The organism is Blautia acetigignens, assembly GCF_025566865.1.
GTDB classification, from domain to species: domain Bacteria; phylum Bacillota; class Clostridia; order Lachnospirales; family Lachnospiraceae; genus Blautia_A; species Blautia_A acetigignens.
Window position 1 is genome coordinate 47,466 of sequence record NZ_JAOQJM010000003.1, and the last position, 57,671, is coordinate 105,136.

The following is a 57,671-nucleotide window of genomic DNA, read 5'->3' on the forward strand; positions in this document are numbered from 1 at the left end:
GGTGCGCTTGTATGCCGCACAGACCAGGGACTTCTGATCCTGAAACAATTTCACGGCTCGGAAAAAAAACTGCAGTTTCAGCAGGAGCTGCTTCAAAAGCTTGCCAAAGAGGGCTGCCAGGTGGATACCTTCCTGGAGAACCAGACCGGTTCTCTGATTACCAAAGATAAGGACAACATTCCCTATACCATTCAGAACTGGTTTGAAGGCAGGGAATGCGACACCAAATCCCGGGAAGACATTTTCAGAAGCGTGCAGATGCTTGCAAAGCTACATAAATCCATGAAAATGCCGGTGGAGGAAGCCTACGTGGAGCGCTCCTTAGAGGAGGAATACCAGAAGCACAACTGTGAGATCCGCAAAATCCGCAAGTTTATCCGCAAAAAAGGAGCCAGTGCCTTATTCGAAAAGGAATTCTTAGGAAGCGTCCAGTGGTTTCTGGAAAAAGGGGAAAAGGCGCTGAATCTTCTGCAGCAGTCTGACTATGCTGCCCTTCGGGAAGAAGCACTGAAAGAGGGCTGCGTCTGCCATGGAGAGTACAACCAGCACAACGTTTTTTTCAGAAGAGATGGAACAGCCGCCGCCAACTTTGGACATTTCTGCTTTGATATCCAGATCAGCGACCTGTACTGCTTCATGCGGAAAATTCTGGAAAAATACAGTTGGGATGTGATCCTTGCCCGCCAGATGCTGGAAAAATACCACCAGATCCATCCAATTTCCAGAGCCCAGTGGCAGAACCTGATGATTCGCTTTACCTACCCAGAAAAGTACTGGAAACTGGCAAATTACTACTTTTCCCATAATAAAGCGTGGATTTCCGGGAAGAATACAGAGAAGCTGACCAAGGTAATTGCCCAGAAGGAAATATGGGGAGATTTCCCCGAAAAATGCTTTGGAAAGTACCCTTTCTGATGCAAAAACCTTGACAATACAGGGCAAAAGGTATATATATAGATAGAAGAATTATTAGAGGAGGAAACACCATGAATAAGACTGAATTAGTAGCAGCTATGGCGAAAGAAACTAATCTGTCCAAAAAGGACGTTGAAGCTGTTTTAAAATCATTCATCGACGTTGTATCTGAAGAACTGAAAAAAGGTGAGAAAGTTCAGTTAGTTGGCTTTGGTACATTCGAAGTCAGCGAGAGAGCTGCCAGAGAGGGAAGAAATCCTCAGACTGGTGAGACCATGAAGATTGAAGCTTCCAAGGCTCCGAAATTCAAAGCTGGAAAAGCTTTAAAGGATATGGTAAACGCATAATAGCGGAGGCTTTTGCCAGGGGGAACTTTTTCGGTTCCCTCTTTTTTTGTCCCTGCGTGACAAAGAACATGTGAACGGGTCGTATAAGAAACAGGAGTAAATTATGAGATTAGATAAATTTTTGAAAGTATCCCGCCTGATCAAGAGACGGACAGTGGCCAATGAGGCCTGCGATGCAGGAAGAGTGCTGGTAAATGACAAGCCGGCCAAGGCTTCCGTGCAGGTGAAGACCGGCGATACCATCGAAATCCAGTTTGGAAGCCGCAATGTGAAGGTGGAAGTGCTGGATGTGAAGGAAACGGTAAAGAAAGAAGAAGTGGAGAATCTTTACCGTTATATTTAAAAGGCTCGCCGGGGGTAAGGCATATTTTCCCCAGGAAGCACATAGATTATCATTGAACCCACATATTCGGGAGAGAGGGATTTGGAAGAGAAATCAGTAAATACATCCCACAGGCTGACGCTGGATAACAGGAAGGAAGCATTTGTCACAGGGGTGAAGGACGTGGTATCTTTCGATGAGAAAGAAATCCTCCTTCAGACTGCTGACGGAAGGCTGCAGATTCGGGGCAGCCAGCTTCATGTAAAAGGACTGAACCTGGAAAAAGGAGAAGCTGCTCTTGCCGGACATGTGGATTCTCTTGTCTATTTATCAAAAGATTCTGTGCGAAAAGAAGAACCTCTGCTTAAAAGGATGTTCCGCTAAAGGATGAGCACCTATATTCAGTATGAGATCTGGCTTTTTTTGCAGTCCTTTGTGCTGGGAGCCGGACTTCTTTTATTCTACCGTCTGATCCGCGTCATAAGGCGGCTTTTTTCCCGCAGTTCGGCGTATTCAGGGCTTTTTGACATTCTGTACTGGCTGGTCCTGACCATGCTTGTTTTTGCTAGAATCTATCAGACCAACCAGGGCATTCTCCGGAATTTTCTGTTTTTCGGGCTGTTGTCCGGTGCCTTTTTTACATATCTGACCTTAGCATCAGCATTCGAGCTGATCTGTTACAAAATCCTGGAAATACCTGTCAGATTTATGAAAAAATTTTCAAAAAAGCTTTCAAACAGGTTGCTATTTTGGGGGAAAAGTTGTAAAATTTTGGCTAGACAATCTGCAAATCGGTACAAAAATAGTACCAGAAATCCCTTGCAGACGAAGAAAGGCAGGAAAGTTGGGAAAATCAGGGAAAAAACAAAGAAAAAAGACAATAGGGTATAATCAGCTTGGAATGTTTGGGATTTCTCTGATCGTTCTGGTACTGCTTCTGTCTCTTATGGTGCAGAGCCGTGACCTTAAGGAATCTCTCGCCGGATATGAGACCAGGGCTGAGGCGCTGTCCCAGCAGCTGGAGGAAGAGCAGGCCCGCACGGAGGAGATCAAGGAACTGAAGGAATACATGCAGACGGATGAATATGCAGAGCAGGCTGCCAGAGAGAAGTTAGGCCTTGTGAAGGACAATGAGATTATTTTCCAGGAGGCGAACTGATCCGCTGCCGCATAAGAGAAGGAACGAAGGATAGGATTTTCTGACGAAAACTTTTTGAAAGTGTTCGTCTGTGTTTGACATATATTTTCATACCGCTCCCCTATAATAGGCATAAGGCTGTACAGGGGGAGGGGAGAATATGCAGGAATGGATGATTGCCATGCTCGTGATCAGTGTGCTGCTGGTGCTGCGGGACATGGCAAAAACTTTTTTCCGGGGAAGAAGTTTCAGGAAGGCAGAGCAGCCTGAGCAGGAGAAAAATCCCCAGAAGGAGAAGGTAGAGCGGTATGCGGCGTCCTTTCGGAAGCTTGCAGACAGCTTTTACGGACTTCCCTACAGGAAGGATTACTTAAGCAGCGGGCAGGTGGATTCCATTATCCGGGAAGCCTGTGAGAATGTGTGCAGTCACTGCTATCAGCGGGAAATCTGCTGGGGCAGCCAGTCACAGGAAATGTACCGGGGGACGGAACGGATGCTCCGCTCCATGGAAGCGGGAGATCCCCAGGACATACAGGAGAAAAAGAGCGACTGGATGAGCGTATGCAGCCGCTTTGTACAGTATTATGAAGCTTTAAAGGAAGGCTTCCAAAGGGAAAGGCAGCGGCTGATCTGGGACAACCGGATGATCGAGAGCCGCCTTGCTGTGGCACAGCAGCTGCAGGAAATGTCCAGGATCATGGACATGGTGGCAGATGATTTGTACGACATTTCCCTGGCTGAGCCCTCCCTGATGCTGGATCTGCAGAAGCTTCTTCGGAAGCGCCACATTGTGGTAAAGCAGGTCTGGGTTATGGATAAGGTGGAAGGAAGAAGACAGATCTTTCTGACCATGCGGGCAAGGAGCGGACAATGTATTTCCGTCAATGAGGTGGCTCAGCTTTTGTCCAGGGAATTCGGTACGCCAATGGCGGCAGCCAGGGGAGGCAGACGGATCGTGAACGGGGAATTTCACACCGTTCATTTTGTGGAGGACGTAAGCTACCAGGTGCTTTACGGAGTGGCCAAGCTGACCAAGGAGCAGGAGAATGTTTCCGGAGACAATTATATTTGCCGGCAGGAAGAAGCCGGGCGGTTTGTCATGTGCCTTTCGGATGGCATGGGCTCTGGTGTGGAGGCCAGCAGAGAGAGCGAGGAAGTGGTAGAACTGCTGGAACAGTTTCTGGAATCCGGCTTTTCCCAGGAGACTGCTGCGAAAATGGTAAATTCTGCTCTTGTGATGAAGGGACAGGACGGCATGTTTTCTACAGTAGATATCTGTGCAGTGGATCTGTACACCGGAATCTGCAATTTCCTGAAGGCAGGTGCCTGCGCCACCTTTATCAAAAGGGATCACTGGGTGGAAGCCATCTCTTCTGAGAGTCTGGCAGCAGGGCTGATGCAGCAGGTGGATTTCGAGACCTCCTCAAGGAAGCTGTATCACGGGGATTATCTGATCATGATGACAGATGGCGTGCTGGATGCGCTGCCGCCGGAGCGGGAGGAAGAGACCATGAAGGAGATCATTATGGACATCCACGAGGAGACGCCAAGGGAGATGAGCAGGAGTATTCTGGAGAGGGTGCTTGGGTACAGCGATTACTGCGCAAGAGATGACATGACCGTTCTGGTAGCGGGAATGTGGAAGAAGTAAGAAGCATAAAGGAAAGTCAGGTACATCATGTATCATAAAGTAAAGTCTTATATTGAAGAACATCATATGATAAACCACGGGGATGTGGTTCTGGCAGGTGTGTCCGGCGGCGGAGATTCCATGGCAATGCTGGACATGTTAAGAAAGTACAGCCAGGAAGTTCCTTTTTCCCTGTGCGCGGTACACGTACATCATGGAATCCGCGGGGAGGAGGCAGACCGGGATGAAGCTCTTGTGCAGGACACCTGCCGCAGCTGGGGAATTCCTTTTTTGTCCTATCATTATCCAGTTCTGGAGCTTTCAAAGAAATGGAAGATGGGAACCGAAGAGACAGGGAGAAAAGTAAGACAGGAAGCTTTTGCCCGGGCGAAACAGGACTTTAGGGAATTGCAGGGAGAAGCTGTTTCCAGGAAGCTGGAAGACGGCGCAAATCCTCTGGAATACCGTATTGCCCTTGCCCACAATGAGAACGATGCGGCGGAGACTCTCATTCACAATCTCTGCCGGGGAACCGGGCTGAAAGGGCTGGCGGGGATTTTGCCGGTAAGAGATGGCATTATCCGCCCTGTTTTGTGTTTAAACAAGCAGGAAATTGTCAATTATTTAATGGAAGAGCATATACCTTATATTACAGACAGTACCAACCTGACAGAGGAATACACCCGGAACCGTATCCGTCACAGGATTCTTCCCCTTCTGGAAAATGAGATCAACCAGGGAAGCATCCGCCATATGGCAGAGACGGCCCAGCTGGCGGCGCAGGCTGAGGAATACTTATCCCGCCAGGGCGCTCTTCTGGTGGAAAAATACGGACAGAAGCGGGAGAACGGGATGCTTCTTTCGGAAGAATTCTGGCAAAAAGAGCCTGTTGTGTCTTCCTATGGCGTGTTAGGGGTGTTTGAGCAGCTGGCAGGCAGGCGAAAGGATTTTACAGCCGTTCATATAAAAAGTACTGCCGGGCTTCTGGCGCTTCAGGTGGGAAGGCAGATCAGCCTGCCCTACGGCCTGAAGGCCCAGCGCACCTACGGCGGCATTTTCATTGGAAAGATGGAAAGCAGGCAGTTGGAAACACCGGAAATGCAGGAGCTTTTGATCCCGGGGAGAACTTTTTTCAGGGAAAATCCATTTTTTACCCAAATAATTTTAAATCAGGGCCAGAAGATTGAAGAAAAAGCATATACGAAATGGCTGGATTATGATAGAATAAAGCAGGAATTGTCCATCCGAACCCGCAGGCCGGGGGATTTTCTGATCGTGGATGAGGCGGGAAGCCATAAGAAGCTGAACCGCTATTTCATAGATGAGAAGATTCCATCAGAAGAAAGAGATAAGATTCCCCTTCTGGTGGCCGGATCTGAGGTTTTGTGGGTGGTGGGAGGCAGAATTAACGAGAACTATAAGATTACTCCCAGAACCAGGAGAATATTGGAAATACAATACCAAGGAGGAAAAGATAATCATGAGTGAGAAAATTAGGGTTTTACTGGATGAGGAAACAGTAGAAAAACGTATCTGCGAGGTTGCTGCCCAGATCAGCGAAGCGTACAAGGGCAAAGAAATTCACATGATCTGTGTTCTTAAGGGCGGTGTATTTTTCATGTGCGAGCTGGCTAAGAGAATCACAGTACCGGTAACTCTTGATTTCATGTCTGTTTCCAGCTACGGAGACGACACCAAATCAAGCGGAGTTGTCAAGATCGTCAAGGATCTGGATCAGCCTCTTGAGGATAAAGAAGTTCTGGTTGTAGAGGATATTATTGATTCCGGAAGAACCTTAAGCTATCTGCTGGATGTTCTGAAGAGACGTAACCCCAACAGCGTGAAGCTCTGTACCCTGCTTGACAAGCCGGACCGCAGAGTGGTTGAGGGCGTTGATGTGGATTACTGCTGCTTCAATATTCCGGATGAGTTTGTTGTGGGCTATGGTCTTGACTATGCCCAGAAATACAGAAATCTGCCATACATCGGTGTGGTAGAGTTCGAATGAAAGGAGAATTATACAAGTGAATAAGCAGTCAGGCAGAATCGGCTTGTATCTTGTTCTGATCGTAGCTTTGATTGCAGGGTATCTGTATCTGAACAATCAGGTGCAGACTCAGAGCGACTATACTCTGGGAAAGCTTGAGCAGGCCCTGGAAGACGGCAAGGTGAATGATGCCGTGATCCACCAGAACAGTGAGGTTCCTACAGGTTCTGTGATCGCAAGCATCAAGGACGAAGGACAGAAGCGTATTTATGTGGCAGATGTAAGTGAGGCAGAGCAGCTTCTCCGTGAGAACGGGCTGGATCCCGCTATTGAGGATGTACCCAAGCAGAGCGTATTTCTCACCTCTGTATTTCCGGTGCTCCTTACCTGCGGTCTCATTATTTTTCTCATGATGATGATGAACCGCCAGATGTCAGGCGGTGGCGGCGGTACCAATGCCAAGATGATGAATTTCGGCAAAAGCCGTGCAAGAATGTCCATGCCGGATGACAAGAAGGTTACCTTCCAGAATGTTGCCGGTCTTGAGGAAGAGAAGGAGGAACTGAAGGAGGTTGTAGATTTCCTGAAGGATCCCCAGAAGTATACCAGAGTGGGGGCTAGAATCCCCAAGGGCGTAATCCTTGTAGGCCCTCCAGGTACCGGTAAGACTCTTCTTGCCAAGGCGGTTGCAGGGGAAGCAGGAGTTCCTTTCTTCTCCATTTCCGGATCTGACTTTGTGGAAATGTTTGTCGGTGTAGGTGCATCCCGTGTGCGAGACCTTTTTGAGGAAGGCAAGCGCCATGCACCATGTATTATTTTCATTGATGAGATCGATGCTGTGGCAAGACAGCGTGGTACCGGAATGGGCGGCGGCCATGATGAGAGAGAGCAGACCCTGAACCAGCTTCTGGTAGAGATGGATGGTTTCGGCGTGAATGAGGGAATCATTGTAATGGCTGCCACCAACCGTGTGGATATTCTGGATCCGGCTATTCTCCGTCCAGGAAGATTTGACCGTAAGGTTGGAGTGGGACGTCCGGATATTAAAGGCCGTGAGGAGATTCTTCGGGTTCATGCCAAGGATAAGCCTCTTGGAGAGGATGTGGATCTGAAGCAGATCGCCCAGACTACTGCTGGCTTTACCGGCGCTGATCTGGAGAACCTGATGAATGAGGCTGCCATTGCAGCTGCAAAGAAAGGCCATTCTTTTATCCGCCAGAAGGATATTAAGAACAGTTTTATCAAGGTCGGCATCGGAGCTGAGAAGAAGAGCAAGGTGATCTCTGAGAAAGAGAAGCGCATCACTGCTTATCACGAAGCAGGCCATGCAATCTTATTCCATGTGCTGCCGGATATGGAGCCTGTTTATACCATTTCCATTATTCCTACCGGAATGGGCGCTGCGGGATATACCATGCCTCTTCCTGAGAATGATGAGATGTTCAACACCAAGGGCAAAATGCTCCAGGATATTACCACCCTCCTTGGAGGCCGCGTGGCAGAGGAGCTGATTTTCGGGGACATTACAACAGGTGCTTCCAATGATATCAAGCGTGCTACCAGCGAGGCCAGAGCTATGGTGACCAAGTACGGCATGTCTGATAAGATTGGTCTGATCTCCTATGGAGACGACGATGATGAGGTATTTATCGGCAGGGATCTTGCCCATACCCGCGGATACAGCGAGGATGTGGCCAAGGCCATTGACAGTGAGATCCACCGTATTATTGAGGAATGCCATGAGAATGCTGTGAAGATTATTTCCCAGCATATGGACGTTCTTCATGGCTGTGCGAAGCTTCTTCTCGAGAAGGAAAAAGTACATCGGGAAGAGTTTGAAGCACTTTTTACAATGGAAAATCAGGGTGAAAACAACGAGAGTATATAACATGCACAAAAAATAATATCAATTTTTGTGAAGTTTGTGCACACTTTTTCGTTGCCGCATGGTACTATATACATCGTAAAAACCCCCCAATACATTATATAGTTTTTGCTACACCCCATAAGAAGAAATACCTTCTCCAAAAAAGACAGCTTTCATCGGCTGTCTTTTTTACGTATAGGGGCTAGATCAAAAACTTTGGTGAAAACGCCTTGAACATAAACGGAAGTTTGGAGGATAAGCCGAATTTTAACTGTTGTGGAAAACAGGAATTTCAGTTAAAATAAATGCAGAATGAATGAGTGCAGAATGAAAGAGGGACGTTATGGAGCGTAATAATGCAGATGTAATGAAAAAAATGCAGTATATCTTGAATATGAGACCGGTTTTGAACACAGAGGCATTGTTTAGCGATGGTTCTGATTATTACCGCTGTCCGTCAAACCCTAAGGCAGGAGAGAAAGTAAGGATCCGTTTCCGTACCAAGCGAAATAATGTAGATATGGTTTATCTGGTATACGACGGCAAGCGCCAGCAGATGGAGCGTGTAGCTAAGTCAAACGGATTTGATTATTATGAGACTTCTATTATTATGGGAGAGGAGATCGTCCGCTACCATTTTGAGATCACCTATGGATGGGTGACCTGTTATTATAATTACCAGGGTGTTTCCATGAACCCGGAGGAACGTCTGGAGTTCGAGATTTATCCGGATTATGATACACCGGAGTGGGCCAAGGGTGCGGTTATGTACCAGATTTTTGTGGATCGTTTCTATAACGGAGACCCGTCCAATGATGTGGAGGACAGGGAGTATTTCTATATTGGAGATACCACATCAAGAGTCCGTAACTGGGGCAAGGTTCCGGCAGTTATGGGCGTAAGAGAGTTCTACGGCGGAGACCTGCAAGGTATTCTGGATAAGCTGGATTACCTTCAGGATTTGGGCGTGGATGTTATTTACCTGAACCCGATCTTCGTTTCCCCAAGCAACCACAAGTATGATATTCAGGATTATGAGTACGTGGATCCTCATTACGGCAAGATCGTGGAGGATATAGAGGGTGGGCTTCTGAATGAAGGGGACCGCGAGAATGCACATGCGCAGAAGTTTATCAAGCGTGTGACAGATAAGAAGAATCTGGAAGCCAGCAATGAACTGTTTGCCCATCTGGTAGATGAGATTCATAAACGCGGCATGAAGGTGATCCTGGATGGTGTATTTAATCACTGTGGCTCTTTCAATAAATGGATGGACAGAGAGCGGATCTATGAGAACCAGGAGGGATATCCAAAGGGTGCTTATATTTCTGCAGACAGCCCCTACAGATACTATTTTAATTTCTATGATGAGAACCGCTGGCCGTATAACCCAACCTACGATGGCTGGTGGACCCATGATACACTGCCGAAGCTGAACTATGAGGCTTCCAGAGAGCTTTACGACAAGATCCTTGAGATTGGCAAAAAATGGGTTTCCGCTCCGTACAATGTAGACGGATGGAGACTGGATGTGGCAGCAGACCTTGGACACAGCAATGAGTTTAACCACCAGTTCTGGAAGGATTTCCGCAAGGCTGTGAAGGATGCCAACCCCAATGCCATTATTCTGGCTGAGCATTACGGCAACCCGGAGAGCTGGCTGCAGGGTGATGAGTGGGATACGGTCATGAACTATGACGCATTTATGGAGCCGCTGACCTGGTTCCTGACCGGTATGGAGAAGCACAGTGATGAGTGCAGGGATGACCTTTATGGAAACAGTGATGCCTTTATCGGGGCTATGAAGACTCATATGCGAGCCCTTCATATGTCCGCCCTTTATACTTCCATGAATGAGCTTTCCAACCATGACCATTCCAGATTCCTGACCAGAACCAACCGCAGGGTAGGACGAATTTCCTATGCAGGAGCGGAGGCTGCTTCCCAGAATATAAATCCGGCAGTGATGCGTGAAGGCGTTGTGGTACAGATGACCTGGCCGGGTGCGCCTACTGTTTATTATGGAGATGAGGCTGGCGTCTGTGGATTTACCGATCCGGATAACAGAAGAACTTATCCGTGGGGACATGAGGATCAGATGATGATTGCATTCCACAGGGATATGATCAAGATCCATAAAGAATACGGATTCCTCAGCAACGGCTCCTTAGTGTTCCTGTGGAACGATTATCAGGGACTTTGCTTCGGAAGATTTTCCCATGATGAGAGAATGATCGTGATCTTAAACAACCGGAATGAGGACCGCGAGGTAGAAATCGAAGTATGGAAGACCGGAATCAGCAGACTCCGCGATTCTGTGCTGAAAAGAATCATGCTGTCCTACAGGGATGGATACACAACCGAGGAATACGAATACACCACCAAAGCCGGCGTGATCAAAGTGCCAATGCCTGCGTTTGGTGCAATGGTGCTGTATCATAAATGCGAGAATCCTACGATTTTTGTGGAAGAGGAAAATTGATGAAAGAGAATTATAACAGAACTCTGCAGGCCTGTTTCGTGGGGTATGTGGTGCAGGCGATTGTAAATAATTTTGTGCCGCTGCTGTTTCTGACTTTTCAGGGGACTTATGAGATTTCCCTGGAGAAGATTACCTTGCTGGTTACTTTTAATTTCGGTCTGCAGCTGATCATTGATCTGGTGTCCATTGGGTTTGTGGACCGGATTGGTTATCGGGCATCTATGATTTTGGCACATTTGCTGGCAGCTTTGGGACTTATTTTGCTTACCATTTTGCCAGAGGTTATGAGTGATCCCTTTGTGGGCCTGTTTCTGGCTGTGCTGGTGTATGCAGCTGGCGGCGGACTTCTGGAGGTGCTGGTAAGCCCGGTTGTGGAGGCATGCCCTACAGATAATAAGGAGAAGGCTATGAGTCTTCTGCATTCCTTTTACTGCTGGGGACATGTGGGCGTTGTGCTTGTTTCCACCCTGTTTTTTACTGTATTTGGAATTTCCAACTGGAAGATCCTGGCTGTGATCTGGGCCATTGTCCCTCTTTGCAACGCAGCGGTCTTTACACGGGTTCCCATGGCGTCCCTTCTGGAAGAGGGAGAGAAGGGAATGTCCATGAAAGAGCTGTTCAGCATGAAAATTTTCTGGGTGCTGATGCTTATGATGCTGTGTGCCGGTGCCAGCGAGCAGGCGGTGAGCCAGTGGGCATCTGCCCTTGCAGAGAAAGGCTTTGGCTTCAGTAAAACAGTGGGAGATCTGGCAGGTCCCCTGTCCTTTGCGGCGCTGATGGGATGCTCCAGAGCTTTTTACGGAAAATTCGGGGACAAGATTAATCTTGAGAGATTTATGCAGTGGAGCGCGGCTCTTTGCATTGTATCCTACCTGATGATTGCATTTATTCCTATTCCGGCACTTGGATTCCTGGGCTGTGCGCTTTGTGGCCTCTCCGTTGGAATTATGTGGCCGGGCACCTTCAGTATGGCATCCGCTGCCATGAAAAGGGGCGGTACAGCGCTGTTTGCACTTCTTGCCCTGGCCGGTGACCTGGGATGCTCCTCAGGACCTACCTACGTGGGAATGATCTCCAGCAGATTTCACGATAACCTGAAAACCGGTATTTTCGCAGCTCTGGTATTTCCGGTTCTGCTGATCGTGGGAGTGGAAATGATCTCGAAATTAAGAAAGAAAGCATAAAGGTGAAAGGACTCTGGAATGTATGGCGATATGTTCCAGAGTTTTTTCTATATGATGAAAAGATTTGGTATTAGACAAAAAGATCTCCCGAACTATATTCGGGAGATACGTAGTGGATGGAGAAGGATTCGAACCTTCGAAGGCATCGCCAGCAGATTTACAGTCTGTCCCCTTTGGCCACTCGGGAATCCATCCATGAACCTGTTCTATTATATACAATCCCGGCATATTTTGCAAGTTATTTTTTCTTTTTTTACACCTTTTGCTGCTTAGAAATGAAAAAAAAATCAATAATCCATTTTTTTTGCAAATAGCTAGACGAATTGAAAAAAATCTGCTAAACTACAAGCAATGGAAATAGTTAAGGTGTTTCCAAAGATAGGAGGAATTTTATCATGTATGAGTTAGTTAATGCAACAGAGATGCTCAAAAAAGCAAAAGCTGGACATTATGCAGTTGGTCAGTTCAACATCAACAACCTTGAGTGGACTAAGGCTATCCTGCTTACAGCACAGGAACTGAACTCCCCGGTTATCCTGGGTGTTTCTGAGGGTGCTGGTAAGTATATGACTGGTTACAAGACTGTTGTTGGTATGGTGAAAGGCATGATGGAAGAGCTGAAGATTACTGTTCCGGTTGCTCTTCATCTGGATCACGGTTCCTATGAAGGATGCCTGAAATGTGTTGAGGCTGGATTCTCATCCATTATGTTCGACGGTTCTCATTACCCGATCGAAGAGAACGTTGCTAAGACTACAGAGCTGGTTAAGATCACAAGAGAGCACGGAATGTCTATCGAGGCAGAGGTTGGCTCCATCGGTGGAGAGGAAGACGGCGTTGTAGGTATGGGCGAGTGCGCAGATCCTAAGGAATGCAAGATGATCGCTGATCTTGGTATCGATTTCCTGGCAGCAGGTATTGGTAACATCCATGGTAAATATCCGGCTAACTGGAAGGGCTTAAGCTTTGAGACTCTGGATGCTATTCAGCAGCTTACAGGGGACATGCCGTTAGTACTTCACGGTGGTACAGGTATTCCTACAGACATGATCAAGAAAGCAATCGACCTTGGAGTTTCCAAGATCAACGTTAACACAGAGTGCCAGCTTTCTTTCGCAGCAGCTACACGTAAATACATCGAGGAAGGCAAGGATGAGCAGGGTAAAGGATATGACCCACGTAAACTTCTTGCACCTGGCTTCGAGGCTATCAAAGCTACTGTTAAAGAGAAAATGGAGATCTTCGGATCCGTTGGAAAAGCCTGAATATGACTTTGTTCCGCATCTGCGGAAAGCCAGAGGAGGACTGCTTTTGCAGTCCTCCTTTTTTGAACTGAAAACAAAATAACAAAACTGCAGGAAAGTCCGTGGCCAGCTGCCATGGCTTTTTGTTTAAAAGAACCATGCTCCAATAAATTTTCCGTCCGTTTTAGACAGATTGTGACAAAAATTTCATGTACCAAATTTACTCTCTTGAAAAATGAACATGTTTCTTGGATTTTTATCATGGTTTTTTCATACAAAAAACAGTACTATATAACCAGCTTAAGAAAACAGATTCTTAAAAAAAGGAGAGTAAGAATTATGAAGATGAGAAAAATCGCAGCAATGGGACTTAGCGCAGTTATGGCAGCTTCTATGGTACCAGCATTACCAGTTATGGCTGATGACGCAGCAGGAAAGGTTTACTACTTAAACTTCAAACCAGAGCAGGATGAGGCATGGCAGAATTTAGCTGCTAAATATACAGAGGAGACAGGCGTTCCGGTAACTGTTGTTACAGCAGCTTCCGGACAGTATGAGACAACACTTCAGTCTGAGATGGCTAAGAGTGATGCTCCTACACTGTTCCAGGTAAACGGACCTGTAGGACTTAAGAACTGGAAAGATTACTGCTATGATCTGTCCGGAACTGATATCTATTCACAGCTTACCTCTGATTCCTACACTGTAAAAGACGGTGACGCAGTTGATGGTATTGCATACGTAATCGAGTCCTATGGACTGATCGTCAACAAGACTTTACTTGAAAAAGCTGGCTACACTGTAGATGATATCAAGAGCTTTGAAGACCTGAAGAAGGTAGCTGATGATATTCAGGCAAGAAAAGATGAGCTGGGTGTAAAGGGCGCTTTCACAAGTGCTGGTATGGACGGATCCTCTGACTGGAGATTCAAAACACATCTTGCAAACCTGCCAATCTACTATGAATACAAAGCAGACGGTATCGATGATACAGATGCTATTAAGGGAACATACCTTGACAATTACAAGGCTGTATTTGATCTTTACATCACAGATTCAACCTGCGATGGAGCAGATCTTTCCGCTAAGACAGCAGATGATTCCCGTAACGAGTTCATCAACGGTGATGCAGTATTCTATCAGAACGGTTCCTGGGAGTATGGCGAACTGTCCAAGACATACAGCGATGATGAGCTGGCTATGATTCCGATTTACTTCGGTGTTGACGATGAAAACGAAGGACTTGCAACCGGTACAGAGAACTACTGGTGCGTAAATAAAGAAGCTTCTGAGGACGACATTCAGGCAACACTTGATTTCATGAACTGGTGTGTAACTTCTGACGAAGGAACAAAGGCTATGGGAGAAGACATGGGCTTCACAATTCCTTTCAAAACAGCAGAAGAACCTACTAACGTATTTGTAAAACAGGATCAGGCTTACACAGAATCCGGTCTTACACCAGTATCATGGAACTTCACAACAATGCCATCTGAAGAGTGGAAGAATGGTCTTGGTACTGCTCTTACATCATATGCAGCTGGTGCAGGTGAGTGGGATGATGTTGTATCCGCATTCGTTGACGGATGGGCAACAGAGAAAGCTCTTTCTGAATAATCAAAGTAATAAATAAATCTTTCCAACAGTATATGATAATATGGTAGGAAGACATTCCAGAATCATAGAATGGTGAACAGGGTGGGGAGGCAGTGAACTTGCCTCCCCCATTTTGTTGGAAAGGAAAAGCACTGAAAATAGTTTCATAGTGTTATATGGGAAAAGGAGGAGCGAAGATGGTAGGAAAATCTTTGAAAAAATGGTGGCCTGTATTTGTATTACCCACATTTGCTGCATTTATTATCGGCTTTCTGTGGCCTTTTATCTGGGGAATTTACCTTTCATTTTGTAAATTCACTACAGTAAAAGACGTAGTTTGGGTTGGTCTTGCCAACTATAAGAAAATTATGATCGGCGGTGATTTCAGTCACGCATTCTGGCTGACCGTTGTATTTGCATTTGTATCAAGTATTCTGATTAACGTGCTGGCATTCTCCATTGCACTTGCTCTTACAAAGGGCTTTAAAGGAACGAATGCATTCCGTACTGTATTCTTTATGCCAAACCTGATTGGTGGTATTGTACTTGGTTATATCTGGCAGACACTGTTGAACGGTCTGCTTTCCATGTGGGGACAGCCTCTTCTGAAACTGTCTGCAACAAATGGTTTTATTGGAATGATTGTCCTTCTGCTGTGGCAGCAGATTGGATATATGATGATCATCTATGTGGCTGGTCTGAATAACGTATCACCTGATCTTATTGAGGCAGCACAGATTGATGGTGCAACGGCATCACAGATTCTGTTTAAGATTAAGATTCCGATGATTATGCCATCTGTTACAATTTGTACATTCCTTACACTTACAAACGGATTCAAGATGTTCGACCAGAACCTTTCCCTTACAGGTGGAGATCCTGGAAAGAAATCCCAGCTGCTGGCTCTGAACATTTACGATACATTCTATGGTCGAAGCGGCCCACAGTGGAAAGGCATTGGCCAGGCAAAGGCGGTTGTATTCTTTGTTCTGGTTGTTGTAATCGCTTTGATTCAGCTTCGCTCAACATCATCTAAGGAGGTGCAGGCATAATGGCAGATAAGAAAAAAAGTATTATTCCAACCATAATCCTTACGATCATTTCAATTATCTGGATTTATCCGATCGTCATGATTTTATTTAACTCATTGAAGGTAGAATCTGCGATTACTACATCTGGCGTATTTCAGCTTCCTACATCTGAAACCTGGAATGGAATCCAGAACTTTGTTGCCAGCGTTACACAGATGGATTTCCTGAAATCCTTTTGGTACAGCCTTGTAATTTCTGTAATGTCTGTTGTTTTGATCTTACTGTGCTGCTCCATGTGCGCATGGTACATTGTTCGTGTAAACGGAACACTCTCCAAGGTTCTGTATTACCTTTGCGTATTCAGTATGGTTGTTCCTTTCCAGATGGTTATGTTTACGCTGGCAAAAACAGCGGATACACTTCGTCTGAACAGCCCGTACACCATCTGCATCGTTTACCTTGGCTTTGGTGCCGGACTTGCTGTATTTATGTTTACAGGATTTGTAAAAGGAAGCCCTCTTGAGATCGAGGAAGCTGCCATGATCGATGGCTGCAGTCCACTTCAGGTTTTCTTTAAAATTCTGATTCCGATTTTGAAACCAACCATTATTTCCACTGCAATTCTGGAATTAATGTGGGTATGGAATGATTATCTTCTGCCGACTCTGGTTCTGGATATTAAGAAATATAAGACCATTCCAATGGCAATCCAGTACTTCCGTGGAAGCTACGGTCATGTACAGATGGGACCTATGATGGCAAGTATTATGATCGATATTATTCCAATTGTTATTGTTTATCTGGTATGCCAGAAATATATTATTGAAGGTGTTGTTGCAGGAGCCGTAAAAGGCTGATTCAGATTTGTGAAAACAGACGATTTTTTCATTATATTTTCGGGAAGAATTCTCTTTTCAATATGACACCGGAATGATAAAATAAAGATAGTTTTTATGATAAAATAAAGATAGTTCTTTGCAGTAATGCAGAGGGCTATCTTTATATTCACTAAGATCGGAGAAAATATATATGTATAGAGTTTTAATTGCCGACGATGAAAAAATCGAACGTGAGGGAATTAAATTTCTTCTTTCCATGGAAGAAGGAGAATATGAGATTCAGGAAGCATCCAATGGAAAACAGGCGCTTAATATTATACACAGTCAGGAAATAGATTTTCTTCTTACTGATATTAAAATGCCCCATATGGACGGCTTGGAGCTGGCTGCCAGGGTAAGTGAGGAAAATCCGGAGATTCCAATAGTAATTTTCAGCGGCTACAGTGATTTTGGTTTTGCTCAGGAGGCCATGCGCTATGGAGTAAAGGAATATGTATTAAAGCCTGTGGATCCGGATACCTTTCATAAGACCATCAATAAGGTGAAGGCCGAGATATCAAGCAGAAGAACTCAGAAACAGAAGGCTGAGAAGGAGAAAAACTTTCTTCTTCAGTATTTTCTTCAGGCATATCTGTACTCCGGAAATGAAGAAGTGCTGAAAAAAGCCGGAGATATTCTGGATGCATCTAGCTGGGAACAGTGGCATTGTGCCATTCTTATAGAATCTGATAAAACCTTTTTTGATACAGTATCAGATAGCATTGATAAGGAGCTTATGGAAGATCTGCATCGGACCTTTTTTTATCTGAATCTGAATACCAGACAATCTGTGCTGTTCTTTTCCGATGTGTACTGCGACTATCAGCTGGTTGCCAAACATCTGTATGACCTTCTGAAGCAGAAGTATCCCGGCAGCTTCCATCTGGCAGTAAGCAGCCGATTCGAGGGACATGAAGCACTTCCTGAGATTATGGCTCAGCTGGAGCAGACCATGGAAGAAAAATTTTATCATCCTGATATGCATGTATTTACAAATGAAGGAGATGAGAATCATCCGGTAAGTGCAGAAACTCAGGATTCCAGATTAATGGAGAAAATTTCTGAGGATATTTCCCGTAAGGATGTAGATCAGCTGAAGAAGCATTTTGAATGTCTGGTAAAGAAATACGAAAATGACACCCGTTTTTCCGCTATGTATGTGAAATTTGTTTTTTCAAACGTGATTCAGGAGCTGTTTCAGGAAAATCAGTTTTCAGAAGAGTACAAGCTGGATCATGAGGTGGAACGCCTGTATAGCTGCACGAATCTGAAACAGATCCTTGCCATTACACAGGAGAATATTCAGAAGTATGAGGAATTTCTGGAGCGCTCTATGAGCGGTTCCAGGGATGAGGTAGCTTCTGTGAAAAATTATATCTATCAGCATTATGCAGAGGATCTAAGCCTGGAGACTCTGGCAGAGAAGGTATATCTGTCATCCAGCTACCTCAGCTTTATTTTCAAAAAAGAAACTGGCATGAACCTGAACCGTTTTATACGTGTGGTGCGCATGGAAAAGGCGAAGGAGCTTTTGTGCTCATCCAATATGAAGGTAGCGCAGGTTAGTGAACAGGTGGGAATTCCGAATGTTTCCTATTTCTGCAGAAGCTTCAGAGAATATTATGGATGCAGTCCGGAATCCTATCGGAAAGGAACCGGTGAAGAGGATGAGAGTAACGGAAGCAATAAAATGTAAATTTCAGAATATGAAATATCGTCACAAATTAATTGTTCTTCTTGTGACTGCAAGCCTGGCTCCCATGATCCTGCTGGTATGGTACAGCCATGACCGTATGAGCAGCCTGCTCTATGAAAAAGAGATGGAGGACATGTCCTCCATCCTGGAGCAGACAGGAGAGGGAGTGGACAGTCAGATCGAAGTTTTTTCCAGTCTTTTGAATTATCTAACCTATTCCCCTGATATCGAAGATCTGATTACAGAGAAAAATATGGATAATTATTATGCCTATAAGAAATATACGGAAGTGGCAGATCCGCTTCTTACCGTACCAAAATCCTATCATAATGCAATCCTGCAGATTCAGCTTTTTGCAGAAAGCATTAAGGTGCGTCATGAGTATACCCTTGTGCCTTTAAGCGAGGTAGAAAAAGAATGGTGGTATGAGCATCTGAAAGAGGACGTTTCCGTTCAATGGGTAGTTGACAGGGAAAGACCGGAAATAGCAGCAGTAAGGCGAATTTATCAGGGAAGAGAGCAGACCGCAGTTTTGTGCATTACCTTGGATTACAACAAAATTTTTCAAACCTTTGAAAACATTATTTCAGAAGGTTCAGGCGGAATTATTCTGGACGAAGATGGGAATGTTCTTTTTCAGAAGGAATTGCTCATAGATGAAAATGCCAAAGCAAATGAGCCGGAGCCGTTGGTTTCCTGTGAAAATCTGGAGTCTGGACAGAAGGATTATGCCTTTGTAAAACGCAGGAATGCATCTTGCGGATGGAATTTTTACCTGTATAAGCTGCAGTCAGCAGTTAACAGCTCTGTTTCCGGAATTCTGGTGAGCGAGATTCCGCTGATTGCAGTTTGCCTGATAATCATTCTGGTGCTGGGACTTGCTTTTTCCAGGATTTTTACCCGAAAGATCGAGGAACTTACAGACAATATGAACCGCGTAAACCAGGGAAGCCGGGAGGTTACGGTAGATAGTGATGCAGATGATGAGATTGGACTTCTGATCCGGAGCTTTCGAAGCATGATGGATGAAATCAACCGTCTGATCCATGAGGTTTATGAAAATAAGATTGCGTTGAAGGAGTTTGAACTTAAGGCCCTGACAGCTCAGATCAATCCGCATTTTCTTTATAATTCCCTGTCTATTATCAACTGGATGGCAATCCGCAGTCATCAGAAGGAAATCAGTAAGGTAACCTTGTCCTTATCCATGTTTTATCGGACTGCGCTAAGTAAAGGGCAGGATATGGTTACAGTTGATAACTGTATTCAGAATATCAAGGCGTATCTTGATATTCAGTTGGTAATGCATGATAATGAGTTTCAGGTTATGTGGGAAATTGATCCTGAGGTAAAAGGAGATATTGTACCGAAGCTGCTTTTGCAGCCGGTGGTGGAGAATGCACTGGAGCATGGCCTTGACATGAAGGAAGATGGAGAGAAGATACTGAAGCTGTTCTTTGTAAAGGACAAAGAGGATGTACTTCTTGCAGTGGAAGACAATGGTCCGGGAATGAAGCAGGAAGAGGCAGATAAGCTGGTAAACTATCCGGTTTCCGGATACGGACTTAAGAATGTAAATGACAGAATGCTGCTTCTCTATGGAGAGAGGTATGCAATCCGGATATATAGTAAGATCGGTCAAGGCACCAGGGTAGAAATGAGGATTCCCTGTCAAAGTGCAGATAAAGAAACAAGAGATGAGGAAATATTTTCTGCCAAGAAGTTTCTGCAAAGTCCAGAGGATAACAGCTTGCAGACCAACAAAAAGGAACGGTGATGGAAGATGAAGAATAAAAAAAGAATACTTGCCTTTTGGCTTGCTTTTTCCATGGCCTTTTCTTTGGCAGGCTGTGGAGTTGAGAATAGTGAAAATGAAAAATCGAAACACTGGGAGAAACTAAAAGCAGAAAATGCAGAAAGTTCGGATACCGAAGGAATAACCGGTAATACAAATAGCACAGTCAGTGATACCACATCAGATGATAATGGGAAGGCAGATTCTGATAATTCCTGGGAAAAAGCTTCCACCACTGCTTATGGGAAATATCCAGAGCTTGTAACCTATACTCTTGGTCAGCTAAACGGCGCTAATAATTCCAACCTTCCGGAAGGAAATACTTATGAAGACAATGCTTATACCCGCTACTTAAAAGAAATTCTGAATGTTCAGAACCAGAGTATCTATATGGAGCGGGAGGATCGTTATAATGATTATGTGAATGTGCTGGTTAACGATCATACTTTGCCTGATGTGCTGGTAGTTTGTGATAGGGAAACTTTGTATAATCTGGTTGAAAATGACCTTATTGAAGATCTGACAGAGGTTTATGCAAACTGTACTTCTCCAAGGATTAAAGCTATGTACAACAGCTATGGTTCTCAGCTTCTTGGCGCCGGAACCTTTGACGGAAAACTGATGGCACTTCCGGAAGCTGTGATTGATCATGGTCCATGTCTTTTGTGGCTTAGAAAGGATTGGATGGAGCAGCTTGGTCTTGAGGAGCCGGAGAGTTTTGAGGAAGCCATGGATATTATCCAGGCTTTCCAGGAAAACAGAATGGGAGCTGAAGAAGGGGAAGAGCCTGTAGGCCTGGTATGTGATACGAATTTAGTTTCTGTAACCAGTCAGAATTATTCTGTGGAGCCTGTATTTGAGAAGTTTTATGCTTATCCCAGAAGATGGATCAAGGATGAAAACGGAGAAATCGTTTATGGTTCCCTGACAAAGGAAACGAAATCCGCACTGGCTTATCTTCGCGAATTATACAAAAGAGGAATATTGGATCAGAATTTTGCGCTTCGGGCTCAGAATAATTTAAGGGATCTTGTTGTGGAAGGAAAATGCGGAGCATTTTTCGGACTGTGGTGGACTCCAAACAATCCCCTTATGGATGAAATTGAGAATGATCCTGAGGCTGACTGGGAGCCCTATTATCTGACCGCAGATTATCAGGAAAAAAATAACGTGTATACTTCTTTTTCAGATAACAAATATGTAGTGGTACGCAAGGGATATGAGCATCCCGAAATTATTATGAAGATTGTCAGCGTACTGTTTGATTACAGCCGCTTTGAGGATAAGGAAAATGCAGATGAGATTAACAGCTACTTTGGCCTGAATGTAGATCCTACTGCCCGTCCGTTGGTAATTAATGTGGATTACAACGAAGCAATATACAATGTCACAAAGGATATTCGTCGTGTAATTGCAGGAACACAGAAGGAAAGCAATTTAAGCGCATTGGAAAAATCTTATTACAGTGCATGCATAAAATATTTAAGCGGCGAGGATGTAACAGCAGAGGATTGGGCTGCATATAAATCAAGGATTTCTGCTGTGGGAGTGCTTGTAGATGGAAACTATAAACCTTTGCAGCGACAGTATCTGGAAGAGTCTGACGGTGAAGTTCCCAATATACTAGCCTCTTTGGAAAAAAATGCGTTTATTCAGCTGATCATGGGAGAGCAGCCTATGGACTATTTTGATACATTTGTACAAGAATGGTATGCGCAGGGAGGACAGGAACTAACTGAGAAAATCAGAGAGGAGAATTCATAAGCTGATGTATGAGAAATTATTAGAGAATTGTACCTTGTGTCCTCGGGAATGCAAAGTGAACCGTTTGGAAGGAATGCGCGGCTATTGCGGCATGGACAGTAGAATAAGAGCTGCCCGTGCCGCTCTTCATATGTGGGAGGAGCCCTGTATTTCCGGTAAAAAAGGCTCCGGAGCTGTATTTTTTTCAGGCTGCGGACTGCGCTGCTGCTTTTGTCAGAACCGGAATATTGCCATTGGGGACAGCGGAAAAGAGATTACGGTGCAGCGGCTTGCAGATATTTTTCTGGAGCTGGAGCAAAAGGGGGCGGCGAATCTGAATCTGGTGACAGGTGCTCACTATGTACCGCAGATTATTTCCGCCCTGGAAATCGCCAGAAGAAAGGGATTGATGCTGCCGGTAGTGTATAATTCCAGCGGATATGAAAATGTGGAAACCCTTCGGCTGCTGGAAGGATATGTGGATGTTTATCTGCCGGATATGAAATATGCGAATGAAAAGCTTGCCGCTGCTTTTTCCCATGCAGAGGATTATCCGCAGAAGGCCCGTGCCGCCATTGCCGAGATGGTTCGCCAGACTGGCCCCTGTCAGTTCGTGGAGGATGGCTATATCAGAAGGGGAACCATTGTCCGCCACCTGATTCTGCCGGGACATACCAGAAATTCCCTGGCTGTGCTGAAGGAACTGCATGAGACTTACGGAAATGATATTTTTATCAGCGTAATGAACCAGTACACGCCAGTTTTCAAACAGGAGAAATACCAGGAACTGAACCGAAAGGTGACAAGAAGGGAATATGAGAAGGTGTTAGACGGAGCGATTGCGCTTGGTATCGAAAACGGCTATTTCCAGGACGGGGAAACTGCCAAGGAGAGCTTTATTCCGGCGTTTGATTATGAAGGGGTATGAAAAGAATTTAATGAGATAAGAAAACCGCCCAGGTGTCACAGGCACAAGGTAAGGATGTCCCTGAGATTTGGCAGCAGCAAGATTCTGTTATTCTTAGCATAGTCCAGGAGCAGACGCCTCTGTGCATCTGGGGAAAGTTCATCCTGATCATGGGGCTTACGCGGATATAGAGAACTCCCATGCGCAGATCATCGGAGTTTTGTTCGGCCATAGTATCCCTTCGTTTATAAATATGTAAAAATGGATGCAAAAATACAGCCGGCGCGAACGAAGGTTCCGCTTGCATGGCTGCCCCGAAGATGATACAATATTTTTGCTGAAAACAAGGTACATCTTCGGATGTGCTTGCCGGTTCCTGTTGGCGCAGGAGCCGGTTTTTCTTTTATTTAGTTAATTTCAAGTTCTTTCATCAGATCTTCCTGGGAAATGGAAGGCTGATAGTCTGGATCACCAGCCTTGTAAGCTGCTATTGCAGCAAGCTCATCTGGATAAGGAGCAACTTCTTCTGCGTTGCTTAAAGCAACTGCTCCCTGGATTAAGTTCCATACTTTTACTGCATCTTCCTCACTCATAATAGTGACTGCACCGAAAATTCTTTCTTTTACGTTAGACATAAAATCACACTCCTTTATAAATCTGACCGCGATTTCCAATTTCAATGATATCAACAATAATTCCATTCACATCAAATATTACACAAAAATCACCAACTCGTAAACGGTAACCGTCAGTTCCCTGCAACTTTTTGATGTCTCCCTCTTGGGGAAGCTTGCTAATAGCGGTGACTAAGCGCTCAAGTGTGCTACAGAATGGGTAATTTCTGTGTCGTTATTGAGGGTCATATTTCCAACACTTATTGGATTTACCTTTTTATTTACTGTAAGAATAGTCTATTTTAAAAATACTGGTATGTCAATACAAAGCAACAAGAAGGTTGTTAAAACAATAATGAGATAGCAAACGTTTACTTTTTGATGGATATATAGTAATATAGAAATATCTTATCAAAAACGTGGAAAATTTCTCCTGAAATGGAAGGAGGCCGGTGCTTTCGCACCGGCGCGTATGAAAAAGAAAAATATTAAATTAAGAAAGACTTGGTGCTTTCTACATTTAATAATATACGAAACAAATGTGACAAAAATGTGAAATACATTTGAAAAAAGAGTGAAACGATTTTAGATATTTTTGCACAAAATCACGAAACACATACACGAAACAAAGGAATTTTACCAGATGAACGGACATAAATATGAGCACAGATGCGCACAAATGCTGCGAAGAAAGGGTTTTCACCATGTAGAAGTCACTAAGAAAAGCGGCGATCAGGGAGTTGACATCATCGCCTACAAGCATTTTTCCAAGTATGCGATCCAGTGCAAATACTACTCCTATCCGGTTGGAAACAAGGCAGTTCAGGAGGTATACGCCGGTGGCAAATATTACGACTGTGACCGCTGCATTGTTATGACCAACGGCACCTTTACCAAAGCGGCCATCAGCGCAGCCAACAAATTAGATGTGAAATTATGGGAAAACTGCTCCCTTCTGAAAAGCACCAGCCTGGTTTTTGAGGTGATGCGGATTATGAATATCCTGGAAATTATTCTGGGATTTTACCTGCTTCGAAATGCCTTTCCCTTTTCCCAGCGAGAGTTTCTTATGTATTACAGAGAATTCTGCCTGATCTTTGCAGGAATTCTTGGCTGGCTTGGATTTGGAAACTGGGGAGCCAGCACTCTTTGCGGCGCCTTGTACCTGTTTCTTGGCTTTTCATTGAAAGCGCCTGTTTTTTCTGGCTTTACAGTCAATGGAATCAATCTTGTATTTCTGATTCCAGCACTGATTTATTTTGTCCACGTATATTTTCTGAAACCCAAGTCATAAACATTTCCGACGGGTTCTACATAAAATAAAGGGAACGAATTGACTAAGTCTGAAAGGATCTGTTCATGGAAAATTATCAGATGAACCGTTCGGGCTGCCGCCCTTATAATAGAACCTGCGGAATGATGAAACCTTCCAATTCCAGTACTCCCAACTGTCCCTGTTCTTCCCGTTCACAGGAGAATATGTATGACCATCTGAAGCATCTGGTTCCAGCTATGGCTTATGTGCCATACCAGAATTTTACTTCTTCTTATGACCTTGACTACGCCCTTTCTGTAGGAACTATTTTTCCACAGCTGTGCAAGCCATTCTGCGGAAAGCGAGGTGTTCGAAGATGATGAAAAATCAGACCTCCAAGCGTCGCTGCCTGCTTCAGCAGATCAATGAAGTCAGCTTCGCTGTCAACGATATTCTTCTCTATCTGGATACTCACCCGGACGATGAGAAAGCCCTGGCATTTTTTGAAGATGTTTCAGACAGGCGTAACCAGCTGCTGGCAGAGTATGCGAAGGACTACGGCCCACTGACCGTAGACACCGCATCCAAAACCTGCGAAACTTCATGGAAATGGTCCCAGCAGCCATTCCCGTGGGAAAGGGAAGGAGCGTGATCTTTTATGTGGAATTATGAAAAGCGTCTGCAGTATCCGGTTAACATCACCACGCCAAACGCCAAATTGGCACAGTTCATCATGAGTCAGTACGGTGGCCCCGACGGCGAGATTGGAGCATCCATGCGCTACCTCTCCCAGCGTTTTACCATGCCGAACAGAACTTCTATGGCAGTACTGAATGATATCGGTACGGAGGAACTGGCGCATTTGGAAATGGTTTCCACCATCGTTCACCAGCTGACTCGGGATCTTACGATGGAAGAAATTGAGAATTCCGGCCTTGGGCCATATTATATTGATCATACAGTCGGAGTATGGCCCCAGGCTGCAGGAGGCGTTCCATTTAACGCATGTGAGTTCCAGAGTAAAGGGGATCCGATCACAGATCTTTTTGAAAACCTTGCTGCGGAACAAAAGGCACGCTCCACCTATGACAATATCCTGCGAGTAGTACGAAATATCCCGGAAGTTGCTGACCCCATTCGCTTCCTGCGGGCAAGAGAAGTGGTGCATTTCCAGCGTTTCGGTGAAGCTCTCCGCTCTATCCAGGAGCAGTTGGATGCCAATAATTTCTACGCATTTAACCCAAGCTTTGACAATCCATGCAAAGCAAGCTGTGCGCCGGAAGCAAGATAAGTTTTTATAAAAAAATTCTGTCTGCAGAAATGTAGTTTTTGCCGCTCTGGTGCTGATTGAACTGCACTGGAGCGGCTGTTTTTATTTCATTTCCCTACAACATCTTCCGCGCAACCGCCTCCGCCGTAGCCGACCTTGCTGCGGCGCTGGCTTCTGGATTTCTCCGGCAGAAACCGTAGAACAGACAGTCAATCAGCAGAAGCTGCCCCACCTTTGCCGGAATGGAGCCGGACTGAAGAGGTCCCTCATTGTATCCGCAAAGAAGCACCACATCTGCAAACTGGGCAGCCCTTGAATTGGGATAATGGGTCACCAGGATAATGGAAACCCCATGTTCCCTGGCAATCTGCAGGGTATCCTCCATATCCTTGGTGGAGCCGGAGTAGGAGAATACCAGGAGCACATCCCGGGAAGTGGCAAGTGCGGTGTTCATAATCTGCATATGGGAGTCCGAAACATGGACAAAACGTGAGGTAGCTGTGGAAAAACGTGCCCACGCCTCCATAGCCATTACCATGCTGCCGCCGTTTCCAAAGCAAAAAACCCGGTCCGCCTGCACCAGAAGATCCACAGCTTTGTTGATGGCGTCCTCATCCAGAAGTTCCAGGGTTTCGTTTAGGGACAAAACACTGGCCTTGTGGATCTTTTGGAAAATAGTATTCAGACTGTCTTCGGAAGCAATTCCCTGGGGAGAATCAGAAAGTTCCCCCATATCTGTGACATGGTCTGTTTTTGCCAGCGCCAGTTTGAAATCATTGTATCCCGCAAGCCCCAGCCCATGACAGAAACGGGTAATGGAAGCTTCGGAGACGCCGCTGTTTTCCGCCAGCGTGGAAATGGAGAAATACTGTGCTTCTCCTGTATGTGCAAAAATATAATCTGCCAGCTTTTTCCCGGAACGGGTCAGGGAATGATACTGTGCAGTTATGGATTCTAAAATATTGCCCGCCAAAACAAATCCTCCTTTGTAAGTTTAATCTTCATCGCCAAGGATAGAAGCGCCCAGCATTCCTGCCTGGTTTCCAAGCTCAGCTTTCTTAATAGTAAGCCCGCGAAAGCTTGGCATAATAGCCGGCATCAGCTGCTTCTCAATCTGTGCCGGAATATAAGGCTGCTCCATAATGCCCCCTCCCAGAATGATACAGGAAGGGTTGAGCAGATGAATAATGGAAACAAGGCCGTATACGATTTCCTGAATCCACTGATCTACAATCAGCTGAATCTCCTTTTCCTCAATACGGGCAAAAAGAAGCTTGCCGTTGGTGATGGAAGGATCATATTCCATAGCCCGTGCCACCAGGGCAGTGGTGGAAGCATATTTCTCATAGCAGCCGGAGTACATATCTTCTTCAGGACGGCGAAACTCCGGATGGACGATCAGCGCCCCAAGTTCCCCAGCGGAAAAAGAGCTTCCATGGTACAATTTGCCGTCAGTAAAAACAGCACCGCCCACTCCGGTTCCGTAAGTCAGGCAGACAAAATCACGTTCCCTCCTGCCTGCGCCAAAATGTGCCTCCCCGATGGCAGCAGCGTTTACGTCATTTTCCACATAGACAGGAACATGGAATGCCTCTTCCATGATGGCTCTGATGGGAGTTCCCGTATAGCCGGGAATGTTGTGGTTGGCGTATATGATGCTGCCTTTTTCCGGGTCCACCTGTCCTGCAGTGCTGATCCCGATTCTGGCAAAATCCCAGTGCTCTTTATAAGAAGCAATAATCTCTTTGGCAAGTGCCATAACATGCTCTCCTCCAAGAGAAGCCTGGGTAGGGGTCTCACGGATATCACTGAGAACTCCGTTTTCGGCAACTGCAGATTTGATGGCGGTTCCGCCAATGTCAAGAACCATGGTTTTCATAACCGAATTCCTCATTTCTTTTTTATTTTAAAAGCCAGGATATGCATCTTGCCTCCTGACCGGATGCCGGGAAAAAAGCTCCTTCTTCCTGGAAATCTTCCGTTTCATGTTAATTATAACTATAACAAAAGGCTTTTTCATTTGCAACCTTTGCTGCTTTAAAAATGCAAAATATTTTCAAAATAAAAATAAAATGAAAATTATTTTAAAAATATATTGACAAACAGCACAAAAGAATGTATGATACAACCATAATCATTAGCGAGATTTCACAAACCCGGGACGAAATTTTGCACCAGATGTGTAAGGCATGTAGGCTTTCCTTTTCATTATGAAAAAGGCCGATGCGGAACATGACTTGCACCAAGGCAAAGAGACAGGCTGAGAATCAATGGAAGATTTTCAGTAAATAGCAAAAACTAAATAGCAAAAACAATCAAATATTTATGAAGAAGGTAAGGTAAGAAAGAGAGGGTTTATTTATGAAATTCCGTAAAGTTATGGCACTTGCACTTGCAGCTAGCATGGCAGTTTCCTTAAACGCAGTGAGCGTTCTGGCAGAAGGCGGAGATACCACAGACATTACACTGTGGACTTATCCAGTAGGAAGCTGGGGAGATTCAGCAGTTGTTGATCAGATGATTTCCAATTTTAACGAAGCTCATCCAGAGATCAACGTAACCGTTGAGTACCTTGATTACACCAATGGTGATGATCAGATCAATACCGCTATCGAAGGCGGACAGGCTCCTGATATCGTTCTGGAAGGACCGGAGCGTCTGGTTGCGAACTGGGGCGCAAGAGGACTTATGGCAGATCTTTCCGATCTGTGGACAGACGAAGCGAAAGAAGCCATTTATGATTCAGTAGAATCTGCGTGCCAGAATAACGACGGCGTATTTTATGAGTATCCGCTTTGTATGACAGCCCATACAATGGCAATCAATAAAGACATTTTCGAGCAGGCTGGTGCGCTTCAGTATATTGACGAAGAGACACGTACCTGGACAGCAGAAGATTTCCAGAAGGCAGTTAAGGCAGTTTATGATTTCGGTCAGGAGAATGTTGGTGCTGTTTACTGCAGTGGACAGGGCGGTGACCAGGGTACAAGAGCACTTGTAAACAATCTTTTCGGCGGAACCTTTACGAATCCGGAGCATACTGAATACACAGCTAACAGCGAAGAGAACATTAAAGCTCTTGAGCTTCTTTCCTCTATGGATGGAATCAACTTTGATGCTTCTATCGCAGGCGGAGATGAAATCAATCTTTTCTGCAACGGTACACTTGCAATGGCATTCTGCTGGAATGTTGCACAGGAGAAGAATAATGCTGAGAACTTAAGCTTTGACGTACTTCCAATGGCATTCCCGGCAGAGGATGGCAAACCACAGCTTTGCGGCGGTATCTGGGGCTTTGGTGTATTTGATAATGGTGATGAAGCTAAGGTTGAAGCTTCCAAGACATTTATCGATTTCATGGCAAACGACGAGACACAGGTAGTAGAGAGCGTTAAGGCTTCCAGCTACTGGCCGGTAAAAGACCTTGGAAATATCTACGAAGGCGATGACCTGATGACAGAGTACTCCACATTTATCCAGTACATGGGCGACTACTATCAGGTAGTTGGCGGATGGGCAGAAGCTCGTACCGCATGGTGGAACATGCTTCAGCAGATCGGTTCCGGTGCAGACGTAACAGAAGCTGTAGAAGAATTCGTAACCACAGCAAACGCTGCAGCAGCTAAATAATCTGAATCATCTAAGTATGAAAACTAAAAAGAGACTTTGCAACTAAAAGTCACGCACCCTTCCTGTATTTTCCGTGCGGGAAGGGTGTTTTTTTGAAAAAAGGAGGAGACAACGTGTCAAACAAAAGCCGTATGTCAAAGGCGCTGGTAAGAAGAGAGACCATTGCGGGATACGCATTTATGCTTCCAAGCTTAATTTTCTTCTTTGGATTTGTCATCTATCCCATGGTTCAGTGCGTGATTACCAGTTTCTTTGATTCCACTATGAACAGAGAGGATATTTTTATTGGTTTTGGCAATTACATAGAACTGTTTCAGGATAAGGTTTTCCTTGGGGCTCTTCGGAACACGGTCATTATCGTAGTGGTTTCCGTTCCGGTAGTCTGTGTTTTTTCCCTGTGGGTAAGCTCTGTCATCCATAACTTAAGCGGCCCATTATGCTCCATTTTCCGCTGTATCTTCTACCTTCCGGTTGTAACCGGTTCTGTAGCCGTTACTGTTGTATGGAAATGGATGTTCAATAATTACTATGGTATTTTTAACTATGTAGGCAAGGCAACCGGCCTGATTGACCAGAACATTAACTGGCTGGGAGATGAGAGATATGCCCTCGGCTGTATCATCCTGATCCTTCTTACGACTTCCGTGGGACAGCCCATCGTGCTTTACGTATCTGCTCTGAATAACGTAGACCAGAGCCTTGTGGAGGCAGCAGAAGTAGACGGTGCCACCAAGCTGCAGTGCTTCTGGAAAATCAAATGGCAGCAGATCAAGCCAACCACACTTTACATTCTGGTTATCACTACCATCAACAGCTTCCAGTGCTTCGCTCTGATCCAGCTTCTTACAAGCGGCGGTCCGAACCACAGCACAGATACCATTATGTACTACATTTACCACACCGCATTTAAGCTGTACCGCTATGGATATGGAAATGCAATGGGCGTAGTCCTTGCCATTGCAATTGCCATCCTGTCCGGTATTCAGTTTAAGGTTGCACAGTCAGACTGAGAAAGGAGGAGAAGCAAATGAAAAAGAAAAGCAATACAGGCTCCAAGGTTTACCGCGTATTTTCCGTTATTGTGATCACCCTGCTTGCAATCGGATTTGCATTTCCTCTGTACTGGATCATCACAGGATCCTTCAAAACCAGTATGGCGATCAATGCACCAACCCCTCAGTGGTGGCCCCAGGAATGGGTTTCCGCCAACTATCAGAAGCTTTTCAGCAGACAGACCGCACCGTTATGGGAAATCGGAATTCCTTTTACTGGCAAATCCTTTGCAGGCCCGGTAGTTCCGGCAGCTATCCGCTGGCTTCTGAACACTATTTTCATGGCAGTGGTATCCATGCTTCTTACCTGCTTTACTGCAGCTATGGCCGGATATGCGCTGGCAAAGAAACGTTTTATCGGACGTTCCGTTGTATTTACCCTGATCGTATGTGCCATGGCACTTCCGAAACAGGTTATCTTAATCCCCTTGCTTCGTGAAATGTCATCCCTTCATCTGTATAACACGATTTGGGCAGTAATCCTGCCCATTGTCGGATGGCCCTTCGGCGTTTTCCTGATCAAGCAGTTTGGCGAGGGAATCCCAGGGGAAATGATGGAGGCAGCCAAGATCGACGGTGCTAACGAGTGGAAAACATTCACCGCCATCGCTTACCCTATGATCAAGCCAGGGGTTGGAGCACTTGCGATTTTCACATTCATTAATTCATGGAACGACTATTTTATGCAGCTGATCATGCTGAGCAGTACCAGCAACCTTACTATTTCTCTTGGTATTGCCAAGCTTCAGGCTGAGAATGCGACAGACTTTGGTCTTATTATGGCTGGTGCAGCTCTTGCAGCAGTTCCGATCATCGTCGTATTCCTTATTTTCCAGAAATACTTTACCAAAGGAATTACAATGGGCGCTGTAAAAGGCTGATAAGCAGCAGAAGGGAGAATCACTTATGACAAAACAGGAATTTTTTGACAGCATCAAAGGCAAAGTAATCGTATCCTGCCAGGCTGTGCCGGGAGAACCTCTTTATGTGGAAGAGAAATCCATTATGTATCTCATGGCAAGAGCAGCCAAACAGGCGGGAACCCCTGCAATCCGCACAAGCAGCATCCGGGATGTGATCGCCATCAAGGAAGAGACCGGGCTTCCGGTAATCGGACTGATCAAGATCAAATATCCGGGATTTGAAAGCTATATCACCCCTACCATGAAGGAGGTAGATGAGCTGGTGGAGGCTGGTTCCGATGTGATTGCGCTGGACTGCACAGACATGAAGCGCGGTGACGGCAAGACAGTGGATCAGTTTATCACAGAAGTAAGAACCAAATATCCGGATGCTATTTTGATGGCAGATATTTCCACATACGAGGAAGGCGTGCGTGCATGGAAGCTGGGCATGGACATTGTGGGCACTACCATGAGCGGCTACACCAGCCATTCCCCGAAGTTAGACGGACCGGATTATGAGCTTGTAACAAAGCTTTCCCAGACTGTGGACATTCCGGTGATTGGGGAAGGCCGTGTGCACTCTCCGGAAGAAGCAGTGAAGATGCTGGAAGCAGGCGCATTTGCAGTGGTAGTAGGCGGCGCGATCACAAGACCCCTTGAGATCGCCACACGCTTTATCAAGGCAGTAGAAAACAGGGGCTAAGAGAAAGAGAGGATGGATTATGTCAAAGTATGATGTGAGCAAATTCAGAAACGTAACAGTTGCATTAAACACACCTTTTAAAAAAGACGGCAGCGTGGACATAGATGCCATAAAAGCAGTGTGCAGATATTTCCGTGACAAGGGAATCAAGCAGATGTATGTGTGCGGCAGCACAGGAGAGGGCTTCCTTCTGGACACTGAGGAGAGAATGCTGGTCGCAGAGACCGTAGTCAATGAAGTGGGAAAAGACATGAACATTATTGTTCACGTAGGCTGCCCGGATACCAGACACTCCTGCATTCTGGCTGCCCATGCCGAGAAAATCGGCGCAGCTGCCACCTCAGCAGTTCCATGTGTATACTACCGTCCAAGCGAGGAGAGCGTTTACCAGCACTGGACCAAGATCACAGAAGCAGCAGACCTTCCGTTCTTTATTTATAACATTCCTCAACTCACCGGATTTAATCTTTCTATGAATCTGTTTAACAGAATGCTGGAAAATGAAAGAGTTGCAGGTGTGAAGTGCTCTTCAGATCCGGCTCAGGATATTTTAAGATTCAAGCACGCTGGCGGAAAGGATTTCATCGTATTTAACGGTCCGGACGAGCAGTTCGTAGCAGGACGCCTTCTTGGCGCAGATGCCGGAATCGGCGGAACCTACGGCGCAATGCCGGAGCTTTACTTGAAAATGGATGAGCTGATTCATCGCCACGAATGGGAAAAGGCAGCGCAGCTTCAGGAAATCGTAACGCCTCTGATCTACCGTCTGTGCAGTTTCCCGTCTATGCATGGTGCTGTGAAGGGAATCATTACATTGGACGGCTGCCCGATGGGTGACCCAAGACTTCCGTTCCTTCCGGTTGCAACAGATGATCCGAAGCTTGTGGAGCTTTATCATGATATCCGAAAGGCAGTAGAGGATACAAAGGAGTGGTAACAGCATGAAGAAACATATTGTATGCTTTGGAGATTCCAATACCCATGGCTACTGTGCCATGAATGACGGCAGATTTGACGAAAACGAGAGATGGACCTGCTTTCTTCAGAAAAATCTGGGAGAGGATTATCTGGTGCTTGAGGAAGGCTTAAGCGGCAGAACGACCTGTTTTAACGATCCCTTATTTGAAGGGCTTTCAGGACTGGATTATATTTACCCCTGTCTGATGAGCCATGAGCCTGTAGATCTTCTGGTGATCATGCTGGGAACCAACGATACCAAGGAGCGCTTTGGCGCGTCTGCAGCCTGCATCGGCCTTGGGCTGAAAAGACTGGTACAGAAGGCTGTTTCCGTGACCGACTGCTGGCGTGACAAAAAGCCCCAGATTCTGGTGGTAACTCCTCAGAATATCGGGGATGAGTATGAGCATTCGGCAGTGCGCACAACCATGGGAGCAGGCTGTGCCGAGAAGTCAAGAGGCCTTGGAGAGCAGTACAAGGCAGTTGCAGAGCTTACAGGGTGCCATTACCTGGATGCCAATGAGGTGATCAGCGCATCCCCGAATCACATTGATTTCATGCACCTGACCGCAGAAGGCCACAGACAGCTTGCAGATGCCCTCACTGCGAAAATCAAAGAAATCATCTGAAAAACAGTATAGAAAAAATAAAATAACATATTCTAAAAGGGAGATCCCGGCACCTAAAATTGTGCCGGGATTTCCCATAATTATGACGTTATTTACTGTAAGAAAAAGACTATTTCCAAAAACATACAGGAGTGCTATAATAGCACTGTTTATATGAAGTATTTTATACATTTGGAGGAACTATGCAAATTATAATTGTTGGGTGCGGAAAAGTAGGACGTACCCTTGCAGAGCAATTACAGGAAGAAGATACAGACATAACCCTGATTGATATCAATGCAGATACCATTAATGAGATTATAGATGAAGTAGATGCCATGGGTGTTGTAGGAAACGGCGCCAGCATCAATACCCTGATGGAAGCCGGAATCGAGACTGCGGATATTCTCATCGCAGTTACGGTGTCAGATGAGATGAATCTTCTGTGCTGCCTGATTGCTCAGAAAACAGGGCACTGCCATACCATTGCCCGTGTGCGCAATCCGATTTACAGCAAGGAGATCGGCTTTATCAAGGAGCGCCTTGGCGTGACCATGATCATCAATCCGGAGCTGGCTGCAGCACAGGAGATTTCCAGACTGCTGCGTTTTCCCTCTGCGATCAAGATCGATACTTTTGCAAGAGGCAAGGTAGAGCTTCTGAAATTCAAGGTAATGCCGGAGTTCAATCTGGATGGAAAGAGTATCCAGGAGATCACAGAGCACTTCCGCTGTGACGTTCTTTTCTGCGCCATTGAGGGAAAAGATTTTACCACCATTCCAGGCGGTACCAATACCATCCGCAACGGAGATATGGTGTCCATTCTTGCCACACCGCAGAATGCAGCGGCATTTTTCAAGAAGATCGGGCTTAAGACCCATCAGGTAAAGAATGCCATTATCGTAGGCGGTGGAACCATTTCCTATTATCTTACCAAGGCATTGCTTGCCATGAAGATCAAGGTGAAGGTAATTGAGAAGGATAAGAACCGCTGTGAGTTCTTAAGCGAGGAGCTGGTGGATGCCACCATTATCAACGGAGATGGTACAGACAGATCCCTTCTTCTGGAAGAGGGCCTTGGAAGTGCAGAGTCCTTTGTTACCTTGACCAATATGGACGAGGAGAACGTTTTCCTGTCCCTTTTTGCAAAAACCATTTCAAATGCCAAGCTGGTAGCGAAGGTAAATCGTCTGGCCTATGACGACATCATTGACAGCCTGGATATTGGAAGCGTCATTTATCCGAAGTATATTACGGCAGATTACATTCTGCAGTATGTGAGAGCAACCCAGAACTCCATCGGAAGCAATGTGGAGACCCTGTACCACATTCTGGATGGCAAGGCAGAAGCCCTGGAGTTTAAGATCAGCGATCATTCTCCTATTGTGGGCAAGACTCTGCAGGAACTGAACCTGAAGAAGAATCTTCTGGTTGGCTGCCTTTACAGAGATGGTACTGTCCGTATTCCACGAGGCCACGATACCCTGGAAATCGGTGACAGCGTAGTAATTGTTACCACCAACAGAGGTCTTCGTGACATCAATGACATTCTTGCGAAGTAAAGGAGTCTGGACATGAATTATTCCATGATATCTTACATTCTTGGCTGGATCTTTAATTTCGAGGCAGCTTTTATGCTCCTGCCTGGAATTACCGCGATTATTTACCGGGAGAAGGACGGGCTGGCATTTCTGGTCACCATGATCATCTGCCTGGCAATCGGAATTCCCCTTATCAGGACAAAGCGTAAGAATAAAGTTTTCCATGCTAAGGAAGGTGCGGTTACCGTTGCTCTTAGCTGGCTGGTACTTAGTATCGCAGGGGCGCTTCCTTTTGTGATTTCAGGAAGCATTCCTCATCCGGTGGATGCTTTGTTTGAGACCGTTTCCGGTTTTACTACAACAGGAGCCAGCATTCTTTCCGATGTGGAGTCACTTTCCCACTGTATCCTGCTGTGGAGAAGCTTTACCCACTGGATCGGGGGTATGGGAGTGCTGGTGTTTATCCTTTGCCTTCTGCCTCTGACCGGAGGCTACCACATGAACCTGATGAAAGCAGAGAGCCCGGGACCTTCTGTAAGCAAGCTGGTTCCCAAGGTTCAGTCCACAGCCAAGATTCTTTATACCATTTATATTTTGATGACAGTTGTGGAGATGGTCTTCCTGCTTCTTGGAGGCATGCCGCTGTTCGATACACTGTGCCTGAGCTTTGGTACAGCAGGTACCGGAGGCTTTGGTATTAAGAACGACAGTATTGCCAGCTACAGTACCTACAATCAGATTGTCATTACCGTGTTTATGATCCTTTTTGGAGTGAACTTTAATGCCTATTACCTTCTTCTTTCCAAGAAAGTAATGCAGGCAGCCAAGAATGAGGAGGTTCGCTATTATCTTGGGATTATTGGCCTGGCCATTGTGGCCATTGCCGTTAACACAAGAGACATGTTTACCAGCTTCGGCAGGGCGTTCCAGCAGGCAGCCTTCCAGGTTGGTTCCATTATTACCACAACCGGATATGCCACTACGGATTTTAACGTGTGGCCGGTATTTTCCAAGACCATACTTGTGATCCTAATGTTTGTGGGAGCCTGCGCAGGAAGTACAGGCGGCGGTATTAAGGTTTCCCGTCTTCTGATCCTCTGCAAATCCGCACGCAAGGAGCTGCAGCTTTACCTGCATCCCAATGCAGTGAAGAAGATCAAGATGGACGAGAAGGCCATTCCTCACGAAGTGGTAAGAGCTACCAATATGTTCCTGTTTGTGTATATTATGATTTTTGTGACATCCCTTTTGGTGATCAGTCTGGATAATCTGGACATGATTTCCAACTTTACGGCGATCACAGCTACCTTGAATAATATTGGACCGGGACTTGGGGCGGTAGGACCTACCGGAAACTTTGGATGCTATTCTTATATTTCCAAGCTGGTGATGATCTTTGATATGCTGGCTGGAAGACTTGAGGTGTTCCCGCTGCTGCTTTTATTTAAGAGGGATACCTGGAGAAAGTTTTAAATGAAAAGCTGCTGCTATTCATAATATGATAGCGTTGCTGATTGAAAACATGTTTTGTGTAGTAAAAATGCCGCAGGCTGTGCAGATAATTTCAGTACAGCCTGCGGTTTGCTTTTTATTTGTCCATAGTATACGGTTCGTCTGCCGGGTAACCGCCTGCTGCTTTCTGCATGCCGCGGGGGAGAGCATCCTTGGAGGTACGCCAGTCGGCGTCCTTGTTGCGGTAGTCGAATTTGTCACAGAACCAGTCCAGATCGTCGGAAAGTCTCTGCATGTTCTGCTCCATCATAGGGAACAGAATGTCGTAGAAGGCTTTCTTTTCTTTGTCAGACAAAGCGGTTTCCGCAGTCTCCACAAGATCCCCGAAATGAGGAATGCAAAAGCCCTTGCAGTTTTTGAAAAGAGGCAGAAATTCCGGATTTTTCTTAAAAAGGTCGAAGAAGGTGTCCAGATAACGGGCGTATGTATCTTTGTAAAAATTACAGATATAACAGCTTTCTTCCTGTGCCTTTGCCCAGGCACCAAGGGAAGTCTTTGCAGAGCCTGTGTCTGCAATTCCTTTTTTGAAACGGGAAAAAACAGAAGCCTTGGATGGGGCAAACATTTTGATCTGCTCATGGAGTTCCTTGGTTTTGTACTGGAAATGGGTCTTCAGGATCAGACCGGTGCCAAGACGGTTGCCATAGTCGTACATCTTTTTGTAGTGGGTGCGGCAAAATCCCATTTTATCTGTTTCCGCACGTACATCATCTTCCATATAAGAGGCTCCGGCCCCGAGAACAAAGTCCATAGTGTGCTGCTCCAGCTGCCGCTCCACAAAGCAGAAGGGGCATTCGTCATCCGCCTTGAAGGCGTCCATTAAGGGAATGGTGTATAATTTTTCTTTCATGTGAGGGTTCTCCTTAAGTTTATGATAATCCGAAAATTTTGTGCCGCCAGAGCAGCAGGAAAGACTTCAGCTCTGGCAGTCTGTTATAACCATAGTATGGTAAATCCAGCTGTTTGTAAAGCAAGAATTTAAATATAAAACCGAACGTATGGTTGCATATGATGCTATGGAATGGTATACTAAAAGAACATTTACAGTTTAAGGACGCAATCTCACATCATGGAGGAACGAAAATGGATATTCTGGACAGATTAAATCGATCACAGACAGAGGCAGTAACCGCTACAGAAGGATATATACGTGTCATCGCCGGTGCGGGTTCCGGTAAAACCAGGGCACTTTCCCACAGGTTTGCCTTTCTGGTAAATGAGATCGGAATTCTGCCTGGAAACATTCTGTGCGTCACCTTTACCAACAAATCTGCCAATGAGATGCGCCAGAGAATCCACAATCTTACCGGAGACAATGACACTGGATATATCAATACCTTCCACGGCTTCTGCGTATCCGTCCTGCAGGAGGAGAGCTACGCAGTCCAGTATCCCAAGAGCTTTCTGGTACTTGACAACTCCGACATTGATTCCATGCTGAAGATCATCTATGAGGAGCGTGGCCTGACCCTTCGGAATATGACTTTTTCCAGTGCCAGAGACATGGTCGAGATTCGCAAGCTTTATAAGGAGCCAGAGTATTATCAGGATATGATCACCATGTCCATTGATCAGATTTATGAGAAATATATGCAGGCCACAGAGACATCGGAAATTATTTTTTACGGCTATCTGTACCAGGAGAAGAAATGCTTCGGCCTGGATTATAACGATCTTATCAAATTTACCTTATATATTTTTGAAAATAACGAAGAAATCAAACAAAAATGGCAGAAACGCTTGGAATACATTATGATCGATGAGTTTCAGGACATTGATGACCTGCAGTACCGCCTGATGTGTGTTCTGTGCGGCTATCACAAAAACCTGTTTATTGTGGGAGACCCGGACCAGACCATTTACACCTGGCGCGGCGCCAATGTGAAGTATCTTCTGGATTTTCACCGGAATTTTCCAGATGTACAGACCATTATGATGATGGAAAATTACCGTTCCACACCTGAGATTCTGCGGGCAGCTAACTCCCTGATCAGCAAGAATCTTCTCCGCATGAAAAAGAATCTGATTCCCACACTGCCCTCAGGCGGCTCCGTGCTCTGCTGTCACGGGGAGAACCAGGAAAAAGAGGCTCTGTGGATGGCAGAACAGATTAAAATACTAAAGGAAAAAGGGGTTCCTTACAAAGATATTACCATATTATACCGGGCTCATTACCTGACCAGAAGCATCGAGCAGGTATTTCTCAAGGAAGAAATTCCCTATACCATTTACAGCGGAGTACAGTTTTTCGGACGCATGGAGATCAAAGATGCTCTTAGCTATCTGAGGATGATTGCCTACAGGGATGATCTGTCGTTTCTGAGGATTGCTAATGTTCCAAAGAGAAATTTGGGAGAACGGCGTATGAAGTTTATTCAGGAGTATGCCGGAGAGAATTCCTGCAGCCTGTATGAAGCGCTTTGCCGGAATCTGGACCAGGATATTTTCAAGGGAACCAAAGCTGGGGAATTTGTCCAGCTGATTGAAAGCTTTGCAGCTAATTATCAGGATCGCCCGGTATCAGAGATCCTTTCTGCTGCTCTGGATCTGTCCGGGTATGAGAGAATGCTGCGCACAGAGGGGAACCAGGAGAGACTGGACAATCTGGCAGAACTGAAGCAGTCTGTTTACGAGTACGAGACCACCTGTGGGGAGGAAGCCATGATGGAACACTATCTGGCCCATGTTGCCCTTTTTTCCAACAGCGACGCACAGCCGGAGCATGACAAGGTGAAGCTGATGACCGTGCACACCTCCAAGGGACTGGAATTTCCCTATGTATTTCTATGCGGTATGAATGAGGGTATTTTCCCATCCAGAAAGACTAAGACAAGAGAAGGAATGGAAGAAGAGCGCAGGCTGGCATTTGTAGCCATGACCAGAGCGAAGAAGCGCCTGTATCTTTCAGAAGCCAAAGGACGAAATCTGGATGGCTCCCCAAGATATCCTTCCAGATTCATCCTGGACATTGACCAGAATCTTCTGGAATACGACCGGAAACCAGAAGAAGGACTGATCAAAGAGGCACGGGAATACATTGAACTGAGCAGTCGCTGCCTTCTCACCGACGAAGCCCCATCCCATTACCCTATAGGCCAGAAAATCCTGCATAAGATTTTCGGCCCGGGAACTATCGTAGATGTAGATACAGAAAAAAGTGCCTACGCCATTCTTTTCGACGGAATGGAAACACCCCGGACTATCTCATTTCGGGTGAAGCTGGAAAAAATGTAAAAGAAAGTATACCTAAATAAAAAAGACATCCTGGGCAAGTGTGAAGCAAAATGCTTTGCGTTTGTTCAGGATGTCTTTTTTAATTCTGGTCGAAATGTTTATCGGAAATTACATTCATATTCGCTGCGGAAAGCCCTGACTCGTCAGTGTGGGCAAAGGCCTGCAGAATACAGTCGATGGTCTTATGAAGATAGGGCCTGTACTCAGCGAGACAGACGGGCTGGGAGTGCAGAATACAGCTGTAGCTTGTGGAGCTTACCAGTTCGATAATGGTAAAAAGAAGCAGCTCCGGGGAGTCATACTGTACATCGGACTGATCCAGAAGATTCAGATACTCCTGGAAAAAAGGAAAATCATCCTCGTCCGCCTGCTCCTGGAAGGCATCCTTAAAAACACCCCAGGACAGATTCTTGGAAATGAAACCAAGAAGATCGCTTTCTGTCTCCAGCCTGTCCAGAATATTGTCAACCAGAAAGTGCAGCTGTGCGGTGAAGTCGGTAACATGTGCCTGCTCCAGTGCATCCCGTGCCTGGGAGAAAAGCTCCCCTGCTTTATGTGAGATCAGCTTGTTTCGAATGTCATATTTATCTTTAAAATAAAGGTAGAAGGTTCCCTTTGCCACGCCTGCATTTTCCACGATATCAGAGATAGTGGTCTTCGCAAGGCCCTTAGTGGTAAAGAGTTCGAAGGCTGTGTTGTACAGAGCACTTTTCTTTCTCATTTTGTTTAACTCCAGTTTTCCCATGCCTGTTCCTCCTCATTGTGTACGGTTATACGGTGGATTCATTTTTATTTTAAACAAAAATGACCAAAAGTCAATATCAAAACCAGAAAAGATTTGGATAAAAAACAGATATTGACTACTGGTCAGTTTTGTTGTATAACTTCTATAGGCTAAGAGATGACTAACCGATGATTTTAATAAGGAGTTGTATTGTGATGAATAGAAATAAAAAAATTCTGAACGCTACCATGGCTGCTGGAATGGCTGCCGCACTTGGAACTACCCCGATCCTTGCAGCCACACAGGATACAGAGAATGCAGTTTCCAAGGAAGAAACCGTATACGTAAATGCCACAGCAGAAGGTGAAGTGAAAGATATTACCGTATCTGACTGGCTGAAGAATTCCGGATCAGCAGACGGAGATGTATCCGATGTATCTGACCTGGAAGGAATTAAGAATGTAAAGGGTGATGAGACCTTTACCCAGGACGGCGAGAACGTGACCTGGAATACAGACAGCAGTGATATTTATTATCAGGGAACTTCCAATAAAGAACTTCCTGTTGATATGAAGATCAAATATTACCTGGACGATCAGGAAATCACACCGGATGAGCTCGCAGGCAAGAGCGGACATCTTCGTATGGAGGTTTCCTACACCAACAAATCCAAGAAGACCGTAAAGGTAGATAACAAGAACGTAGAAGTTTATTCTCCATTTGTTATGGTAACAGGAATGATCCTTTCTTCCGACAACTTCTCCAATGTCACCATTGATAATGGTAAAGTCATTTCTGACGGCGACAAGGAAATGGTTGTTGGAGTTGCAGTTCCTGGCCTGAAGGACAGCCTGGATCTGAACGATGATCTTTCTGATAAGATTGATATTCCGGAAGGTTTCACAATGGAAGCTGACGTAACAGACTGCACCATGGGAAATACCTTCACCATGGCAGTGACAGACCTTCTCAGCAGCCTGGATCTTGAGAACTCCGAGGATCTGGATGATCTTCAGGATTCCCTGGATGAGCTGGATGATGCAGCAGTGAAGCTGGTAGACGGTTCTAAAGATCTTTTCGATGGAACCAAGGATCTCTATGATGGAACCAAGGATCTCTACGATGGAACCAAGACTCTTTATGATGGAACCAAGGATCTCTATGACGGAACCAAAGATCTGAAAGACGGAACCAAAGAGCTTTACGATGGAAGTAAGGAACTGGACGACGGAGCCAGAGATCTGGCAAACGGAACCAAGACCCTTTATGATGGAAGCAAGGATCTGGATGATGGAGCCGCTGAGTTGGCAGACGGAGCCAAGACCTTAAATACAGGTGCTGGACAGCTTTATTCCGGAACCAATTCCCTGTACAGCGGAACCAAGAATCTTTATGATGGAACCAGAACCCTGTACGGCGGAACAAGCACACTGGCATCCAGCTACAATGAGTTTGACGCAGGTGTTGCAAGTGCCAAGAGCGGTGCTTCCCAGTTAAACAGCGGTGCGAAATCCCTGCAGAGCGGTGTGCAGCAGTACACAAGCGGTGTTGCTTCCCTGGCAGATGGTGTTCAGAGCTATACAGCAGGTGTAGATACTGTAAACTCCAATCTTACAGAGTATAACAAAGGAATGCAGCAGCTTACCGATGGTGTGAATCAGTACGTAGCTGGTGGAAATCAGCTGGCAGATGGTGTTACCTCTTATGTAAACGGTGCAACTCAGCTTACCGATGGCGTAAGTACTTATGTAACAGGCGCAAGCACACTGGCTGAGGGAACCAAGGCTTATGTGGAAGGAACCACAGCTCTTGTAGAGGGCGTTGGACAGCTGGCACCTGGAATCGATGAGGCAGCAGCCGGAATCAGCAAGGCAGCAACTCAGCTGGCAGAGGTAGCCGTAAATGTAGAGAAGGCTCAGCCGGATCAGATGGTAGCAAGCCTGAATACTTATGTAGACGGAGCAGATAAGCTTGCAGATGGAGCTACACAGTATGTGGCAAAGGTTGGCGAGGCAGCAGACGGAGCACAGAGCGTGGCAGACGGAGCTAAGAGTCTTGCAGATGGAACCGCAGCAGTTGCAACTGGTGCAGCTCAGGTAAGAGACGGACTTGGAAGCCTGAAAACAGGAACCTCTGACGCAATCAAGCAGATTAGCAGCACTGCATCTGAAGCAATGAATAGTTATGCAGACCAAATTAGTGCTGCAGCAGCAAACATCCAGACAAGTGTTGAAGCACAGTCAGCCGGTGTATCCACAAGTACTGCATCCGGTGAAATCAGTGCAGTTTCTAGTTCTGTAGGCAGTGCAATTGCAAGTTTGGAAAGCATTGATACTTCTGCCCTGGATGAGAATACAGCGGCACTGATCAATAGTGCATTAGGACAATTATACAGCAGTGCAGACAATGCATCCGCAGCACAGGGCGAACTGAGCAATATCGAAGCACAGTCACAGGTATCTGTAACAGCTGAAACAAATGGAGATGATATTAAGGCCACATTAAATGCGCTTGCAAGCGGTTTGTATGATACAGCTGGAAAAGTTACTTCTGCAGGTGAGTATTCCGTAAGCACTCTGGAAGGTGAGACAGACAAATTAATTTCCGGTGCATCCTCCGTAGCAGACGGCGCAAGCAGCGCAGCTTCTGGTGCATCTACCTTAAGCACTGGCGTATCTAACTTAAACAGCGGTCTTGCACAGCTGAAAGAAGCAGGCAACAGTCAGCTTGTAACAGGTGCAGCACAGCTGAAAAAAGGCGGTACACAGGTTAGAGAGAGCCTGACAGCAGTAAGCAGCCTTGTAGCAGGACTTGGAGATATCTCCACCATGACAGATGATGTAAACAAGCTGGTAGAAGGTTCCAAACAGATTTCCGCAGGAAACGAGCAGCTTCAGGCTGGCTACAAGCAGCTGACAGAAACTGGTGCAGCAGAGCAGTTGACAGCAGGTGCTGATGAACTTCTTAAGAATAAAGACACTATTACAAACGGAATCACCGCACTTCAGGGTAAGGACAATGCAAACGCAAATGCCCTTCTCGACGGAGCAACCACTCTTAAGAGTGCAAAGAGCAGCCTTGACAGCGGACTTTCTTCTATCAGCCAGGCAACCGGCCAGCTGGTAACAGGCGTTGGCACAATTGCAGCAAACAGCGTAGCGCTTAGAAGCGGAGCAAATCAGCTGACTTCCAACAGCGCTTCTTTGAACAGCGGGGCAGCACAGCTTACAGCAGGAACTAGTGATCTGGTAAGCGGAGCTGGTACTCTGGTAGCAGCAAGCGGTCAGGTGAAAGCTGGTATTGCACAGCTGAAGAGCGGAGCTGCTGATCTTAGAGATGGAGCATCTCAGTTAAGAAGCGGAGCAAACAGCGTAAACAACGGAATGCGTGATCTGAAGAACGGAACCAGTGATCTTGCAAGCGGAGCAAACACTCTGAAAGACGGAACAAGCTCCTTAAAGAGCGGTGCGAAGGAACTGAATGACGGTGCCAAGACTCTGAAGAGTGGAACAAGCTCCTTAAAGAGCGGAGCTAAGACTCTGGACAGCGGAGCAAGTGATCTGAAGAGCGGAGCTAAGGATCTGAAAGACGGAGCCAAGGATCTGAAAGATGGAGCTAAGGAACTGAATGACGGAGCTAAGGATCTGAAAGACGGAGCAGAAGAACTGAAAGACGGCGAGAAGGAATTCTACGATGAAGGTATCAAGAAACTGAAAGATACCATGGAAGATGATTTCCAGAGCGTACTGGATCGTCTGGAAGCACTTCAGTCTGACGACGCAGCTTACACATCCTTCACAGGTCTTGATGATTCCATGAGCGGAAACGTGAAGTTCATTATCGAGACAGAAGGCTTTGATGACGGCAGCGAAGACTGATCCTGAATTGACAGAACTGTTTTCGAAAATATAACAGAAGCAAGATGGGGCGGGAGATGATCCTGCCCCTTTCTTTATGGGTTCATGGGGCGGAACCCTTATACTCCCTTGCGTCCCCGAAAGGAGTCTGCTATAATGAAACAAATTGGGAAGAGGACTAGAGCGTGTTTGAAAAATCATTCCCGCAATCTGCACGCCCCACTTTGCGGTATATTTTGCCCGAATTCAGTTGCCGTAGCCCGCTACGGCGCCCTCATCCGGACAAAATCTCCCACAAATTGTGACGCACATCTTGCAGAAAGCCTTTTTCAAACACGCTCTAGTGTGCCAACAAGTTGATTTCTAGAACAATCTTGCGTCTAAATTTCTTATTTCTGCGTTGTCGTCGGTCGCCGTAGCCACCGCTACGCCTCCTTCCTCCGCCTTGAAATAAAAAATTTATCCTGCAAGATTGCTACAAGAATCAACTTGTCGGCACACTAGAAACTGACATAGAAAGAAACAGGAACAGGTGATTCAATGGATGCTGCGAAAAACAAAAAGGCAGGTGCCAGGTCAGCAAAGAAGAAAAAAGGCCTTGCCTATGAAATCCGAAAAGCACTGAAAATCGGGAAATCGGACTACTATGACTTCAATCTGGTAGCGGTCATTATCCTGATCATGTGCTTCGGTCTTATTATGCTTTACAGTACAAGCTCCTACATGGCACAGATCAATGAAGGGGACGATATGTTTTATTTCAAGAAGCAGGCTCTTTACAGCATAGGCTGTCTTGTGATGGCAATTATAGAGTCTTATTTTGACTATCATCTTCTGCAGAAAATCCCTATGCTGATCTATTTTGCAGCTGTGGTGCTGATGGTACTTGTTAAAACGCCTCTTGGAGTAACCTCCCACGGTGCCAGAAGATGGCTGAAGTTAGGAGTTCAGTTCCAGCCTGCAGAGGTCGCCAAGATCGCGGTGATCATCTGTCTGTCCTATCTGATCGTGAAAATGGGCAAGCGTGTGAAAACCTTAAAGGCATCTATGGTACTTCTCGGGGTCGGAGGCTTCCAGGCATTTCTTGCATACTGGCTGACACAGAACTTAAGTACTGCTATTATTATTTTCGGAATTACAGTTGGTCTGGTATTTATTGCACATCCAAAGACCAAGCCTTTTATTCTCGTGGCAGCAGTGGGAGTCGTTCTGGCAGCAATCCTGGTGTATGTTGTTTCCCGCATGGATGTAGTAGAGGGAAGCTTCCGTCTGCGCCGTATCCAGGTATGGCTTCACCCGGAGGCAGATGCAAGCGGAGACGGCTATCAGACTCTGCAGGCCCTTTATGCCATTGGTTCCGGCGGCTTTTTTGGAAGAGGGCTTGGAAACAGTATCCAGAAGTTAGGAAGCGTGCCTGAGGCACAGAACGATATGATCTTTTCCATTATCTGCGAGGAACTGGGAATCTTTGGGGCACTTATGGTGCTGGCCCTGTTTGCCTATCTTTTGTACAGACTGTTTTTTATTGCCCAGAATGCACCGGATCTGTTCGGTTCCATGCTGGTAAGCGGTGTGTTTATACATATTGCCCTTCAGGTCATTATGAACGTGGCGGTTGTGCTGAATCTGATGCCGAACACAGGTGTTACCCTGCCCTTTATCAGCTATGGAGGAACCTCGGTTTTGTTCCTGATGGCAGAGATGGGACTGGCCCTCAGCGTGGCGAGACAGATTAAATTCCAGGAACCGGAATTTATACTATAATTCTCTTGACAAATGCGCCACCAGATTATATACTTTCCGCAGTGTATGAAATACGGCGCAAGAGAAGCCGAGAACCTGGCTGCGAAATCATGTGAAGAATGATTTTGATGCATCGCGAAGGGCGTAACTGTGAGGGTGATGAACGGTTACGATATTTATTTAAAGGAGAATGAACAATGTTAGAAAAGATGAGTGAAATGATCGCAGAGCAGCTTAACTGCGACGCAGAGACAATTACCGCAGATACTTCTTTTAAGGATGACTTAGGAGCAGATTCCCTTGACCTCTTCGAGCTTGTTATGGCTCTGGAAGATGAGTACAACATTGAGATCCCGGCAGAGGAGCTTACAGAGCTGAATACAGTTGGCGACGTAATCGACTACCTGAGAGATAAAGGAATCGACGCATAATTTTTACGCGCGCTGATCTCCCTGAGGCGGACCTGCTTCGGGGAGATTTTTTTCGGCATTTCCCAGAAATTTTGTCCGGGAAAGCCTATAGACATTTTTTAACCTTTAGGTATATAATAATGTTAGGGTCAAAAAGTCTTTTGCCCCTGATATCATATAATGGGAAAAGACAGAAAAGATGCGGCGCGACACCCATTTTGAGAAATCTGCCAGAGCCTTTTTCAAACGTGCTCCAGGGCAGGTATCGATAGCGGGAAACAGCCGCAAATAAAGAAACAGGAGAAACAATTATCATGACGAAGATCAGAACCAGATTTGCACCAAGCCCTACAGGCAGAATGCATGTTGGAAATTTACGAACCGCGTTATACGCATATCTTATTACCAAGCATGAAGGCGGAGATTTCATCCTCCGTATTGAAGATACAGACCAGGAGCGCTATGTAGAGGGCGCTGTTGACATTATTTACCGCACCATGGAGAAGACAGGCCTTCTTCATGACGAGGGACCGGATAAGGACGGCGGATACGGACCGTACGTACAGAGCGAGCGCCAGGCACAGGGCATTTACCTGAAATATGCCAAACAGCTTGTAGACCAGGGAGACGCTTACTACTGCTTCTGCCAGAAGGAAGAACTGGAGAGCATGAAGCGCGTAGTTGCAGGCAAGGAGATCTCTATCTATGACAAACGCTGCCTGAAGCTTTCCAAGGAAGAAGTACAGCGCCGTCTGGATGCAGGCGAGCCCCATGTAATCCGTTTCAACATGCCTACAGAAGGAACAACCACCTTCCATGATGTAATCTACGGAGACATCACAGTAAACAACGAGGAGTTGGAGGATCTGATCCTGATCAAATCCGACGGATACCCAACCTATAACTTTGCCAACGTTGTAGACGACCATCTGATGGGAATCACCCACGTAGTAAGAGGAAACGAGTACCTTTCTTCCTCTCCGAAATACAACCGTATTTACGAAGCCTTCGGATGGGAAATCCCTACCTACGTACACTGCCCGCTGATCACAGACGAGACACATGCCAAGCTGTCCAAGCGTTCTGGACATTCTTCCTACGAGGATCTTCTGGACCAGGGATTCGTTTCCGAGGCAATTGTAAACTACGTTGCACTTCTTGGATGGAGCCCGGCAGACAATAACGAGATCTTCAGCCTCCAGGAACTGGTTGAGAAATTTGATTACCACCACATCAACAAGTCCCCGGCTGTATTTGATATCAACAAGCTTCGCTGGATGAACGGCGAGTATATCAAGAAAATGGATCCGGACGTATTCTATGAGAAAGCACTTCCATACATGAAGCAGGTTCTCACAAAGGACTTCAACTTTAAGAAGATCGCAGGTATGGTTCAGACCAGAATCGAGACCTTCCCGGATATCCCGGCGCTCATCGATTTCTTTGAGGCTGTTCCGGAGTACGACGCATCCATGTACTGCCACAAGAAAATGAAAACAAACGAAGAGACTTCCCTTACCGTACTCAAGGAAGCTCTTCCGGTTCTGGAGGCACAGGAGGATTACACCAACGATCCGCTTTTCGCTTCCTTAAGTGAATTTGTCAAGGAGAAAGGCTACAAGAACGGTTATGTAATGTGGCCGCTTCGTACAGCTGTTTCCGGCAAGCAGATGACTCCTGCAGGCGCTACTGAGATCATGGAGATCATCGGCAAGGAGGAGACCCTCCGCCGTGTAAACGCAGCTATTGAAAAGCTTGAAAATCTGTAATGAAAAGAAATCCATCTCAATTAAGAGCAATCGCTCACCTGTCAGGACCTATGATGGTTCTGGCAGGCCCCGGTTCGGGGAAAACCTCAGTGATCGTTGAAAGAACTGCATATATGACTGGTGAGGGCAAAATACCCGGATCCTCTGTTCTTGTTGTGACCTTTTCCAGGTCTGCTGCCAGAGAAATGAAGGAGCGCTTCCTGAAATTTACAAGACAGGCCTCTACGGATGTGACCTTCGGAACCTTCCACGGCGTGTTTTACGGCATTTTAAAGCATGCCTACGGGCTTGGCGCGGGAAATATTCTCTCCGAGGAGGAAAAGTACGCCATTTTGAAGGAAATGACCCTGGAATACGGACAGGAGCTGACCCAGGAAGGGGATTTCCAGGAGGATGTGGCAAAGGAGATCAGCGTGGTAAAAGGAAACCGGATCGCCCTGGATCACTATTATTCCTCCTGCTGCCCGGATGATGTGTTCCGGCAGATTTACACAGGCTATCAGAAAACCCTGCGTGAAAGGCGGAAACTGGATTTTGATGACATGCTTCTTTGCTGTTACCAGTTGTTTGACAGGAGAAAGGATATTCTGGCAGCGTGGCAGAATAAGTTCCAGTACATTATGGTGGATGAGTTCCAGGACATTAATCACCTCCAGTACGACATTGTGCGTATGCTGGCAAAGCCAAGGGACAATCTTTTCATTGTGGGGGATGACGACCAGTCCATCTATCATTTCCGCGGCGCCAAGCCGGAAATTATGCTGAACTTTACCAAAGATTATCCAAAGGCAGAGACTGTGCTTCTGAACATCAATTACCGCTGTACCAAAAACGTGCTTCAGGCTGCCATGAACGTGGTGGACTGCAACAAAAAGCGTTTCCAGAAGCAGCTGTCTACTCCAAATGAACAGGGAAAGCCTGTGCGCATGATGGAGTTTGACAATCCAAGGGAAGAGTATATGAGAGTTTCCGCTTTTCTGAAAAAGCGCCTGGATGCAGGGGAAGACCTGGAGGATACGGCAGTTCTTTTCCGCACCAACCAGGAGGCAGAGGGGCTTGTAGGCGCCCTGATGGAGTATCAGATTCCTTTTACCATGAAAGAACAGCTGCCCAATCTGTTCCGCCACTGGATCAGCCGGAATCTGATTGCGTACCTTGAGATGGCAGCAGGAGACCGAAACAGAAAGACGTTTCTGGAAATCATGAACCGCCCGAACCGCTACATTGCAAGGGATGCCCTTACATCTGCTACTGTTTCTTTTGATGCCCTGCAGGAATTATACAAGGACAAGGACTGGATGTGCGACCGGATCACCACCCTGGAAACCCATCTTCGGATCCTTTCCACCCTGGCACCTTATGCGGCTGTGAATTTCATACGAAAGGGAATGGGCTACGAGCAGTACTTAATGGAGTATGCCCAGTACCGGAAAATCCGCCCGGAGGAGCTTCTTGAGGTCCTTGACCGGATCCAGGAGAGCACCAAGGGGATGAAAACCCTGGAAGAGTGGCAGGCCTACATTGAGGATTACACAAAAAAGCTTGCCGAGCAGGCGAAAAAGCAGGAAAAGAAACGGGAGGGAATTGTGGTGTCCACCCTTCATGCAGTAAAGGGCCTTGAGTACGACAAGGTTTACATTATGAATGTAAATGAGGGCAGCATCCCCTACAAAAAGGCGGTTCTGGAGGAAGCCCTGGAAGAGGAGCGCAGGCTTTTCTATGTGGGAATGACCCGTGCGAAAAAAGAACTGACCCTGTGCTATGTGAGACGGCAGTATGAGAAGGAAAGAGACCCATCCAGATTTCTGGAGGAAACCGGTCTGTAATATTTCCCCTTGTAAACACCAGGAATATAAAGTATAATGTGGAATGTTGTGCGAAACAGTACAGCATTGCAGCAAATGAGAAACAGAACCATTTGTCTGCCGTGAAAAGGCAGTGACCAGTTGCAAAAAGCAGTGGAGATAAATGACGAAAAAACTGAAATGGAGAAACCGCTTATTCTGGATCCGGATCCTGATTATGATCCTGGTCCTTGCGGGTTCTTACTGCGCTTATGCGTTTATATACAGAGGAAGAAATGAGCCGCCTGCCAAGCGGAAGGTTACCAACCAGGAGGCGGCCTATTACACCTTAAGAGGGCAGATCCAGATGCTTTCCCAGAAGGAAGAGCTGATGGCATTTGCCTTTGATGATCGGAAAAAAGAGCGGGAATACGGAACCTATATTATTCCCGGATTGAAATCAACCAGAACCCTTCTTACCAGCGAGGGTGATATGCCGGCCATGTGCACCACTATGACGCCTCAGGGGCTGGCTGTAACGGAAGACTATGTTTTTGTAAGTGCCTACTGTCATGCGAAGAAGCATAACTCTGTGATCTACATGATCGATAAGGAGTCACACAGATTTATTAAAGAAATTGTTTTGCCCGGACAGCCTCATGTGGGCGGTCTGGCCTATGACAGCGAGCACCAGATTCTGTGGTATTCCTCCAATACCCAGGAGCTTGCCCAGGCGGTAAGCCTTACCATGGAATCCATCAAGAATTATGACTATGATAAGAGCCAGCGTCCCATTGCGACCAACCAGATCGCCAGCCTTTACGGAATCGTAAGGGATTCCTTTATGACCTTTTATGAGGGTTGCCTGTACGTTGGCTGTTTTACTAAATATACGGAAAGCGCCATTGCAAGATACGCAGTGGACGATGAGGGAAATCTGATCAATACCATGGATGAGGGACTTGGAATGAACTTCGAGATGGCAGTGCCTCTTGATTATTCCACCATCTCCGAGCAGGCACAGGGAATGACCTTCTATAATGACAAGCTGCTGTTGTCCCATTCCTTTGGAATTCTGCCTTCCCGCGTGGTATTTTACGAGAAATCCGACAAGCGTCTTTACGTAGATGAAAATTCAGCCATCAGCTATCGTTTCCCGGAGCGGATCGAGCAGATCTTTGTGGACGGGGACGATCTGTATGTGCTGTTTGAATCCGCTGCCTATGCATACAGCGCAGCATCCGTGAATATAGTGGACAGGGTATTAAAGCTGAGCCTTCCAAGAATGGAAGAATACCAGAAAAGTACCCAGAACTCTGTAAGCCAGTACTAGAGCTTTTTTCAAACACGTTCTAATGTGCATGAATCCGGGATTGTCCACATATATTAAAATTGAGAGGTGATACAAGATAGAAGCAGAGCAGATCCAGAACCTGTTTGCAGGCAATATCCGCAGACTGTTGATAAATGCAGACCTTGATTATGACAAAATATACGAGATCCGCCTGAGAGTGGGGCGCCCCCTGTTTTACACCTATGACGGCGGTGAGGGGTTTCTCACTGACGAGGACGGCAAATATGTGGTGACCCGGGAAGATTTAAAGGAAACCATGGAGTACGTAAGCGGCTACTCCTTGTATTCTTATGAGGATGAGGTCCGCCAGGGCTTTCTCACTGTTCAGGGCGGCCACAGGGTAGGCGTTACCGGAAAGGTAATCCTGGATGGAAATGAGATCCGGGGAATGAAATATATTTCCTGCATCAATGTGCGCCTTGCCCATGAGGTGGTAGGCTGTGCAGACCCGGTGATGCCTTACATCCGAAAAAGAGACTGGGTGGCCCACACTCTGATCGTTTCCCCGCCAAGGGGAGGCAAAACCACTCTGCTTCGTGACATTATCCGCCAGCTCAGCAACGGGAAAGAAAAATTCCCGGGAATGACAGTGGGAGTTGTGGACGAGAGAAGTGAGCTTGCAGGGTCCTATCAGGGCGTTCCCCAGAATGACCTTGGCATGCGCACCGATGTGCTGGACGGCTGTCCCAAAGCGGAAGGCATGGAGATGCTGATCCGTTCCATGTCCCCGGCAGTTGTAGCTGTAGATGAGCTGGGACGGGAAGAAGATTTCAAGGCCGTGGAATCGGTGATCCACAGCGGCTGTAAGGTGATTGCAACAGCTCACGGCAATTCCATTGAGGATGTGATCCAGCAGCCCTTATTTGAAAATCTGGTGCGAAGACGGGTGTTTGAGCGCTACATTTTCCTGGATAGGGGAGATCATGCAGGAACCATACAGGGAATCTATGACAGAAACGGGAGGCGTTGTTGAAAACAACAGGGATCATTCTGATCATTTTTTCAGGAACCGGTCTTGGGCTTTGCAAAAGCATGGAGTTGTCTGGAAGACTGAAAATACTGGAGAGGCTGGCTCAGCTTCTTCTGCTGTTAAAGGGAGAAATCCGCTGCACGGGAGCTTCTCTTGAGGATGCCTTTTTAGATGTGGCGAAAAAGATGCCGGGAGAGTACAGGCTGTTTCTGGAAGAGACGGCCGGAAGGATCGGGGAGAGATCCGGCATTGCCTTTGAAGTTATTTTCCGGGAATGTGCCTTTAAGTGCCTGCCTATGGAGAAAATTTCGCCGGAAGAGCAGGAGTGCTTTCTTTCTCTTGGTGAAAAGCTGGGATATCTGGACAAAGAGATGCAGGTGGCGCAGCTGACCCTTCTGGAAGAGGAATTAAGGGAACGGATCCGGGAACTGAAAAGCGGGATGCCGAAGCGGCAGAAAATGTACCAGAGCATGGGAATTCTGGGCGGGATTCTGCTTGCTGTGCTGATGTGGTGATGCCAGAAAGGAGGAGCCCTTGGAAGTCAGTATTATTTTTAAAATTGCTGCTGTAGGGATCCTGGTCTCTGTACTTTCCCAGGTGCTCAAGCACAGCGGCAGGGAGGAACAGGCATTTCTGGTCAGTCTTGCGGGACTTCTGGTGGTGCTTTTCTGGATCGTACCTTACATTTATGAGCTTTTTGACAGTATTAAAAAATTGTTTGAGCTATAGGTGGAATATGGACATTATAAAAATTTCTTTATTAGGCGTATGCGGTGTGATGCTCGGCTTTCTCATGAAAGGAACCAAACCGGAATACGCCTGTTTTATTACTGTGGGGATCGGGCTTGTGATCATGGGACTTGCTGTGGGAAAAATCCGGTATCTGTTTGAATCCCTGGGGAAAATCCAGGAAGCCCTGCCTGTGGATACGGAATATATTTCCACTCTGGTAAAAATGGTAGGAATCACCTACATCGGGCAGTTTGCTTCCGGAATCTGCAAGGACGCCGGGTACAGCACCACAGCGGCCCAGATCGAACTGTTCTGCAAGCTGTCTGTGATGGTTCTGAGTATGCCTGTGCTTATGGCGCTTCTTCGGACCATTCAGGAGTTTATGGTATGAGACCTAGCGGTGGGAGAAGGAAAACGGATTGGCGCAGAATCGTTTTGGGCTTGCTGCTGGCGCTGTTTTGCGGGCAGTTCTGCTCCAGGCAGGTAAGTGCCATGGAAGAGAGAAAGCAAAGTAATTCCTATGGGCTGCAAACGGAAAAGGATGCAGATGAGACCAATGCTGGAACGGTTTCGGGAACTTCAGATCCGGTTTCCCAGGAACTGGTTTCGGACATGTCCTTTGAGCAGGTTCAGAAGCTGATGGACGAGATGCTTGGGGAAGAGAGTTTTTCCATGGAAACAGCTCTGAAAAATATGATAAGCGGGGAAACTGTATTTTCAAAAGAGGCGGTGCAAAGCTTTTTGCGCAGCCTCTTTTTTGATCGATTGGAGCAGGAACGGGCCAACTTTATGCGCATTCTTCTGCTGGTGCTGGCGGCCGCCTTGTTTTCCAATTTTGCGGCAGTGTTTGAAAATGGGCAGATCGGGGATGTGAGCTTTTATATGATCTATCTTCTTTTGTTCACGATCCTGATGAACAGCTACCAAAGTCTTGGGATTTCCATGGGAAAACAGCTGGACTGGCTGACCCAGTTTATGAAGGGACTTGCCCCTGCCTATTTTGTGGCAGTTTCTGCAGCAAGCGGGACATTGACAGCAACTGCTTTTTACCAGGGAGTGCTGCTTCTTGTCTGGCTTGTGGAATGGCTGCTGCTCACCCTGATCCTGCCGGGAGCCAATTTGTACGTGCTTCTTTGCCTGGTAAATCATCTGTCAAAGGAGGACATGCTCAGCAAAATGGCAGAGCTTCTGGAAACCTTGATCAGCTGGAGCCTGAAAACCATGCTGGGGGCTGTGCTTGGGCTTCAGGCTGTGCGGGGGCTTGTGGCGCCTGCCATGGATGCCATCAAGCGGACTGCCATCGGCAAAACAGCGGGAGCCATTCCGGCAGTGGGAAATGCGGTGAACGTGGTGACAGAGCTGATTCTCACTGGTGCCCTTCTTGTGAAAAACTGCCTGGGCGCGGTGGCTGTGGTGGCTCTTCTTCTGGCTGGTGCAGGACCGGTGATCCATTACGGCGTACTTTCCCTTAGCTACCGTTTCCTTGCCGCCGCGGCCCAGCCGGTGTCAGATAAGCGGATTGTGGGCTGCCTTGGAACCATGGGAGAAGGGTGCGCCATGCTCCTTCGGATCATGATCACGGCGGAGGTGATGTGCATCCTTACCTTTGTGATTCTGATGGCGTCTGTTGGTGGGTAAATATGGAGTTATTGCCGATAGGCGGTCTGTTTGGGGAATGCAGCAGAAGCCAGTCAGGAAGGAGGTGTGCTATGAAGGAAGCCATCTATAGCTGGATCAAATGTCTTGCCATCTTTTACATTCTTCTGACCATGCTTCTCCACTTAGTCCCAACAGAGAAATACCAGCGCTATGTGCGTTTTTTCATGGGCCTGGTTCTCATGGTCATGCTGGTCACGCCCGTGCTTTCCCTTTTGGAAAAAAGCCGTCAGCTGCCAGACAGTTTTTCGGGACTTTACCAGCAGGAAGAGCAGAAGCGCCTGGAACTGGAAATGGAGAATCTCCAGAAAAACCTGCTGGAAACAGGAATGGAGGAGCAGCTTGGAGAAAATATTCTGGAAAGTTTGCAAAAGAATGGCATAGAAGTCCTGTATTGCGAAGTACATATAGAAGGGGAGCTTTTAAAAGCCTCTGTATGGACCAAAGAGGTGCCGGATGAGGATCTTGAGGGGAGGATAAAGGATGAACTTGGAAAAGAATGGGGAATCCGGGCTGAAAACTGTGAGATCCTTTCTGGGGAAGATGGGAACCAGACAGTGGGTGATCCTTCTTCTTCTGGGATTGCTTCTGACAGTGATCGCACTTCCGGTGTCCGATAAAAAAGGGGAAAAAAGTTCGGGGAAAGGCCAAAGCACCGGGATTTTTACAGATACTGCTTCTGACGATGCAGAGGTACAAAGAACTGCACTGGAAGAAAAGCTGGAGGACCTTTTGTCAAAGGTTGAGGGTGTGGGGGAAGTGCGCGTAGTACTGATGACAGGGGAGAATCCGGACAGCCAGAGCTTTTACAGCTCGGGAAAGGAAACTGTCACAGGGGTGCTGATCGCAGCCCAGGGAGCCGACAATTCTGTTGTTTCCCGGAATATTGTAGAGGCAGTTATGGCATTATTTCAAGTAGATGCCCATAAGATTAGAGTAATGAAAATGAAATGAGGAGAGGTAAAGTGAAAAAGATTCTGAAAAAAAACCAGGTAATCATTACTTCGCTGGCGGTTCTGATCGCAGTTGCCGGATACCTGAATTTCGCGGATGTGGATCTGGGATTTAAGGATCAGGCGGCAAGCACGGACGGCAGCAGTATCCTGGAAGATGTGGATTATGACCTTACCGATGAAACAGCCCTTCTGGATGAGAACGGGGCAGATGGCTCTCTTTCGGATGTGTCGGATCAGGCAACCAGCACACCTGGGGAAGCTGTACTTACGGCTGCGTCGGATTTTGCAGCCCAGGCCAAATTGTCCAGGGAGCAGATCCGTTCCCAGAACAAGGCAGACCTGCAGGCGATCATCAACAACCAGGAGCTTGGAGATGACCAGAAGCAGGAGGCAGTCAGCACCATGGTATCCATGGCGGACCTGACGGAAAAGGAATCTGCTGCAGAGCTTCTTCTGGAGGCAAAGGGCTTCGAGAACGTGATCGTCAACCTCACCGGGGAAACGGCAGACATCGTAGTGCCGGAAGCAGACCTAAGCGATGCCAAAAGGGCACAGATCGAGGACATTGTAAAGCGCAAAACCGGAATCGCCCCGGAGAACATTGTGATCACGCCGCTGAACGAGAGCATGGAAGACTCTGCAGATGAGACTGCATCCATGTCAACATCTGTAGATATCGATGACGATACCCCTTGATGATACCATTCACTGGTAATATTCCGCGAGGTGTTTTTTGTGAACAAAGTTCACAGAAAACCCGAGAACTTCGGCGCGAAATCATGCAAAGCATGATTTCTGTGCATCGCGAAGCGTGTTACTGTGCACGAAGTGAACAGTAACCCCTTGACAGTGCGGTATTCCGTATAATAGAATAGGAATGCTGTAAAAAATTAGGAACGCATTCATGAAGCGTGCCGCCGCAAGCGGCATATATAGATCAATAGGAGGCTAAACGTGTCGAAGTATACGAAAGAGATAGAAAAAAGAAGAACCTTTGCCATTATTTCCCACCCGGATGCAGGTAAGACCACTCTTACAGAGAAATTCCTGCTGTATGGCGGAGCCATTAATCTGGCCGGAAGCGTAAAAGGAAAGGCAACGGCCCGCCATGCAGTATCAGACTGGATGGAAATTGAGAAGGAGAGAGGTATTTCCGTTACTTCTTCCGTACTGCAGTTTCATTACGACGGATATTGCATCAATATCCTGGACACCCCCGGACATCAGGACTTCTCAGAGGATACCTACCGTACCCTGATGGCTGCGGACTCCGCAGTTATGGTAATTGACGGTTCCAAAGGTGTTGAGGCCCAGACCAGAAAGCTGTTCAAGGTCTGTGTAATGAGACATATTCCTATTTTTACCTTTATTAACAAAATGGATCGTGATGCCAACGACACCTTCGATCTTCTGGATGAGATCGAGAAGGAGCTTGGAATCGCAACCTGTCCTATTAACTGGCCAATTGGTTCCGGTAAGAAATTCCGCGGTGTTTACGACCGCAACACTAACAAGATCCTGACCTTCTCCGATACCCAGAAGGGTACCAAGGAGGGAAGCTTCGAGGAGATTTCCCTGGATGATCCTCACGTGCTTGAGGTGATGGACCCGGAGCAGAAGAACCAGCTTCTTGAGGAAATCGAGCTTCTGGACGGCGCAAGCGCAGAGTTTGA

General features: G+C 46.4%; 54 protein-coding genes, 1 tRNA gene and 1 pseudogene (1 of these 56 only partly in view). 49 read left to right on the forward strand and 7 right to left on the reverse strand.

All coding sequences use genetic code 11. The annotated features are described in order from the left end of the window. From OCV70_RS05430 to OCV70_RS05480, 12 genes are all read left to right on the forward strand, one after another. On the forward strand, nucleotides 1–915 hold a 915-nt coding region (locus OCV70_RS05430), incomplete at its 5' end, for a CotS family spore coat protein (RefSeq protein WP_262579350.1). A gap of 71 nt (nucleotides 916–986) precedes the next feature. Further along, entirely contained in the window at nucleotides 987–1,262 is a 276-nt protein-coding gene (locus OCV70_RS05435) for an HU family DNA-binding protein (protein ID WP_117851504.1), read from the forward strand. A gap of 103 nt (nucleotides 1,263–1,365) precedes the next feature. After that, complete coding sequence (locus OCV70_RS05440) at nucleotides 1,366–1,605, forward strand: RNA-binding S4 domain-containing protein (protein WP_021926449.1); 240 nt, start codon at nucleotides 1,366–1,368, stop codon at nucleotides 1,603–1,605. Between the two features lie 81 nt (nucleotides 1,606–1,686). After that, complete coding sequence (yabP, locus tag OCV70_RS05445) at nucleotides 1,687–1,968, forward strand: sporulation protein YabP (RefSeq protein ID WP_021926450.1); 282 nt, start codon at nucleotides 1,687–1,689, stop codon at nucleotides 1,966–1,968. Between the two features lie 3 nt (nucleotides 1,969–1,971). Beyond that, nucleotides 1,972–2,475: a spore cortex biosynthesis protein YabQ gene (gene yabQ, locus OCV70_RS20105; protein ID WP_021926451.1), complete on the forward strand. Its 504-nt coding sequence runs from the start codon at nucleotides 1,972–1,974 to the stop codon at nucleotides 2,473–2,475. Next, nucleotides 2,429–2,743, forward strand: coding sequence for an FtsB family cell division protein (locus OCV70_RS05450; protein ID WP_243000201.1), 315 nt, complete (start codon nucleotides 2,429–2,431; stop codon nucleotides 2,741–2,743). Before yabQ ends, OCV70_RS05450 begins: the two co-directional genes overlap by 47 nt. A gap of 139 nt (nucleotides 2,744–2,882) precedes the next feature. Beyond that, nucleotides 2,883–4,373 (forward strand): SpoIIE family protein phosphatase, encoded by a 1,491-nt coding sequence (locus OCV70_RS05455; protein ID WP_021926453.1) that lies wholly within the window; start codon nucleotides 2,883–2,885, stop codon nucleotides 4,371–4,373. A gap of 27 nt (nucleotides 4,374–4,400) precedes the next feature. Continuing rightward, nucleotides 4,401–5,840, forward strand: a complete 1,440-nt coding sequence (gene tilS, locus OCV70_RS05460) for a tRNA lysidine(34) synthetase TilS (protein ID WP_173766400.1) — start codon at nucleotides 4,401–4,403, stop codon at nucleotides 5,838–5,840. Continuing rightward, nucleotides 5,833–6,360: a hypoxanthine phosphoribosyltransferase gene (hpt, locus tag OCV70_RS05465; protein ID WP_021926454.1), complete on the forward strand. Its 528-nt coding sequence runs from the start codon at nucleotides 5,833–5,835 to the stop codon at nucleotides 6,358–6,360. Before tilS ends, hpt begins: the two co-directional genes overlap by 8 nt. A gap of 16 nt (nucleotides 6,361–6,376) precedes the next feature. Beyond that, the gene (gene ftsH, locus OCV70_RS05470; protein ID WP_021926455.1) at nucleotides 6,377–8,227 is read left to right on the forward strand and encodes an ATP-dependent zinc metalloprotease FtsH; all 1,851 of its coding nucleotides are present in this window, start codon (nucleotides 6,377–6,379) and stop codon (nucleotides 8,225–8,227) included. A 322-nt stretch (nucleotides 8,228–8,549) separates the two neighbouring features. Then, nucleotides 8,550–10,688 carry a glycoside hydrolase family 13 protein gene (locus OCV70_RS05475; RefSeq protein ID WP_262579351.1) on the forward strand — a complete coding sequence of 713 codons (2,139 nt, stop codon included), beginning with the start codon at nucleotides 8,550–8,552 and terminating at the stop codon, nucleotides 10,686–10,688. Then, nucleotides 10,688–11,872, forward strand: a complete 1,185-nt coding sequence (locus OCV70_RS05480) for an MFS transporter (protein WP_021926457.1) — start codon at nucleotides 10,688–10,690, stop codon at nucleotides 11,870–11,872. Before OCV70_RS05475 ends, OCV70_RS05480 begins: the two co-directional genes overlap by 1 nt. Nucleotides 11,873–11,985: 113 nt before the next feature. On the opposite strand, the gene OCV70_RS05485 is transcribed toward OCV70_RS05480, so the two are convergent. After that, a tRNA-Tyr gene (locus OCV70_RS05485) sits at nucleotides 11,986–12,067 on the reverse strand. 200 nt (nucleotides 12,068–12,267) lie between these two features. Between OCV70_RS05485 and fba the strand changes: the two genes are divergently transcribed. The 8 genes from fba to OCV70_RS05525 all read left to right on the forward strand — a co-directional run bounded on the left by fba (nucleotide 12,268) and on the right by OCV70_RS05525 (nucleotide 22,783). Next, a complete protein-coding gene (gene fba / locus OCV70_RS05490) occupies nucleotides 12,268–13,137 on the forward strand; it encodes a class II fructose-1,6-bisphosphate aldolase (protein ID WP_117851519.1) in 870 nt (289 codons plus the stop codon). A gap of 318 nt (nucleotides 13,138–13,455) precedes the next feature. Then, the gene (locus tag OCV70_RS05495; RefSeq protein ID WP_021924352.1) at nucleotides 13,456–14,733 is read left to right on the forward strand and encodes an ABC transporter substrate-binding protein; all 1,278 of its coding nucleotides are present in this window, start codon (nucleotides 13,456–13,458) and stop codon (nucleotides 14,731–14,733) included. 176 nt (nucleotides 14,734–14,909) lie between these two features. Next, nucleotides 14,910–15,764 (forward strand): carbohydrate ABC transporter permease, encoded by an 855-nt coding sequence (locus tag OCV70_RS05500; RefSeq protein ID WP_021924351.1) that lies wholly within the window; start codon nucleotides 14,910–14,912, stop codon nucleotides 15,762–15,764. Next, nucleotides 15,764–16,600 carry a carbohydrate ABC transporter permease gene (locus tag OCV70_RS05505; protein WP_021924350.1) on the forward strand — a complete coding sequence of 279 codons (837 nt, stop codon included), beginning with the start codon at nucleotides 15,764–15,766 and terminating at the stop codon, nucleotides 16,598–16,600. Before OCV70_RS05500 ends, OCV70_RS05505 begins: the two co-directional genes overlap by 1 nt. Before the next feature lie 172 nt (nucleotides 16,601–16,772). After that, nucleotides 16,773–18,317 (forward strand): response regulator transcription factor, encoded by a 1,545-nt coding sequence (locus OCV70_RS05510; protein ID WP_262579352.1) that lies wholly within the window; start codon nucleotides 16,773–16,775, stop codon nucleotides 18,315–18,317. Further along, nucleotides 18,208–20,094, forward strand: coding sequence for a sensor histidine kinase (locus OCV70_RS05515; RefSeq protein ID WP_243280776.1), 1,887 nt, complete (start codon nucleotides 18,208–18,210; stop codon nucleotides 20,092–20,094). The genes OCV70_RS05510 and OCV70_RS05515 overlap by 110 nt, the downstream gene beginning before the upstream one ends. A gap of 6 nt (nucleotides 20,095–20,100) precedes the next feature. Then, nucleotides 20,101–21,876 carry a type 2 periplasmic-binding domain-containing protein gene (locus tag OCV70_RS05520; protein WP_173766405.1) on the forward strand — a complete coding sequence of 592 codons (1,776 nt, stop codon included), beginning with the start codon at nucleotides 20,101–20,103 and terminating at the stop codon, nucleotides 21,874–21,876. A 4-nt stretch (nucleotides 21,877–21,880) separates the two neighbouring features. Further along, entirely contained in the window at nucleotides 21,881–22,783 is a 903-nt protein-coding gene (locus OCV70_RS05525) for a radical SAM protein (RefSeq protein ID WP_021924345.1), read from the forward strand. Nucleotides 22,784–23,169: 386 nt separating this feature from the next. Here the strand turns inward: OCV70_RS05525 and OCV70_RS05530 are convergent, their stop codons facing one another. Both OCV70_RS05530 and OCV70_RS19650 read right to left on the reverse strand, forming a co-directional pair. Continuing rightward, a complete protein-coding gene (locus OCV70_RS05530; RefSeq protein ID WP_021924344.1) occupies nucleotides 23,170–23,397 on the reverse strand; it encodes a hypothetical protein in 228 nt (75 codons plus the stop codon). Nucleotides 23,398–23,401: 4 nt separating this feature from the next. Continuing rightward, a pseudogene (locus tag OCV70_RS19650) lies at nucleotides 23,402–23,572 on the reverse strand (type II toxin-antitoxin system RelE family toxin); the annotation flags it as partial. A 447-nt stretch (nucleotides 23,573–24,019) separates the two neighbouring features. Between OCV70_RS19650 and OCV70_RS05535 the strand changes: the two are divergent. The 4 genes from OCV70_RS05535 (at nucleotide 24,020) to OCV70_RS05550 (ending at nucleotide 25,922) form a co-directional block, all read left to right on the forward strand. After that, entirely contained in the window at nucleotides 24,020–24,670 is a 651-nt protein-coding gene (locus OCV70_RS05535; protein WP_021924343.1) for a restriction endonuclease, read from the forward strand. A 65-nt stretch (nucleotides 24,671–24,735) separates the two neighbouring features. After that, nucleotides 24,736–25,011: a spore coat associated protein CotJA gene (locus OCV70_RS05540; RefSeq protein WP_173766407.1), complete on the forward strand. Its 276-nt coding sequence runs from the start codon at nucleotides 24,736–24,738 to the stop codon at nucleotides 25,009–25,011. Beyond that, a complete protein-coding gene (locus OCV70_RS05545) occupies nucleotides 25,008–25,283 on the forward strand; it encodes a spore coat protein CotJB (protein WP_021924341.1) in 276 nt (91 codons plus the stop codon). The genes OCV70_RS05540 and OCV70_RS05545 overlap by 4 nt, the downstream gene beginning before the upstream one ends. 6 nt (nucleotides 25,284–25,289) lie before the next feature. Then, on the forward strand, nucleotides 25,290–25,922 hold the full coding sequence (locus OCV70_RS05550; RefSeq protein ID WP_021924340.1) for a manganese catalase family protein: 633 nt from the start codon (nucleotides 25,290–25,292) through the stop codon (nucleotides 25,920–25,922). Nucleotides 25,923–26,016: 94 nt separating this feature from the next. Here the strand turns inward: OCV70_RS05550 and OCV70_RS05555 are convergent, their stop codons facing one another. Both OCV70_RS05555 and OCV70_RS05560 read right to left on the reverse strand, forming a co-directional pair. Then, nucleotides 26,017–26,874, reverse strand: coding sequence for a MurR/RpiR family transcriptional regulator (locus OCV70_RS05555; RefSeq protein WP_173766409.1), 858 nt, complete (start codon nucleotides 26,872–26,874; stop codon nucleotides 26,017–26,019). 21 nt (nucleotides 26,875–26,895) lie between these two features. Further along, nucleotides 26,896–27,780, reverse strand: coding sequence for an ROK family protein (locus OCV70_RS05560; RefSeq protein ID WP_195587507.1), 885 nt, complete (start codon nucleotides 27,778–27,780; stop codon nucleotides 26,896–26,898). 482 nt (nucleotides 27,781–28,262) lie between these two features. On the opposite strand from OCV70_RS05560, the gene OCV70_RS05565 reads away from it, so the two are divergent. From OCV70_RS05565 to OCV70_RS05600, 8 genes are all read left to right on the forward strand, one after another. Then, the gene (locus OCV70_RS05565) at nucleotides 28,263–29,531 is read left to right on the forward strand and encodes an extracellular solute-binding protein (protein WP_021924337.1); all 1,269 of its coding nucleotides are present in this window, start codon (nucleotides 28,263–28,265) and stop codon (nucleotides 29,529–29,531) included. A gap of 131 nt (nucleotides 29,532–29,662) precedes the next feature. Beyond that, entirely contained in the window at nucleotides 29,663–30,541 is an 879-nt protein-coding gene (locus OCV70_RS05570) for a carbohydrate ABC transporter permease (RefSeq protein ID WP_117851731.1), read from the forward strand. Nucleotides 30,542–30,558: 17 nt separating this feature from the next. Beyond that, nucleotides 30,559–31,464 (forward strand): carbohydrate ABC transporter permease, encoded by a 906-nt coding sequence (locus tag OCV70_RS05575; protein ID WP_021924335.1) that lies wholly within the window; start codon nucleotides 30,559–30,561, stop codon nucleotides 31,462–31,464. A gap of 25 nt (nucleotides 31,465–31,489) precedes the next feature. Then, the gene (locus OCV70_RS05580; protein WP_195587506.1) at nucleotides 31,490–32,191 is read left to right on the forward strand and encodes an N-acetylmannosamine-6-phosphate 2-epimerase; all 702 of its coding nucleotides are present in this window, start codon (nucleotides 31,490–31,492) and stop codon (nucleotides 32,189–32,191) included. Between the two features lie 19 nt (nucleotides 32,192–32,210). Continuing rightward, the gene (locus tag OCV70_RS05585) at nucleotides 32,211–33,128 is read left to right on the forward strand and encodes a dihydrodipicolinate synthase family protein (RefSeq protein WP_021924333.1); all 918 of its coding nucleotides are present in this window, start codon (nucleotides 32,211–32,213) and stop codon (nucleotides 33,126–33,128) included. A gap of 4 nt (nucleotides 33,129–33,132) precedes the next feature. After that, on the forward strand, nucleotides 33,133–33,777 hold the full coding sequence (locus tag OCV70_RS05590) for an SGNH/GDSL hydrolase family protein (RefSeq protein WP_195587505.1): 645 nt from the start codon (nucleotides 33,133–33,135) through the stop codon (nucleotides 33,775–33,777). Between the two features lie 182 nt (nucleotides 33,778–33,959). Continuing rightward, nucleotides 33,960–35,318 (forward strand): Trk system potassium transporter TrkA, encoded by a 1,359-nt coding sequence (gene trkA, locus OCV70_RS05595; protein ID WP_173766413.1) that lies wholly within the window; start codon nucleotides 33,960–33,962, stop codon nucleotides 35,316–35,318. A 12-nt stretch (nucleotides 35,319–35,330) separates the two neighbouring features. Next, a complete protein-coding gene (locus tag OCV70_RS05600) occupies nucleotides 35,331–36,770 on the forward strand; it encodes a TrkH family potassium uptake protein (protein ID WP_173766415.1) in 1,440 nt (479 codons plus the stop codon). A gap of 115 nt (nucleotides 36,771–36,885) precedes the next feature. Here the strand turns inward: OCV70_RS05600 and OCV70_RS05605 are convergent, their stop codons facing one another. After that, a complete protein-coding gene (locus OCV70_RS05605) occupies nucleotides 36,886–37,659 on the reverse strand; it encodes a DUF6062 family protein (protein WP_186901623.1) in 774 nt (257 codons plus the stop codon). A 233-nt stretch (nucleotides 37,660–37,892) separates the two neighbouring features. Between OCV70_RS05605 and OCV70_RS05610 the strand changes: the two genes are divergently transcribed. Continuing rightward, nucleotides 37,893–40,043: an ATP-dependent helicase gene (locus OCV70_RS05610; protein ID WP_262579354.1), complete on the forward strand. Its 2,151-nt coding sequence runs from the start codon at nucleotides 37,893–37,895 to the stop codon at nucleotides 40,041–40,043. Between the two features lie 79 nt (nucleotides 40,044–40,122). Here the strand turns inward: OCV70_RS05610 and OCV70_RS05615 are convergent, their stop codons facing one another. Continuing rightward, complete coding sequence (locus OCV70_RS05615) at nucleotides 40,123–40,788, reverse strand: TetR/AcrR family transcriptional regulator (protein ID WP_195587502.1); 666 nt, start codon at nucleotides 40,786–40,788, stop codon at nucleotides 40,123–40,125. A 194-nt stretch (nucleotides 40,789–40,982) separates the two neighbouring features. Here OCV70_RS05615 and OCV70_RS05620 point away from each other — a divergent pair, with 194 nt between their 5' ends. The 16 genes from OCV70_RS05620 to OCV70_RS05690 all read left to right on the forward strand — a co-directional run. Further along, nucleotides 40,983–44,645 carry a YhgE/Pip domain-containing protein gene (locus OCV70_RS05620; protein ID WP_262579355.1) on the forward strand — a complete coding sequence of 1,221 codons (3,663 nt, stop codon included), beginning with the start codon at nucleotides 40,983–40,985 and terminating at the stop codon, nucleotides 44,643–44,645. A 135-nt stretch (nucleotides 44,646–44,780) separates the two neighbouring features. After that, complete coding sequence (locus OCV70_RS19655; protein WP_317259452.1) at nucleotides 44,781–44,984, forward strand: DUF6783 domain-containing protein; 204 nt, start codon at nucleotides 44,781–44,783, stop codon at nucleotides 44,982–44,984. Nucleotides 44,985–45,164: 180 nt separating this feature from the next. Then, on the forward strand, nucleotides 45,165–46,388 hold the full coding sequence (locus tag OCV70_RS05625; RefSeq protein ID WP_021924301.1) for an FtsW/RodA/SpoVE family cell cycle protein: 1,224 nt from the start codon (nucleotides 45,165–45,167) through the stop codon (nucleotides 46,386–46,388). Nucleotides 46,389–46,564: 176 nt separating this feature from the next. Then, complete coding sequence (acpP, locus tag OCV70_RS05630) at nucleotides 46,565–46,798, forward strand: acyl carrier protein (protein ID WP_021924300.1); 234 nt, start codon at nucleotides 46,565–46,567, stop codon at nucleotides 46,796–46,798. A 293-nt stretch (nucleotides 46,799–47,091) separates the two neighbouring features. After that, nucleotides 47,092–48,546 carry a glutamate--tRNA ligase gene (gltX, locus tag OCV70_RS05635; RefSeq protein WP_117851554.1) on the forward strand — a complete coding sequence of 485 codons (1,455 nt, stop codon included), beginning with the start codon at nucleotides 47,092–47,094 and terminating at the stop codon, nucleotides 48,544–48,546. Continuing rightward, entirely contained in the window at nucleotides 48,546–50,372 is a 1,827-nt protein-coding gene (locus tag OCV70_RS05640) for an ATP-dependent helicase (RefSeq protein WP_195587500.1), read from the forward strand. The genes gltX and OCV70_RS05640 overlap by 1 nt, the downstream gene beginning before the upstream one ends. 142 nt (nucleotides 50,373–50,514) lie before the next feature. After that, nucleotides 50,515–51,663 carry a YncE family protein gene (locus tag OCV70_RS05645; RefSeq protein ID WP_021924297.1) on the forward strand — a complete coding sequence of 383 codons (1,149 nt, stop codon included), beginning with the start codon at nucleotides 50,515–50,517 and terminating at the stop codon, nucleotides 51,661–51,663. A gap of 127 nt (nucleotides 51,664–51,790) precedes the next feature. Continuing rightward, a complete protein-coding gene (gene spoIIIAA, locus OCV70_RS05650; protein ID WP_243000203.1) occupies nucleotides 51,791–52,657 on the forward strand; it encodes a stage III sporulation protein AA in 867 nt (288 codons plus the stop codon). Beyond that, nucleotides 52,654–53,169: a stage III sporulation protein AB gene (locus OCV70_RS05655; RefSeq protein ID WP_243000204.1), complete on the forward strand. Its 516-nt coding sequence runs from the start codon at nucleotides 52,654–52,656 to the stop codon at nucleotides 53,167–53,169. The genes spoIIIAA and OCV70_RS05655 overlap by 4 nt, the downstream gene beginning before the upstream one ends. 19 nt (nucleotides 53,170–53,188) lie before the next feature. After that, nucleotides 53,189–53,383, forward strand: coding sequence for a stage III sporulation protein AC (spoIIIAC, locus tag OCV70_RS05660; protein ID WP_021924294.1), 195 nt, complete (start codon nucleotides 53,189–53,191; stop codon nucleotides 53,381–53,383). 7 nt (nucleotides 53,384–53,390) lie between these two features. Beyond that, the gene (locus OCV70_RS05665; RefSeq protein ID WP_173766427.1) at nucleotides 53,391–53,777 is read left to right on the forward strand and encodes a SpoIIIAC/SpoIIIAD family protein; all 387 of its coding nucleotides are present in this window, start codon (nucleotides 53,391–53,393) and stop codon (nucleotides 53,775–53,777) included. Continuing rightward, nucleotides 53,774–55,024 (forward strand): stage III sporulation protein AE, encoded by a 1,251-nt coding sequence (locus OCV70_RS05670; protein ID WP_173766429.1) that lies wholly within the window; start codon nucleotides 53,774–53,776, stop codon nucleotides 55,022–55,024. The genes OCV70_RS05665 and OCV70_RS05670 overlap by 4 nt, the downstream gene beginning before the upstream one ends. A gap of 71 nt (nucleotides 55,025–55,095) precedes the next feature. After that, the gene (locus tag OCV70_RS05675) at nucleotides 55,096–55,662 is read left to right on the forward strand and encodes a stage III sporulation protein AF (RefSeq protein ID WP_173766431.1); all 567 of its coding nucleotides are present in this window, start codon (nucleotides 55,096–55,098) and stop codon (nucleotides 55,660–55,662) included. After that, entirely contained in the window at nucleotides 55,586–55,996 is a 411-nt protein-coding gene (locus OCV70_RS05680) for a hypothetical protein (RefSeq protein WP_243000205.1), read from the forward strand. The genes OCV70_RS05675 and OCV70_RS05680 overlap by 77 nt, the downstream gene beginning before the upstream one ends. An 11-nt stretch (nucleotides 55,997–56,007) precedes the next feature. Then, a complete protein-coding gene (locus OCV70_RS05685) occupies nucleotides 56,008–56,694 on the forward strand; it encodes a SpoIIIAH-like family protein (protein ID WP_021924289.1) in 687 nt (228 codons plus the stop codon). A gap of 258 nt (nucleotides 56,695–56,952) precedes the next feature. Continuing rightward, nucleotides 56,953–57,671: the 5' portion of a peptide chain release factor 3 gene (locus OCV70_RS05690; protein ID WP_262579356.1), read on the forward strand. The gene runs 871 nt beyond the window's last position; the window shows 719 of its 1,590 coding nt (coding positions 1–719); its start codon is at nucleotides 56,953–56,955; its stop codon lies off the right edge, out of view.

Bases quoted from the DNA above. Each gene is read 5' to 3' on its own strand.
- OCV70_RS05435 (WP_117851504.1), top strand. From the start codon at position 987: ATGAATAAGACTGAATTAGTAGCAGCTATGGCGAAAGAAACTAATCTG.
- OCV70_RS05440 (WP_021926449.1), top strand. From the start codon at position 1,366: ATGAGATTAGATAAATTTTTGAAAGTATCCCGCCTGATCAAGAGACGG.
- yabQ (WP_021926451.1), top strand. From the start codon at position 1,972: ATGAGCACCTATATTCAGTATGAGATCTGGCTTTTTTTGCAGTCCTTT.
- OCV70_RS05455 (WP_021926453.1), top strand. From the start codon at position 2,883: ATGCAGGAATGGATGATTGCCATGCTCGTGATCAGTGTGCTGCTGGTG.
- tilS (WP_173766400.1), top strand. From the start codon at position 4,401: ATGTATCATAAAGTAAAGTCTTATATTGAAGAACATCATATGATAAAC.
- hpt (WP_021926454.1), top strand. From the start codon at position 5,833: ATGAGTGAGAAAATTAGGGTTTTACTGGATGAGGAAACAGTAGAAAAA.
- OCV70_RS05475 (WP_262579351.1), top strand. From the start codon at position 8,550: ATGGAGCGTAATAATGCAGATGTAATGAAAAAAATGCAGTATATCTTG.
- OCV70_RS05480 (WP_021926457.1), top strand. From the start codon at position 10,688: ATGAAAGAGAATTATAACAGAACTCTGCAGGCCTGTTTCGTGGGGTAT.
- fba (WP_117851519.1), top strand. From the start codon at position 12,268: ATGTATGAGTTAGTTAATGCAACAGAGATGCTCAAAAAAGCAAAAGCT.
- OCV70_RS05495 (WP_021924352.1), top strand. From the start codon at position 13,456: ATGAAGATGAGAAAAATCGCAGCAATGGGACTTAGCGCAGTTATGGCA.
- OCV70_RS05500 (WP_021924351.1), top strand. From the start codon at position 14,910: ATGGTAGGAAAATCTTTGAAAAAATGGTGGCCTGTATTTGTATTACCC.
- OCV70_RS05505 (WP_021924350.1), top strand. From the start codon at position 15,764: ATGGCAGATAAGAAAAAAAGTATTATTCCAACCATAATCCTTACGATC.
- OCV70_RS05510 (WP_262579352.1), top strand. From the start codon at position 16,773: ATGTATAGAGTTTTAATTGCCGACGATGAAAAAATCGAACGTGAGGGA.
- OCV70_RS05515 (WP_243280776.1), top strand. From the start codon at position 18,208: ATGTTTCCTATTTCTGCAGAAGCTTCAGAGAATATTATGGATGCAGTC.
- OCV70_RS05520 (WP_173766405.1), top strand. From the start codon at position 20,101: ATGAAGAATAAAAAAAGAATACTTGCCTTTTGGCTTGCTTTTTCCATG.
- OCV70_RS05525 (WP_021924345.1), top strand. From the start codon at position 21,881: ATGTATGAGAAATTATTAGAGAATTGTACCTTGTGTCCTCGGGAATGC.
- OCV70_RS05530 (WP_021924344.1), bottom strand. From the start codon at position 23,397: ATGTCTAACGTAAAAGAAAGAATTTTCGGTGCAGTCACTATTATGAGT.
- OCV70_RS05535 (WP_021924343.1), top strand. From the start codon at position 24,020: ATGAACGGACATAAATATGAGCACAGATGCGCACAAATGCTGCGAAGA.
- OCV70_RS05540 (WP_173766407.1), top strand. From the start codon at position 24,736: ATGGAAAATTATCAGATGAACCGTTCGGGCTGCCGCCCTTATAATAGA.
- OCV70_RS05545 (WP_021924341.1), top strand. From the start codon at position 25,008: ATGATGAAAAATCAGACCTCCAAGCGTCGCTGCCTGCTTCAGCAGATC.
- OCV70_RS05550 (WP_021924340.1), top strand. From the start codon at position 25,290: ATGTGGAATTATGAAAAGCGTCTGCAGTATCCGGTTAACATCACCACG.
- OCV70_RS05560 (WP_195587507.1), bottom strand. From the start codon at position 27,780: ATGAAAACCATGGTTCTTGACATTGGCGGAACCGCCATCAAATCTGCA.
- OCV70_RS05565 (WP_021924337.1), top strand. From the start codon at position 28,263: ATGAAATTCCGTAAAGTTATGGCACTTGCACTTGCAGCTAGCATGGCA.
- OCV70_RS05570 (WP_117851731.1), top strand. From the start codon at position 29,663: ATGTCAAAGGCGCTGGTAAGAAGAGAGACCATTGCGGGATACGCATTT.
- OCV70_RS05575 (WP_021924335.1), top strand. From the start codon at position 30,559: ATGAAAAAGAAAAGCAATACAGGCTCCAAGGTTTACCGCGTATTTTCC.
- OCV70_RS05580 (WP_195587506.1), top strand. From the start codon at position 31,490: ATGACAAAACAGGAATTTTTTGACAGCATCAAAGGCAAAGTAATCGTA.
- OCV70_RS05585 (WP_021924333.1), top strand. From the start codon at position 32,211: ATGTCAAAGTATGATGTGAGCAAATTCAGAAACGTAACAGTTGCATTA.
- OCV70_RS05590 (WP_195587505.1), top strand. From the start codon at position 33,133: ATGAAGAAACATATTGTATGCTTTGGAGATTCCAATACCCATGGCTAC.
- trkA (WP_173766413.1), top strand. From the start codon at position 33,960: ATGCAAATTATAATTGTTGGGTGCGGAAAAGTAGGACGTACCCTTGCA.
- OCV70_RS05600 (WP_173766415.1), top strand. From the start codon at position 35,331: ATGAATTATTCCATGATATCTTACATTCTTGGCTGGATCTTTAATTTC.
- OCV70_RS05605 (WP_186901623.1), bottom strand. From the start codon at position 37,659: ATGAAAGAAAAATTATACACCATTCCCTTAATGGACGCCTTCAAGGCG.
- OCV70_RS05610 (WP_262579354.1), top strand. From the start codon at position 37,893: ATGGATATTCTGGACAGATTAAATCGATCACAGACAGAGGCAGTAACC.
- OCV70_RS05615 (WP_195587502.1), bottom strand. From the start codon at position 40,788: ATGGGAAAACTGGAGTTAAACAAAATGAGAAAGAAAAGTGCTCTGTAC.
- OCV70_RS05620 (WP_262579355.1), top strand. From the start codon at position 40,983: ATGAATAGAAATAAAAAAATTCTGAACGCTACCATGGCTGCTGGAATG.
- OCV70_RS19655 (WP_317259452.1), top strand. From the start codon at position 44,781: ATGAAACAAATTGGGAAGAGGACTAGAGCGTGTTTGAAAAATCATTCC.
- OCV70_RS05625 (WP_021924301.1), top strand. From the start codon at position 45,165: ATGGATGCTGCGAAAAACAAAAAGGCAGGTGCCAGGTCAGCAAAGAAG.
- acpP (WP_021924300.1), top strand. From the start codon at position 46,565: ATGTTAGAAAAGATGAGTGAAATGATCGCAGAGCAGCTTAACTGCGAC.
- gltX (WP_117851554.1), top strand. From the start codon at position 47,092: ATGACGAAGATCAGAACCAGATTTGCACCAAGCCCTACAGGCAGAATG.
- OCV70_RS05640 (WP_195587500.1), top strand. From the start codon at position 48,546: ATGAAAAGAAATCCATCTCAATTAAGAGCAATCGCTCACCTGTCAGGA.
- OCV70_RS05645 (WP_021924297.1), top strand. From the start codon at position 50,515: ATGACGAAAAAACTGAAATGGAGAAACCGCTTATTCTGGATCCGGATC.
- OCV70_RS05665 (WP_173766427.1), top strand. From the start codon at position 53,391: ATGGACATTATAAAAATTTCTTTATTAGGCGTATGCGGTGTGATGCTC.
- OCV70_RS05670 (WP_173766429.1), top strand. From the start codon at position 53,774: ATGAGACCTAGCGGTGGGAGAAGGAAAACGGATTGGCGCAGAATCGTT.
- OCV70_RS05675 (WP_173766431.1), top strand. From the start codon at position 55,096: ATGAAGGAAGCCATCTATAGCTGGATCAAATGTCTTGCCATCTTTTAC.
- OCV70_RS05680 (WP_243000205.1), top strand. From the start codon at position 55,586: ATGGGAACCAGACAGTGGGTGATCCTTCTTCTTCTGGGATTGCTTCTG.